This window comes from Methylothermus subterraneus, assembly GCF_054656915.1.
The window spans coordinates 108902-162944 of record NZ_BAAHXK010000006.1; the positions used below are offsets into that span (position 1 = coordinate 108902).

The window sequence follows — 54043 nt, forward strand, 5'->3', positions numbered from 1 at the left end:
TTTGGTGGTGCCTGAGGTCAACCCGGAAGATTTGGCCGCCTACGAAAACCGCAAAATCATCGCCAACCCCAATTGCTCCACGATCCAGATGGTGGTGGCGTTAAAACCCATCTACGATGCCGTCGGGATCGAGCGGATCAACGTTTGCACCTATCAATCGGTGTCTGGTTCCGGCAAGGAGGCGATCGAGGAACTGGCCATGCAGACTGCCCAGCTTCTCAACGGCAAACCCATTGCGCCCAAAGTCTACCCTAAGCAGATCGCGTTCAACGTGTTGCCCCACATCGATGTGTTTTTGGACAACGGCTACACCAAGGAGGAGATGAAAATGGTGTGGGAGACGCGCAAGATCTTGGGGGACCAAACCATTCAGGTTAATCCCACCGCGGTGCGGGTGCCGGTGTTCTACGGTCACAGCGAGGCGGTGCACCTTGAGACCCGAGAAAAGATCCGCGCGGAGGAGGCGCGCCGCCTGCTTGAGCGCGCCCCGGGCGTGGTGGTGCTCGATGAGCGCGCGCCCGGCGGTTATCCTACTCCAGTGACCGAGGCTGCGGGCCGAGACGCGGTTTACGTGGGCAGGATTCGCGAGGACCTCTCCCATCCGCGCGGCCTGAACCTGTGGATCGTGGCCGACAACGTGCGCAAAGGAGCCGCCTTAAACAGCATCCAAATCGCCGAGCTCCTGGTCAAAAAATATATTTGAACTATGCTTGTCAAGGAAGGCAAGATGAGTTCAAAGGAGACCCAAAGTGCGCAAGTTCGCGAAAACCCTGGCGGTGGTGGGCGCGATCACGCCAGCGGGCGTGAACGCCTTAGGTTTAGGCGAGATCCGATTGCACTCGGCGCTCAATCAAAGGCTTCTCGCCGAGATTCCGATTCTCGCTTCCGGCGAGGACGTCTCTCAGATTCGAGTCGGTCTAGCTTCAGCCGAGGCCTTCGCCAAAGCGGGCCTGCCCCGACCTTATTACCTTGCGGATTTGCGCTTTAAGCCGATTCGAAAAGCCGACGGTTCGTTCGTCATCCGGGTCACCTCGAACGAGGTGATGCGCGAGCCATTTTTGGACTTTCTGCTGGAAGTGGATTGGCCAGAAGGGCGGATGCTGCGCGAGTTCACCGTGTTGCTCGACCCGCCTGTCTTTCTCGCCGAAGCAGGCGAGCCTGCGCCTAAATCGGTCCGTCCTGCAGAAGCCGCCATAGGCCAGGCGGCCGAATACGGACCGGTGCGCCGCGGCGAGTCGCTGTGGGCGATCGCCGACCGCCTCAAGCCCTCTGCCATCACCACCGAGCAGATGGCCATCGCCTTGCTCCAGACCAATCCCGAAGCTTTTGCTGAGCCCAACGTCAATGCCCTAAAAGCCGGGGCGATCTTGAAAATCCCCAGCCAAGAAGCCCTGGCCGGGCTTTCCCCCGAGCAGGCCCGAAGGGAGTTTCAGCGTCAATATCAAACCTGGCTGGCAAAGCGTGCTTCTGCGCCCGAGTCGAGGGCAGAGCAAACCCCGGAGCCCCAGCTCAAGCTTGAGGCACCTAAAGAAGCGCCTAGCCAGGTGGAATCCTCGGAGGCAGCCCCGGCTTTGGAAACGCAAGCCGCCCTCGAAGCGCTAAGGCAGGAAAACGCCGACCTTAAAAGCCGGATCGAAGCTTTGGAGGCGCAAGTGGCGGCGCTCGCCGAGCTTGCTAAGGCTTCAAGTCAAGCGGAAAACTCCAGCGGCGCGGCCTCTGCGGCGCCAAGCGAGGCCGCCCCCATCCAGGCCACGCCAGAGAGCGCCGTTTCGCTGCCTCCTGAGACGCCGCTACAAACGGCACCAAGCAACACCGTGCCGCTGGCTGAGCCCAAACCGGAAGTTGCGCCCGAACCGGTCGAAAAACCGGCAGAAGAACCCTCCCCGCCCAGCGAATGGCTTAGCCCATGGTATTTAAGTCTCGGAGGAGGGAGTTTGCTGCTGCTTGGGATCGCTGGCTGGATGATCTGGCAGCGGCGCCAAGCGGCTCAAGTTCAGGCGGATAGTTTGCTCGCGGAGATGGACCAGCACGCCGGGCAGGAAAGCGAGAGTGAGGTTGCGGCCGCGTCGGCTTCGGCCGGGATGAACGGGACGGAAACGGTCGAAAGCTCTTTTTTGAGCGAGTTTACCCCCAGCGACTTCGATGTCTTAGAGGGGGAGAGCGCGGCGGTGGATCCGCTTGCGGAGGCCGACGTTTATCTAGCTTACGGCCGTTACCAGCAGGCGGAGGAATTGATCCGGCAGGCCTTGCTGCGGGAGCCTGAGCGTCCTGAGCTGCGCCTGAAGTTGCTTGAGATCTTTTACGCTAAGGAAGATGCGACTGGGTTTGCCGGCTACGCCCAAGAGCTCAAAGATCAGGGCGCCGACCAAGAACCTGATTTTTGGGAGAAAGTCGTCGATATGGGGCGGGAGCTTTGCCCGGAGTCGCCTTTGTTCAAGAGCAACGAAGCGGCCGTATCGGAAAGCGCGTGGGAGCTTAAGACAGAATCTACTTCCTTGGAAGGCGACCGCGTCCTGGAGTTTGATCTTGACGGTTTGGATCTAAAAACCTCAAAAGCGTCTTCGCAGGATAAAAAACTTGAGGAAGACGATTCGAGCACGGCTTTCTCTTTGGTTTTAGAAGATCTGACCGGCTCTCTGGTTGAGGAAGAGATCGCTTTAACCGAGGACAACTTGCCAAAACAGCCAGCGGCCAGCGAAAGCTTTGACCTGAGCGACCAGGATGAGCTGGATACTAAACTCGATCTCGCTCGGGCTTACGTGGAGATGGAAGATGTCGAGGCGGCCAAAGAGATTCTGGAAGAAGTCGTCTCTCACGGCAGCGAAAACCAAAAGCAAGAAGCCAAAATCTTATTGGATAAGTTGGGCCTGACCTCTTAGTTTCCTTTCCGCAAAGGCTTTTCCCTTGCCCCTCCTTGACGGAGGGGCTTTTTATTTTTGGCCTCCGGTTTTTTTGCAAGGCGCCGGATTGTTGGCGTCAAATTCTAAAGAATTTAGTTAAGCAATTGATATACAAAGCTTTTATTAATTGGCCCGGTTATTGCAAAAAAAAGAATTTAGGAGGTATTCGACATGGCCGCGAAAGAAGACCTGGATCTCGGAAAGGAAAAGCAATCCGCCAAGAAGTGGACCTTTATTCTCGCTGCTGCCTTGGTGCTGCTCATCGGAGCCGGGGTGGGATTGTATTTTGCCGGCATCGTGCATTTCGGCAAGCCTCAGGTAGCGAGTGAAGCGGCCGCCGTTACCCCCGTTAAAACGGCGCATTTTTATGAGTTTGATCCCTTCATCGTCAACTTTCCCCCGGGGGAGTCGGCACGCTTGCTGCAAATCGGTTTCAGCGTCTTGACTTACGCCGAAGAAACGGCGGCCGCGCTTGGCAAACACGCCCCCATGCTCCGCAATAACCTGCTATTGCTTTTCGGCCGTTACCGACCCGAGGAGCTTGCGTCCCTAGACGGCAAGGAAGCTTTGCGCCAGGCGATCGCTCAGGAAATCCAAAAAGCGCTCGAGGCGCAAGCGCAAGGCAGCCGGGTTGAAGCGGTGTTTTTCACCCAATTCGTGATGCAATAAGCCATGGCGCTCGACGATTTGCTCTCGCAAGAAGAAATCGACGCCCTGCTCCACGGCGTCGATGAGGGTAAGATCGAGACTGGCACCGATCAACCGTTCTCGGATGGGGACGTCCGGGCTTACGATTTTTCCAGCCAAGATCGCATCGTCCGGGGGCGAATGCCGACCCTGGATATGATCAACGAGCGCTTCTCGCGCTATTTTCGCATTAGCCTGTTCAATCTCCTGCGGCGCACCGCGGAAGTTTCCATCGCCGGCACCCAGGTGCTCAAGTTCTCGGAGTTCATCCATAGCCAATACGTTCCGACCAACCTCAATCTGATCCGCTTCAAGCCGCTGCGCGGCCGGGCTTTAATCGTGATGGACCCGACGCTGGTGTTTACCGCGGTGGACAACTATTTCGGGGGGAGTGGGCGGTTTTACAACAAAGTCGAAGGTCGCGAGTTTACCCCTATGGAAATGCGCGTGATCCGGATCCTGTTGGACCTGGCGTTCAAAGACTTGCGCGAGGCGTGGAGACCGGTGCTGGAGATCGAGCCGGAATACATCCATTCCGAGGTCAATCCGCAGTTTGCCAATATCGTCAGCCCCTCGGACATTGTGATCAACTCCACCGTCCACATCGAGCTGGAGGGGGGCGGCGGGGACCTGCATATCGCCTTGCCTTACGCCATGATCGAACCGATCCGCGACCTGTTAGACAGCATTCAAAGCGACCGCGGCGACGTTGATGAGCGTTGGCGCAAGGCCCTGCACTACGAAGTCATGCAGAGCCAGATCGAGGTTTACGCGCTCTTGTTGGAAAAGGAATTGACCTTGGCCCAGGTCCTCAAGCTTAAACCGGGAGACATCCTCCCCGTGGAGCTTCCCGAGCAGGTGACGCTGTACGCCGAGGAGGTCCCTTTGTTCCAAGGACGGGTCGGGATCGCCAACGGCAACTACGCGGTCAAGATCGAACAGAAAGTGGCGCGCGGGCCGGATCTAAAGCCTCCGCCGCTGCTTCTCGAACACGCGCCAAGCAAAGGAGCAGACGATGAGTGAGGAAGAAAACTTAAATTCTCAGCTGGACGAAGAAATTCCGGCCGACGATTGGGAGGCCGCTTTAGCAGAGCAGGCGGAAAAATCCGAAGAAGAGATTTCTCCGGCGACTTACGCGCGTTTCGAGCATGAGACGCCGAAATCTCCGCCGCCGGAGGACGTCAACTTAGACGTCATCCTAGACGTGCCTGTCACCTTGTCCATGGAAATCGGCCGCACCCGGATCAGCATACGCAACTTGCTCCAGCTCAACCAAGGTTCGGTGGTGGAACTGGACCGCCTCGCGGGCGAGCCGATGGACGTCATGGTCAACGGCACCCTGATCGCTCGCGGCGAGGTGGTGGTGGTCAACGACAAATTCGGCATTCGTTTGACCGACATCATCAGTCCCGCCGAGCGGGTGCGGCGGTTGCGATGAGGGGCCGGATGCTGCTCACAGCCGCCCTGCCCGCTGCCGCGCAGGCCGCCCCTGCCGGCTTGGATCCCCCCTTGGCCGGCCAGTGGTTAGGAGGTTTGGCGGTGGTGCTGGTCCTGATCGTGCTCAGCTTGTGGTTGCTACAACGCCTAAGTCGCTGGCACGCTCCCGCCGGCGGACAGCTGCGCGTGTTGGGGGGGCTTTCCTTGGGTGGCCGCGAACGGCTGCTGGTGGTCGAAGTCGGACAGACCCAGTTGGTTTTGGGGGTCGCTCCCGGGCGGGTTCAGACCTTGCACGTCTTGGAGGGGGAGGCGCGCCTGGAGCGGGCGGCGGGAAGCTTTGGCCAGCAGCTTAAACACATGCTGACGCAGCGAGGAGAAGAACGGTGAGCAGGTGGGGATATTGCCTTGGGATCGGCTTGCTGCCAGAGCTTGCCGCCGCCGCGCCGGAACTCGAGGTGGTGCGGATAGCCACCACCGGCGGCGGCCAGACCTATACCGTCAGCCTGCAGGTATTGGCCTTGATGACCGCGCTGACGGTGCTGCCGGCGCTGCTTTTATCGATGACCGCCTTTACCCGCATCTTAGTGGTCCTGGCCATCTTGCGCCAAGCTTTAGGCACCGGCCAGACGCCGAGCAATCAGATTCTGCTTGGGCTTGCTCTGCTGTTGACCGGCTTTGTCATGGCGCCGGTGTTCGATAAGGCGTACCAGGACGGGGTGGCCCCGTACCTGGAGGAAAAGATCGAAGCGGGGGAGGCGCTTAAGCGGGCGCTGGCGCCGCTGCGCCAGTTTATGTTGCGCCAGACCCGCGAGGCTGATTTGGCCCTGTTTGTGCGCCTGGCGGGGCGGGAGCAGCTCGAGTCTATGGATCAGGCGCCTCTTTCTTTGCTGGTGCCGGCTTTTATGACCTCGGAGCTAAAGACCGCGTTTCAGATCGGTTTCCTGCTATTTTTGCCGTTTCTGGTCATCGATCTGGTGGTGGCCAGCGTACTCATGGCGATGGGGATGATGATGCTCTCGCCGGTCATCGTCTCGCTGCCGTTCAAGCTGATGCTGTTTGTGCTCGTGGACGGCTGGGCGTTGGTCGTGGAGACGCTGGCGGCGAGTTTCTATACGCTCTGAAGGAGAAAAACCGTGGACGCCGATGCCGTTGTCACGCTCGCTCACGATGCCCTTTGGCTGGCCTTGAAGCTGGCCGCGCCGATCTTGCTTGCGGTGCTGGCGATCGGGTTGTTGGTCGCCGTGTTTCAAGCCGCCACCCAAATCAACGAGATGACTTTGAGCTTTGTGCCTAAGCTGGTCGGCGTGGCTTTGGTGCTGGCGGTGGCCGGGCACTGGATGCTGCGCCTGCTTACCGACTACACCCAGGCCTTGTTTGAGAACATCCCAACGTTGATCGGTTGACATGCCTTGGACCGAGGCGGAGCTTTTAGACGCAGTCGCCTATTTCTTGTGGCCCCTGGGTCGGGTGGCGGGGTTTTACTTGAGCTTTCCCTTATGGAGCAACCACGCGGTGCCGGTTCGGGTACGGGTGATTTTAACGGTGGTCACGACCGCGGCGGTGAGGCCGGCTCTCCCTCCGCTCCCGGCCGTGGAACTGCTTAGCTTGGAAGCGGGTTGGATAGTGGGGCGAGAGATCCTGATCGGGGCCGCCATCGGCCTGCTCGTGCAATTGGCCTTCGCGGCGCTGGTGTTCGCCGGGCAAACGATTGCCTATCAGATGGGGTTGGGGTTTGCCGCGCTCATCGATCCCCAGTTGGGCGTGCAGGTGCCGGTCGTGGCGCAGCTGTATCTGCTGCTTGCAAGTTTGTGGTTTCTGGGAGCGGACGGCCATTTGCTCCTCATCGAACTCCTCGCCCGGAGTTTTTCCACCCTGCCGATCACGCTTGCCGGCCTGGATCGCGGGGAAGTTTGGACCGTCGTTCGCTGGGGGGGAAGCGTGTTCGCCGGCGGGTTGCTGTTGTCTTTGCCCATCGTCGTCACCCTGCTTTTTGTCAACCTCGCCTTGGGGATCGCCACCCGGGCCGCACCCCAGCTCAATATTTTCTCCGTAGGTTTCCCGATCACTTTGGGGTTGGGACTTGGGCTGATCGGGCTGACTCTGCCCTTAGTGCTGGAGCGGTTTTTCGAGGACCTTCCGGCCACTTACGAACAGATCCGAAGCTGGCTCAAGGTGTAGACCATGGCGGAAGAGAGCGATCAGGAACGCACCGAAGAACCTACCCCAAAGCGCCTGGAGGACGCGCGCCGCCAAGGACAGATTCCCCGCTCGCGCGAGCTGAATACCTTCGTGGTGGTCACGGTCGGGTTGGCCGGCTGCGGAGCGTTGGCTCCCTCGCTGGGCGAGGGTTTGGCGCAAATCATGGCGGCCAATTTCCGTCTCCGGCGGGAGGAGGTTTTCGATTCCCAGGCGCTGCTCGAGCACAGCGCCCAGGCTTTATTCGCCAGTTTGAGCCTGTTGGCGCCGTGGCTTTTGGTGTTGCTCCTCGCCGCCTTGGCCGCGCCGCTGATGCTGGGCGGCTGGGTGTTCAGCGCAGAAAGCTTAAAGCCTACCTTCGGCAGGATCGACCCTCTGCAGGGACTGAGGCGCATGTTCGCGCTGCACAGCGCGGTGGAACTGATCAAATCGCTGCTTAAAGTCGCCTTGATTGCTCTGCTTGCCTGGAGCGTGCTCCAAGCCTCCTGGGCCGATCTGGAGAGGTTGGTGCGCGCAGACCTGAAACCGGCGCTGGCTAAAGGGGTTGCGCTGCTGTGGCAGGCGAGCTTGTGGCTTTGCGCTTCGCTCGCGGTGCTCGCCGGGATCGATGCGCCGTACCAGCTCTGGGCGCACCGGCGCAAGCTGCGGATGAGCTTGCAGGAGGTCAAAGAGGAGATGAAAGAGTCGGAAGGCCGGCCCGAAGTCAAAGCCAAGATCCGCCAACTGCAGCGCGAGCGCGCGCTGCGGCGGATGATGGAAGAAGTGCCAAAGGCCGACGTCGTGGTCACCAACCCCACCCATTTCGCCGTGGCCCTCAAATACGATCCCTCCCGCGGTGGCGCGCCTAAAGTTGTGGCCAAAGGAGTCGAGTTGATCGCGGCCCAGATCCGCAGCCGGGCGATCGCCGCCGGCGTCCCCTTGGTGGCCGCACCGCCCTTGGCGCGGGCCTTGTACTACAGCACCGAGTTGGGACAAGAGATCCCGCAGGGTTTGTATCTGGCCGTAGCTCAGGTGTTGGCTTACGTGTACCAGCTCAAAGCGGCGCCCGGCAAAAACTTACGGCCGCCGGAAAATCTGGTGGTGCCGGAAGAATACCTGCGCCGTTAAATACTTGAGGGGTAAGGCATGAACGCGACCGCAATTTTCGCCCGAATCAAGCCGCTTGGCCAGTTGGGTTTGGGAGCACCGCTGTTGGTGCTGCTGTTGCTCTCGCTCTTGGTTTTGCCGCTGCCGGCGTTTGCGCTCGATCTGTTCTTTACCTTCAACATCGCCTTTTCGCTCATCATCCTGTTGATCGTGATCTATACCGTAAGGCCGCTCGATTTTGCCGTGTTCCCGACCGTGCTGCTGGTGGCGACTTTGCTGCGGCTGAGCCTGAACGTGGCCTCGACCCGCGTGGTGCTGCTTGAGGGCCACACCAGCCCGGATGCGGCCGGCAAGGTGATCGAGGCGTTCGGCGCGTTTGTGATCGGCGGGAATTTCGCCGTGGGCCTGGTGGTGTTTCTGATCCTAGTGATCATCAACTTCGTCGTGATCACCAAAGGCGCCGGCAGGGTGTCGGAGGTGAGCGCAAGGTTCACTCTGGACGCTATGCCCGGCAAGCAGATGGCGATCGACGCCGACCTCAACGCCGGCCTGATTTCCCAGGACGAGGCCCGCGCGCGGCGCGCCGAGGTCGCAAGAGAGGCCGACTTTTACGGCGCCATGGACGGGGCGAGCAAATTCGTGCGCGGGGACGCGATCGCCGGGATCTTGATCCTATTCATCAACATCCTCGGCGGGCTTGCGGTCGGCATGGGTCAGCACGGGATGAACTTTCACGAGGCGGCCGAACGTTACGTTTTGCTCACCATCGGCGACGGGCTGGTGGCGCAAATCCCTTCGCTTCTGCTGTCGGTCGCTTCGGCCATTTTGGTGACTCAGGTGGAGGGCGCAGAAGCGGACGTGGGGCAGCAGTTTAGCGCCCAGTTTCTCGAGCATCCGCGGGCTTTGGCCGTAGCGGCTTCGGTCATCGGCTTGCTGGGGCTGATCCCAGGGATGCCGAGCATGCCGTTTCTGGCTCTGGCCGCCGTGTTGGGAGGCGGAGCTTGGCTGTTGGCGCGGCGTCGGCGCCAACCGCCTGCCGCGGAGCTTGCGCCGGAGGCGTCCAAAGCGCCTGAAGTGCGCGAGTTGAGCTGGGACGATGTGGTGCCGCTCGACCGCATCGGCCTGCAGGTCGGGTACCGTCTGATCGCGCTGGTGGACAGGCAACAGGGCGGGGAACTCATGAGCCGGATCAAAGGGGTGCGCCGAAAACTGTCGCAAGAGTTGGGTTTTCTGATCCCGCCGGTGCACATTCGCGACAACCTCGACCTGCCTCCCAACGCCTACCGCTTGCAAATTCTGGGCGCGACGGTGGGGGAAGCGACGATCTACCCGGATCGCGAGATGGCCATCAATCCCGGCCAAGTGTTCGAGGCTATTCCCGGGATCGAGGCCAAGGACCCGGCCTTCGGTCTGGATGCGGTATGGATTGAACGGGGGAGCCGGGATCAAGCTCAGGCGCTCGGGTACACCGTGGTGGATCCGGAGACGGTGATCGCCACGCACTTGAGCCAAGTCCTGCAAGACCACGCCCATCTTTTATTCGGTCATGAGGAGGCGCAGCAATGGTTGAGCAGTTTGGCCAAGGTCGCGCCTAAACTGGCCGAACTCTTGGTGCCCCAGATCATCCCGCTCACCTTATTGGTGAAGGTGCTGCAGCGCCTGCTCAAAGAAAAAATCCCGATCCGGGACATGATCACCATCGCCGAAACTTTGGCGGAGCACGGCAGCAAAAGTCAGGATCCCGACGTCCTCACCGCCGCCGTGCGCGCGGCCTTGGGTCGCGCGATCGTCGAGAAGATCAATGGCTTGGAAAGCGAGTTGCCCGTCATCACCCTGGATCCAGAGTTGGAACAGTTATTGCAAAAAGCCTTACAGAACGCCGACCAAGAAGGAATTGGCATCGAACCGGGGCTGGCGCAACGCATTCACCAGCTTTTGGAACAGCAGACCCGCAAGCTGGAAGAAAGCGGCAAGCCGGCGGTGCTGTTAGTGTCCCAGGCGTTGCGCGGATGGCTGGCGCGCTTTGTACGCCACACCATCCCGGGCCTGCACGTCTTGGCCTATAACGAAGTGCCAGAGGACCAGCAGATCAAAATCGTCGGCGTAGTGGGTCAGCGGGCTTAAATGGGGGACGACCCAGCGTCGCAGCGGAGGAAAAATCATGAAAATCAAACGCTTTCTGGCGCCGGATATTCGCCAGGCGCTGCAACAGGTAAAGGAAGTTTTAGGTGCGGATGCAGTAATCCTGTCTAACCGCAAAACCGAGCAAGGGGTGGAAATCATCGCCACCTGCGATTTCGATCTGGAAACGGTCGCCGCGGCCAAGCCAACGCCCCGAGCGCCTACTCCAGCGACCAGCTCTAAGCCTGCGCCCATGCCTAGGCCAGCGTTTTCCGCCCGCAGTTACAGCGCGGTGGCCGAGTTTACCGGAACGGCCAAGCCGGTCAAGGAGGAGCCGAAAGAGCCTAGGACGCAAGCGGCTGCTTCCCTGCGCCCGGCGCCTGAACCAAGCCAATCGGCAGAGAGCCTTGCCTTGCTGCAGCGCGAGCTGCAGGAGATGCGGCGCCTGTTGGATCGGCATTTGGCGCGCGAGAGCCAGCGCGAAGCCCCGGCCCGGCTCGATCTGCTGCGCGCTTTGAATGAGCTGGGATTTGCCCGCTCCGTGGCCCTGGAGCTGGCCAGGCAAGTCAACGCTCAGGAAGACCTCGCCGGCGCCTTGCGTCAGGTGCAAGCGGTATTAACTACCCAGGTGCGCGTGAGTGACTTGGATTTGGACCGCGGTGGAATCATCGCCCTCGTCGGTCCCACCGGCGTCGGCAAGACCACCACGATCGCCAAATTGGCCGCCCGCTTCCGCCTCGCACACGGCCCGCGCCACCTGGCTTTGCTGACCACGGACAATTACCGGATCGCTGCCTACGAACAGCTCAGCACTTACGCCCGGATTCTCGGCGTGCCGATCCGGGCGGTCGCTAATGCGGACGAACTGCGCACGGTCTTACAGGGCTTTCAGGACAAACGCCTGATTCTGATCGATACGGCCGGGATGAGCCCTAGGGATCTGCGCCTCGCGGAACACCTCGCTCTGCTGCGCGACGGTGAAGCTCCGATTCGCACCTATCTGGTGTTGTCCGCCGGCGCCCAGCTGCCGAGCTTGAACGAAGCGATCGGAGCGTTCTCCGGTTGTCGCCCCAAAGCGGCGATTTTGACCAAACTCGATGAGGCCGGAAGCCTTGGGCCGGCGCTTTCGGCGCTGATTCAGCAGAGGCTGCCGGTCGCGTGCTTTACCGACGGCCAGCAGGTGCCGGAAGACCTGCACGCGGCGCAGGCGCAAGCGCTGGTGCAGCGTTGCTTTGCAATGACTCCGCCGGCGCTTGCCGAGGAGGAGTTCGACTTTGAAGAGTGGATCGCCCATGCGCACGCTTAATCTAGATCAAGCCGCCGGCATTCGGCGCTTGCGGCAGCCCCAAGCGGTGCGGGTGTTTGCCGTGGCCAGCGGCAAGGGCGGGGTGGGAAAAACCAACATCGCCGTCAATCTGGGGGTGGCCCTGGCGCAGCAAGGGCGCGCCACGGCCCTGCTCGACGCGGATTTGGGATTGGCCAACGTCGACATTCTGTTGGGGCTGCACCCGAGGTACAACCTGTCCCACGTCATCCAAGGGACCTGCACGCTGGAGGAAATCGTGGTGGAAGGGCCAGGTGGCTTGAAAATCGTGCCGGCGGCTTCAGGAATCCAGCAGATGGCGGATTTGACCGCGGCCCAGCAGGCCGGCCTGATCCGCGCTTTCAGCGGCTTGACTCTGCCTTTGGAGGTCTTGATCGTCGATACCGCGGCCGGCATCTCCAGCACCGTGGTCAATTTTGCCCGCGCCTGTCAGGAGATCGTGGTGGTGGTGTGCGACGAACCCGCCTCTTTGGCCGACGCTTACGCCTTCATCAAGCTGCTCCACCGCGACTATAGGCTGTTCCGGTTCCAGATTCTGTGCAATCAGGTCAAGAGCCAAGCTCAAGGTCGGCAATTGTACGAGAAGCTGTGCCGGGCGACCGACCGCTACTTGGATGTGACCCTCAATTATTTTGGCTCGGTGCCGAAGGACGAGGCGGTGACCAAGGCGGTGCAGCTTCAGCAGCCGGTGGTCAGCGCCTTTCCCCAAAGCCCGGCCGCGCTGGCGTTAAAAGCATTGGCGCGCAAAGTGGAGCAGTGGCCCATTGCGGACGCCCCGTCGGGGCGGTTGGAGTTCTTCGTCGAGCGAATGATCCATTACAGCGCAGAAAGCCACCAAGTATGAAAGGGGTAGCCGCTTACGCCGCAGTCAAGGCTTTAGATTTCGATCAGGTGGTCGCCCAGTACGCGCCGCTGGTGCAGCGCATCGCCTATCATCTGAAAGGGCGGCTGCCGCCCAGCGTGCTTCTCGATGACTTGATCCAGGCGGGGATGGTCGGTCTCTTAGAGGCGGCGCGCCAGTACGATGCCAGCCAAGGGGCGGATTTCAAGACCTACGCGGGAATTAGGATCCGGGGAGCGATGCTAGACGAGGTGCGCCGTCACGATTGGACCCCGCGCTCGGTGCACCGCAAAGCGCGCGAGATTTCCGAGGCGATGTATCGCATCGAGCGCCGCACCGGCCGCGATGCGCGCGATACCGAGGTGGCGGAAGAACTGGGGATGAGCCTGGAGGAGTATCACCGCGCCTTGCAGGATACGGTCGGATGCCGCCTGCTCAGCATCGAAGAGCTTGCCGAGCAAGGCGATGGCTGGCTGGAGGAATCCGGCAAGACCTGTGAAGGCGTGGAACTGTTGGCGCAGGAGCGCTTCAAGGAAGCGCTGGCCGACGCCATCGCCAGCTTACCGGAACGCGAGCGCTTGGTGATTTCCCTCTACTACGAAGACGAGATGAACCTCAAAGAGATCGGCGAGGTGCTCGGGGTGGGGGAATCGCGCGTCTGTCAGATTCACGGTCAAGCGATGCTGCGCCTTCGGGCCAGGATGCGCGACTGGTTGGGTTGATGGGTCTATATTTAAAGCAAGCATGTGGGATACAACGGGTTGTAGGGGGTTGCCTTGGACAAGAACATGAAGATCCTGGTGGTGGACGATTTTTCCACCATGCGGCGGATTATCAAGAATCTGCTGCGCGAGTTGGGGTTTACCAACATCGCCGAGGCCGACGACGGGCAAACCGCGTTGCCCAAACTGAAATCCGGCGACTTCGATCTTTTGATCACCGACTGGAACATGCCCGGCATGACGGGCATCGATTTGCTGCGCGCCGTGCGGGCCGACGAGAAACTCGCCAAGCTGCCGGTATTGATGGTGACCGCCGAGGCGCGCCGCGATCAGATCGTTGCCGCCGCTCAGGCGGGAGTGAACGGCTACATCATCAAACCCTTCACCGCAGCGACGTTGAAGGATAAGTTGGAAAAGATCTTTGAACGTCTCCAAGCTTAAGGGAGGAAGAAGAATGGCCGAGGCGGCGGTAACCTTACAAACAACGCGTCTAGATCAGGCCCGCGCGCTTGTGGCGGCGTTGGAGCGCGGCGACGAGGCGGAAGCCGAGCAGATCCTAGATGAGCTTAAAGGAGCGCGCGAGGAACAAGTGTTTCAGGAGCTGTGCCGGCTCACGCGCCGTCTCCACGATGCCTTGAGCGCTTTTGTGGCGGACTCGAAGCTGGTCGAGCTGACCGAAAACGACATTCCCGACGCCCGCGAGCGCTTGAGGTACGTCATCGCGCTGACCGAGCAGGCGGCAAATACCACCTTGAACGCGGTGGATGCCATCCTGCCGAGGGTCACTGCGCTCAACGCCAGACTTGAGATTCTGACCGCGCAATGGGAAAGGTTTTTGCAGCGCGAGATGCCGTATCAGGAGTTCAAGGAATTGAGCCGCGCCATCAGCGCGTTTTTGGAGAACCTAAGGCAGGAGATGAGCATGCTCCAAGGGCAGCTCAACGAAGTGGTGATGGCGCAGAGCTTTCAAGACCTTAGCGGCCAGATCATCCGGCGGGTGATCGAGCTGGTGGAACAGGCCGAAGACAGCCTGATCGAACTGATTCGCCTCTCCGGCCGCAAGGCTCAGCGTTCTTCTCCTGAGCGCTCCGGCAAGGCGTCTGGCCCAGCGGTTCCGGGCTTGGATCAGGCCGCGGTGACCAGCCAGGATGAGGTAGACGATCTGCTCTCTAGCCTTGGATTTTAGGAGCGCCTTATGGCCGTCGATTTCAACGATGAGATTCTCCAGGATTTTTTGATCGAAGCCGGTGAGATCCTGGAGCAGCTGGGTGAACAGCTGTTGGCGTTGGAGCAGACGCCGCAAGACAAAGACTTACTCAACGCCATCTTTCGCGGGTTTCATACGGTCAAGGGCGGGGCCGGTTTTCTGAACATCGCCCCGATGGTGGAGCTTTGCCATCGGGCCGAAGACGTGTTCAACGTCCTACGCCAAGGGGAGCGTCAGGTCGAACCGGCGCTGATGGATACGGTGCTCAAAGCGTTGGATACGGCCAACACCATGCTCGCTAGCTTGCGCGTCGGCCAGGAAATCGAGCCTGCGCCTCCCGAATTGCTCGCCGCGCTCGGCCAATTTGCGCTGCCGGCGGAAGCGATCGCGCCGAGCCAAGAAAGCCCAAAAGCGCAGGATCAAACAGACCCCAAAACGCAGGCAGAAAGCCCCAAAGCGCAGGATCCGGTCGAGCAGGAATTTGAGGCGTTTCTGGCGCAGGCGGTTGCGGAAAAGCCAAAAACGGAAGCAGGCGACGACTTTATCACCGAAGAAGAGTTCGAGCAATTGCTGGACGCCCTCCACGGTCCGGGAAAAGCGCCTGGGAGCCAAAAAACGCCGGCGGCGGAGGAGATTACCGAAGAGGAATTCGAGGCCTTGCTCGATCAGCTCCACGGGCCGGGCAAGCATCAGGGCGTTCCGCCACAAACGCCATCGCCGCCCGAGCCGACTCTGAAACCGCCTGCCGCCTCGGCGGAGACGCGGACGCCGCCTGAAGTTGCAGCCGCGCCTAAAAAAACCGAGGCGGCCGAGTCCACCGTGCGCGTCGACACCCAGCGGCTGGATGAGATCATGAACATGGTCGGCGAGCTGGTTTTAGTGCGTAACCGCTTCAAGAGCCTAAAGGCGGCTTTAGACGACGAAGAAATGGCGAAAGCGGTGGCCAATCTGGATGTGGTCACCTCCGATTTGCAGTTGGCGGTGATGAAGACCCGCATGCAGCCGATCCGCAAGGTTTTCGGCCGGTTTCCGCGGGTGGTGCGCGATCTGGCGCGGAGTTTGGGCAAGGAAGTCCGCCTGGAGACCCGAGGCGAGGAGACCGATCTGGACAAAAATCTCGTCGAAGCCTTGGCCGATCCTTTAGTCCACCTGGTGCGCAACGCGGTGGACCACGGCATCGAGACCCCGATCGAGCGCGAGCGCGCCGGCAAACCGCGGGAAGGGGTGGTGATCCTGAGCGCGGCGCAGGAAGGGGATCGGATCGAGTTGATCGTCGAGGACGACGGCAAAGGCATGGATCCTGAGGTGTTGCGGCGCAAAGTTGTAGAAAAGGGCTTGATGGACCAAGAGAGCGCCGCCCGCCTGAGCGAGCGCGAGTGCTTGCAGCTGATCTTCCTGCCGGGCTTTTCCACCAAAAGCGAAATCTCCGACATTTCCGGGCGCGGCGTGGGCATGGATGTGGTCAAGACCCGCATCGCCCAGATGAACGGCACGGTGGAAGTGGATTCGGTCCCAGGCAAGGGAACCAAGATCACGATCAAGGTCCCGCTGACGTTGGCGATCCTGCCGACTTTGATGATTCAGCTGGAAAACCAGGCTTTTGCTTTGCCGCTGTCGAGCGTGGTCGAGATTTTGGACTTGGATCTTAGCCGCACCAACGTGGTCGACGGGCAGCCCACGGTGCTCGTGAGGGATCGGGCTTTGCCCTTGTTTTACCTGAAGGATTGGCTGATTCGGGGAGGGCGCACGGGGGACGAGCGATCCGGGCACGTGGTGGTGGTGAACGCCGGCGGACGCTATGTGGGTTTTGTCGTCGACCACCTGATCGGCCAGGAGGAGGTCGTGATCAAGGCCTTGGGGGCCAAACTCAACGGCCTAGCCGGCTTGGCCGGGGCGACCATCACCGGCGACGGCAAGATCGCCTTGATCTTGGATGTGCCGAGCCTGATGAAACGCTACGCGGCCTGATGGGGGGAGCATGCCGGTAAGAGCCTTGGTGGTGGACGATTCGGCGTTCATGCGCCAGCGCATCGCCGAGATTCTGGAAGAGGGCCGCGACATCGAGGTGGTGGACGTGGCCCGCGATGGAGCGGAAGCGGTCCGCAAGGCCGTCCTGTTGCGCCCGGAGGTCATCACCATGGACGTGGAGATGCCGGGGATGGATGGGATTCAAGCCGTGCGAGAAATCATGCGCCGGTGTCCGACCCCGATCTTGATGCTGTCGGCCCTGACCCGGGCGGGGGCGCAGGCGACTTTGGCCGCTTTGGAAGCCGGGGCGATGGATTTCATCCCCAAACGGCTGGAGGACATCGGCGGCGACCGCGAGGCGGCCAAGCGGGAGCTCAGGCGCCGCGTGCGGCTGTTGGCGGCGCAGGCGCGACGGATTTCGGCTTTGCCTAAACCGGAAAGAAACCTCAGGCAGACCGCTCCCCAGGATTTTCGAGCCCAATCCCCGCAGCTTGTGGTCATCGCCGCGTCCACCGGGGGCCCGCTGGCGCTGCAGCAAATCCTGACCCGGCTTTCGCCGGCGGTGGACTTTGCGATTTTGCTCGTCCAGCACATGCCCGGCCACTTTACGCCGAGTTTTGCCGCGCGCTTGAATCAGTTGGCAAAGATCGAGGTTCGGGAGGCGGTCGATGGCGATGTCTTGCGTCCCGGGGTGGCGTTGCTTGCGCCGGGGGGGAAACAGATGGAGGTGCGCCCGGACGGTCGGATTGCGGTCCGCGCCGCGCGCGCGGAAGAAATTTACCGGCCCAGCGCCGATGTGACTTTTGCCTCGGTGGCCGAACACGTTCGCGGTCCGGTGCTCGGGATCGTGTTGACCGGCATGGGGGCAGACGGCAAGCTCGGTGCTGAGCGCCTCAAGCGGACCGGCAACGCCAGGATCTGGGTGCAGGACGAGGCAAGTTGCGTGGTGTACGGTATGCCCAAAGCGGTCGCCGAGGCGGGATTGGCCGACCGGATCTTGCCGCTTGGCGACATTGCCGCTTGGTTGGAGGCGATCTAGTGGATCTGCTCAGCCTGCTCGGCTTCTTCCTGGGAATCATGGCAGTAGTCGGCGGCAATCTGCTGGAAGGCGGGAAGCTGGCGTTCTTGGTCAACGGCCCGGCGTTCTTGATCGTGCTCGGCGGCACCTTAGGGGCGGTGATGCTGCAGACTCCGCCGAACTTGTTTGTGAACGCCTTGAGGGACCTGCAGTGGGTGGTCAGCTTGCCGCGGATCGACCTCTCGCAAAGGATCCAAAGGATCGTGCAGTGGAGCGCTTTGGCGCGTAAGGAGGGCTTGCTGGGATTGGAAAGCGAGCTCGAGCGGGAGCCGGACGGTTTCGTGCGCAAGGGCTTGCAATTGCTGGTGGACGGCAACGAGACCGAGATCATTCGCGATTGCCTGGAGCTGGAGATGTACGCCAAAGAACAACAAGCTCTCCACGCCGCCAAAGTGTTCGAAGCCATGGGGGGATACGCCCCGACCTTGGGGATCTTAGGAGCGGTTTTGGGCTTGATCCAGGTGATGCAGAACCTGACCGACCCGGAAAAGCTCGGGCACGGGATCGCGACCGCTTTCGTCGCCACCATTTATGGGGTGGGGTTTGCCAATTTGGTGTTCTTGCCCATCGCCGGCAAGCTCAAAGCCCATATCCGTAAAATCACTTTGCTCCGCCAGGTAACGATCGAGGGCCTCGTGGCCATCGCCGAAGGGGAAAATCCGCGCAACATCGAGCTTAAACTGAACGGGTTTTTGGAATGAGCGCACGCCGCCGGCACCGACCGGAAGAAAAAGAAAACTCTGAGCGTTGGTTGGTCTCCTACGCCGACTTCATCACCTTGCTGTTTGCCTTTTTCGTGGTCATGTACGCGGTCGCCATCGTCCATCAAGGCGACCTGAAAGCGTTGTCGGCGTCTTTGGATCGGGCTTTCCAAGACCCTCCTAAAGCGTCGGAGCCGATTCAGGTCGGTGATCCGCCGCGCAGTTTCGCGCCGTCCATTCTAGAAACGGCGCAAGAAGCAGAAAAATTGAAGGAGGCGGGCGAGCGCTTTACGGAGGTTTTGGCGCCTTACATCGACCAGGAATTGGTGGCGGTGGAGCGCAACGAGTTCTGGATCGCGGTGGAAATGAAAAGCGGCATTTTGTTTGCCAGCGGCAGCGCCGAGCTTTCGCCCGAGGCCGATCCCGTCTTGGCCAAATTAGCGCAGATCGTGCGCGAGTTACCCGACAATCCCGTCTACGTGGAGGGGCACACCGACAACGTCCCGATCGAGACGCAAGCCTTTCCCTCCAATTGGGAGTTGTCGGCAGCGCGCGCCGCCAGCGTGGTGCGGCGGCTGGTTCAGTTTGGGGTCGATCCTGCGCGGATGGCGGCGGTAGGGTTTGGCGAGCACCATCCGGCCGCCGACAATTCGACCGAAGTCGGGCGCTATCGCAACCGGCGGGTGGTGCTGGTGCTCCTGGCCAAGAACGCGTCCCGTTATCGCTTCGAGCGGCAATGACTATGCGGGTGTGGGCGGTTTGCAATCAGAAAGGCGGGGTGGGCAAGACCACCACCGTGGCCAATTTGGGTGGGCTTCTGGCCGAGCAGGGGCAACGCACCTTGCTTGTGGACTTGGATCCCCACGGTTCGTTGACGGCGTATTTTGGTTTTTCCCCAGACGTTATCGAAGGAGGGGGCTATGAGCTGTTTCGCGCCCACATCCTGCACCGTCCGGCCGACCCGATGTCGTATCTTAAGCCAACGCCGATCGAAGGGCTTACGCTGTTGCCGGCCAGCATCGCGCTGGCGACCGTGGAGCGGCAGGCGGGGGCGCGGGAGGGTTTGGGTTTGGTGCTCGCCAAAGCCTTACGCCGGTTGGCAGCGCAGTATCAATACGTATTGATCGATAGCCCGCCCAGTCTAGGCGTGCTGATGGTCAATGCGCTCGCGGCGTGCGATTATTTAATCATCCCCGTGGTGGCCGATTTTTTGTCGCTGCACGGGCTGGAGCGGATGTTGCACACTTTGGAGATGATCGCCCGCGCCCGCAAACAATCCTTGCCTTACCTTATCGTCCCGACCTTGTACGACCGCAGGCCGCGCATCTCCTCGGTCAGTTTAGGGATGCTCAAGGAACGATACGGCCATAAGGTGTGGTCGGGTGTGATTCCTTTAGATACTAAGCTGCGCGAAGCCAGCCAGGCCCATCTGCCGGTTTGCCGATATTGGCCAAGCTGCCGGGCGGCGCGGGCGTACGCGGAGTTGCTTGAAGAACTCTTGACGGACGGCCTTGCTCAACAAAAGGCCCTTAAAGCGGTTCCGGCATGAATGAGGAAGATCCTTTAGCCGATTATCTGAAGTGCTTGCTGCGCGACCAACCAAGCCCGAGCGCCGCGCCCGTACCCGAGAAGGAACCGGACTGGACCGAGCGCGAGTTTGAGGTGCAGCCGTTTTTTCTAGGGAAACTGCGCCTTGCCGCGCCGGGATCGCAGCTTCTGGGGACATTCGCCTTAGAGGACGAAATCGTCTCCAAGCCCGGGCAACCTAGCTGGGCTTTAGGTCGGATAAAGGTTGCAGGTGGCGAATTTTGGGCGGCGACTCCGGCGCGGCTGGTCCTCCCAGATTCAGGCCTTGGCCCGTATCGTTGGGCGTTGTTGCCGCGCCGCAGCGAGCTCGCCCTGCTTTGCCACGGGGTGGAAGCGCGCGCTTGCTGGCAGCCGCAGCAAGTGCGTTGGCGCACCGAGCGGCTAAGCCGTCCTTGGCTGCTTGGCATGTGCCTAGAACCGCCTTGCCCTTTAATCGATTTGGAGCGCCTAGTCGAGGAACTTCAACGTTGAACCAAGCGGAGGAATGGGCGATGCAAACGGCAGAAAAACTCCACCACGAACCTCTCCAATGGGTAACTTTTAGGCTCGGCAACGAAACCTACGGCATCAACGTGATGCAAGTACAGGAAGTGTTGCGGGTAAGCGAGATTGCGCCGGTTCCGGGGGCGCCCGACTACGTGCTCGGGATCATCAACCTGCGCGGCAACGTGGTGACCGTGGTGGACACCCGCCGCCGCTTCGGTCTGCCCCCCAAAGAACCCGATAGCGCATCCCGCATCGTGATCGTCGAGGCGGCGGGGCAAGTGATCGGGATTCTCGTAGACAGCGTAGCCGAGGTGGTGGAACTTCGCTCGGCAGAGATCGAGGCCGCTCCCAACGCCGGCACCGAAGACCGCGCCCGCTATATCCAGGGCGTTACCAGCCGCGACGGTAAGCTGCTGATCCTCGTGGATCTGAACAAATTCTTAAGCGACGAGGAGATCGCCGAGATGGAAAACTATTGAGCGCTTAGATGTTTCCGGTTAAACCGCTCGACAAGACCTCGCCGATCCAGCCCGTCGATCCTCGCCGGCCGGTTGACCATCTTGCCGAGCGCAAGTCTTCACCAAGATCAAAATCTCGGCCGGAACCGCAGGAGCCAGATCGCGACGACGGCCAACCACCCCACCTCGACGAGTTCGCCTAATGATCGGTATGATCGGTTATTTGGATCTGGCCTGGATCGGTTTGGCTTTGAGCCTTGGGATCATGGCCGGTCTGTGGCTCTGGCTGTGGCGTAGGCTTAAGCGCCTGGAACGCGAGTCCCAGGAGTACCGCCAGGCCCTGGAGCGCTTGACCAAGGATTTTGCCGAATTCGGCGCCCTGTCGGCCCAGGCCGAGGCGCAGCTGGGCGAGCTTGCGGGCCGGATCGAAGAGCTTGGGGCCTGGCTCAAGGAACGCATGGAGCAGACAAGCTGCGAGGAGCCGGCTTACCAATCCGCAGTCGAACGCATTCGCCAGGGGGCAGAGGTGGAGGAATTGGTGGAAAACTTAGGCTTGAGCCACGAGGAGGCGACTCTCTTGATGCGCCTGCACGGCTCAGGTTCCGGCCGAAGGCTTTATTGGGAGTCGTGATTTAGGCCTTTGCCGCTTAGCCAGTAGGCAAAGGCGATCACCTCCGCCACCGCCACGTAAAGCTCGCGCGGGATTTCCTCGCCTAAGGGAATCTGTACCAGCAGCTTGGCCAATTGCGGATCGCGGTGTAGAGGAACGGCGTGCTCTTGCGCTTTGGCCACGATCCGCTCGGCCAGCTCTCCCTGACCTTTGGCCACCACCTGCGGTGCGGCGGTGCCGTCGTAGTGCAGAGCCACGGCAAGGTCTACGGCTTTGGTGCTCATGCTGTTTCATCCAGCAACGGGCCGGCGATCGGCAAAGGAGGGGTAGGGCGCAGATCCTGGCCGGTCGCAACGGCGGCTTGGAGTTCTCCCGCGCTGAGGCCGGCGGCGTGAAAGCGCTCGGCCAAAGCGCCTAGATGGCGTTCGAGCAAGCGCACGGTGGCCTCCGTCTCGCCCCGAAAGTAAGCGCTGATTTTCTCCCCCTGGAGCACCAGCTTGGCGCGGATGCGACCGAGTTCGGGCGGTTCTATCTCCAGCTCCGCTGTCCAAGGCAAAGGCGCGCGCTCTTTGCTTTGAGTCGGAGGCTCGCCGGCGATGGTCAGGCGCAAGGAGGCCAGGCGCTTGCCCTCGCGAAACGGGATTTCCAGATGCCAGGTGAGCACGGGGGTGTCCGGTTTGGGCAAGGAGGCGAGTTGGTTGAGCACGATGCGCGCAAGGCCGGCCGAGCTCGTGTGACGCAATTCGTCTAGCGAATCGTCTTGAGGTCTGGGCGATTCGGTTGCAGGTTCTAGGGTATCGCTTGCGGGCGCTGTCGGGGAAGGGCCGATCGCAGGCGTCTGCGGTGGAGTAGACGGGAGGTTTGGGGCGGTTGCGACACCCGAGTGCATTTCGCCGCGCAGATCGTTTGGCTGCACTGCGGCGGCAAGGGGCTGCCCTGGGTTGGAAGAGGGGTTGGGGGGAGCGGTGGTAAGCGCGCGCAGGCGGGCTTTCAAATCCGGATAGGGTATCGGCGTCGAGGAGGCGGTTAGAGCCTCGTGGAACAAACCGCTCAGCCGTACCGCCAAAGCGAGTTGATCCGGTTGCGCAAGAGCGGTGCGCTCAGGTAAAGAGTGCAAAAGCGCTTCGATCTGGGTGCGTAAGGACGGAGCAAGGTTTTGTTGGGCGAGCGCTTTGAGGCTGGACAGCGCCTCCGCCAACGGCAGCTGGCGGGGCAGCGCGTGGCGCAGGGTGGAGGCTAAAATCGCTGCCGGGGACGAGTCGGCGAGGACTTTCAGCTCCACTTTGGGTTGGGTTTGAACGACCTCGAGCTGCAGGTGGGTCCCCGCACGGATATTGAGTTCGGTCTCGGCCGTCAGCCGGTGCCCGCCGATTTCCAGGAGCAGCCGCCCCGGGGAAGCTTGCCCGAGCACCTTGGCGATTACTTGCGCGCCGGGGCGAAATAAGGCAGATTCCTGCCTGGCGCCCGAAGCGATTGAGATCGGCTGGGTCGGGATGAGGGCCAAACGCACTTCCATGGGTTAAGCCAAAAGCAAGTTTTGGATCTGCCAGATTTCTTCTTTCGCCGTTTCCAGGACGTTGCGGCTGGTTTCCGCATCCAGCCGCCCGGCTAAGAGCTTGCGGTAGGCCGGGATGGTAGCGATGCGCGGATACTGATGAATCGCGGGGGTGCCGACGAAGCTGTGCAGCTGGGACACCACCACCACGTCGACGTAGTCGGCTTGAGCTCCTGGATCGCGAAACCAATCCTCGGCTTCTTGGGCCACCGCCTGGAAATCCTCGGGGAAATGCCAAGCGCGCAGGATCGCCGCACCCACGGGGCCGCGCAGTTTGGCGATCGCTTGGGTCAAGTCCTCAGCTTGGGCTATAAGTTCTGGGTGGCGGTCGGCAAAGGTGAGCACCGGCACCGCGCCGATGTCGTGGACCAGGCCCGCGAGCATCGCCCGGTCCGGGTCGAAGCCCGGCGTTTTGTGCGCCAGCACGGCGCAGATTGCGGCCACGTAGCTGCTGTGCTGCCACAGTTCCTGCATGCGCTTTTGGATCGTGCGGCTTCGGGCGTTGAACACCGCTTTTAAGGCGAAGCTGGTGATCAGGTGCTGGGCCGCTTTTAACCCTAGGCGGGTGAGGGCCTCGGGGCAGCTTTCGATCCGCCGCCGACCGCGATATAAGGGGCTGTTGGCGATCTGGATCAGGCGCGCGGTGATGACCGGATCCATCTGCACCACCCGGGCGATTTTGAGGTTGTTGGCTTTGGGATCGTTGATCGCCCGGCGGATCTTGAGCGAGATGTCCGGAATGGTAGGCAGCATTAGTTTGTTTTCGGCAAGCGCTTGCGTGCAGTGCTTTAGCAGTCGGTTCTCGCAAGGCGCTACCCGCGGGCCGGTCGAGGGCGCCATACTTGCGTTGGGTTTTTTAGGCTTTGGTTTAAATCTAGCCTAAAAAGCGCGCCGCGGAATTTTCAACGGCGCGGCCTAAGGTGAGGAAACAGCAGAACATCGCGGATCGAAGGCGAGTCGGTCAAGAGCATGACCAGGCGATCGATGCCGATCCCTTCGCCGGCGGTGGGGGGCATGCCGTGCTCCAAGGCGATGATGTAGTCCTCGTCGAAGTGCATCGCTTCTTCGTCTCCTAAAGCGCGCGCCTCGAGCTGAGCGCGGAAGCGCTCGGCCTGTTCCTCCGGATCGTTGAGCTCGGTAAAGCCGTTGGCGATTTCGCGCCCGGCGATGAACAGCTCGAAGCGGTCGGTAACCTCGGGGTTGTGGTCGCTGCGGCGCGCCAGCGGCGACACCTCCACCGGATAATGGGTGATGAACGTGGGGTCAAGGAGCTTAGGTTCCACCGTTTTTTCGAAGATCTCGGTTTGGATCTTGCCTAAGCCAAAGCTCGGCAGGATGGGGATGTCCAGCTTGGCGGCCAGTTGTCTGGCGGATTCGAGATTGTCCACATTTTCCGAGGCCAGGCCCGGGTTAAAGCGGATCAAAGATTCAAGCAGGGTGAAACGCTTAAAAGGCTTGCCGAAATCGATTTCCCGCCCTTGGTAGGTGACCGTGGTCGCGCCTAGAACTTTCTGCGTTACTTCGCGCAGCATCTCCTCGGTCAGGTTCATCAGGTCGTGGTATTCGGCATAGGCCTGGTAGAACTCCAGCATGGTAAATTCCGGATTGTGCTGGGTGGACAGACCCTCGTTGCGGAAGTTGCGGTTGATCTCGAACACTCTCTCGAAACCGCCCACGACCAGGCGTTTTAGGTACAGCTCCGGGGCGATGCGCAAAAACAGCTGCATGTCCAAGGCGTTGTGGTAGGTGACGAAAGGCCGCGCCGCCGCCCCGCCCGGGATGACCTGCATCATCGGCGTCTCGACCTCGAGGAAATCGCGCTCGATCAAGAACTGGCGAATTTCCTGGACGATTTTGGCGCGGATGCGGAAGGTGCGGCGCGTGACCTCGTTCATGATCAGGTCGAGATAGCGCTGGCGGTAGCGCGTCTCCTGATCGGTGAGGCCGTGGTACTTTTCCGGCAAGGGGCGCAGCGCTTTGGCGAGCAGGCGCACTTCGTCCACCTTGAGCGAAAGCTCCCCCGTCTTGGTCTTAAACAGCACCCCTTCGGCGCCCAAAATATCGCCGAGATCGAAGTGCTTGAAGTGCTCGTACAGCCCGTCCGGCAAGCCGTCGCGGGTCAGATAAAGCTGGATGCGGCCGGAGTAATCCTGCAGGTGGCAGAAGCTCGCTTTGCCCATGATCCTACGCGTCATCATGCGCCCGGCGACGCGTACCCGGATCGGCTGGCGATCAAAAAACTCTGGAGGCTCTTTGCCGTAGCGGGCGTGGAGCTCGGCGGCGACGCACGAGCGCCTGAAGTCGGTGGGGTAGGCGTTGGCGGTCTCGCGCAGCGCGGCGAGTTTGGCGCGGCGTTGGGCGATAAGATCCTGGCTTAACTCGTGGTTCACGGTCGCTTCCAATCGGATTATAACCCTTGCTTGAGGCTGGCTTCGATGAACGGATCGAGGTTGCCGTCTAGGACCGCCTGGGTGTTGGCGATTTCCACCCCGGTGCGCAGGTCCTTGATCCGCGACTGATCGAGTACGTAAGAGCGGATCTGATTGCCCCAAGCGATGTCGGCTTTGGATTCTTCCAGTTGCTGTTGCTGGGCGCGCTTTTCCTGCAGCTTGAGCTCGTAGAGTTTGGCTTTGAGCTGCTGCATGGCGGTGGCGCGGTTTTTGTGCTGCGAGCGGTCGTTCTGGCACTGGACCACGATGCCGGTCGGTAGGTGCGTGATCCGCACCGCCGATTCGGTACGGTTGACGTGCTGACCGCCCGCCCCCGAAGCCCGGTAGACGTCGATGCGAAGATCGGCCGGATTGATTTCGATTTCTATCTCGTCGTCGATTTGCGGCGAGACGAACACCGCAGCGAAAGAAGTGTGGCGGCGGTTGCCGGAATCGAACGGGGATTTGCGTACCAGCCGATGGACGCCGGTTTCGGTCCGCAGCCAGCCGTAAGCGTAAGGGCCGTCCACTTTGAGGGTAGCGCTTTTGATGCCGGCGACCTCGCCCGGCGACAGTTCGATGATTTCGGTTTTGAACCCCTTGCGCTCGGCCCACCGCAGGTACATGCGCAGCAGCATCTCCGCCCAATCTTGGGCCTCGGTCCCGCCCGAACCGGCCTGGATGTCGAGGAACGCATTGTTCTTGTCCATCGGGTTGGAGAACATGCGCTGAAACTCCAGGTCGAACACCGTTTTTTCGTAGTTTTCCAGATCGGCGGCGATGCTGGCAACCGCCTCCTCATCGCCCTCTTCCAGGGCAAGTTCCAGAAGCTCGGCCGCGTCTTCAAGCCCGCGCATGAGGTGGTCTAAAGTGTAGACAATCTCCTCCAGCTGGACCCGCTCTTTACCCAGCGCTTGGGCCCGTTCCGGGTCGTTCCAGACCTTAGGGTCTTCCAGCTCTTTGAGCAGCTCTTCCAGCCTTTCCCGCTTGCGGTCGTAGTCAAAGATACCCCCGAAGGTTGAGGGCGCGCTCTTTGAGAGCGTCGATTTTACGAGTCATGGCGTTGATTTCTAAGGCTTCCATAGGGCACATCGGCAATTTAAAAAATTTATTTTACCAAGTTTATTGACCGTCGGGGTGGGCTTAAAGTTTGCCTAAAATGGCCTGCAGCCGCTTGGCGTCGACTGCGGCGCTTGCGCTCTCGTCGGTATTGTCGAAGAATACCCAAAGCTTTTTCCCCCGGGCGCGCTGGGCGGCCAGCCAACCGGCCCAAGCGGCCAAGAGTGGGTCGCTGTAGCTGCCGCGGTAGCGTTGGGTGTGGCCGTGCAAACGCAGGTAAACGAAATCGGCGGTAACGGCTTTGGGGGAGGTCAGGCCGGCGAGGTCAAACACGCAGAAGGCCGCATTGGCGCGGCTTAAAAGTTCGTACACGGGCGGGCAGTGCCAACTGCCATCGCGAAACTCGAAGGCGAAGGCGTACGAAGCGCTGGGGAGTTCTTGGAGGAAGGCCGCAAGCCGCGGCAGATCGGCAGGAAAGCGCGGTGGCAGCTGAAACAACACGGGCCCGAGTTTTTCCCCAAAAAGCTCGATGCGGCGGAAAAAGGTCGTCAAAAGCTCCGCGCAATCGGCGAGCCGGTGGTAATGGGTGATCGCTCGCCACGCTTTGACCGCAAAACGAAATTCCGGCGGGGTTTGCTCCGCCCAGCGGCGGACGGCTACCTCTTTGGGCAGGTGGTAAAAGCTGGCGTTGAGCTCGACGGCGTTAAAGTGCTGGGCGTAGAATCCAAGCCATTGGGCCGGTTTAAGCTCGGCGGGATAAAACACCCCGCGCCAGGCGGCGTAGCTCCAGCCGGAGGTGCCGATGCAAATCACGCCTCGCGGTCGTCGCCGACCTGGATCAGGCCGTGTTCCACCCGCACCGGGAACACGCGCAGGTCTTCGTAGGCGGGCGGGCAGAGCGCCTGCCCGGTTTTAAGGCAAAACCGGGCGCCGTGACGCGGGCAGACGATGACCTCGCCTTCCAGCTCGCCGCTGGCGAGCTCCGCGCCGTCGTGCGTGCACCTATCCTCGATGGCGTAGAATGCGCCGCCTAAGTTGAACACGGCCACCGCCGTCCCGTTTACATCGACCACCACGTGCTCGCCAGGCTTCAGTTCGTCGGCCTTGCAGACGTCGATCCAGGAAGTCGCCATGGGTTTACTCCGTGCTCACCGGTTCCTGCCTGCCTTGGATCGCGGCCTCCAAGGCGTGCCAGGGGAGGGTGGCGCATTTGATCCGCGAGGGGTATTGACGCACCCCCGCGAGCACCGCCAGTTTGCCCAACGCCGCAAGCGATTCGCCGTGGCCGGTGACGATTTCGTGAAACGCCGTAAATAATTTCTCTGCTTCGGCCAAGGTCTTGCCTTTGACGAGTTCGGTCATGAGCGAAGCCGAGGCGGTGGAGATGGCGCAGCCTTGGCCTTGAAAGCCGATGTCGGCGATGCGGTCGCCGTCGAATTTAAGATACAAGGTGATGCGGTCGCCGCACAAAGGGTTGGACCCCTCGATTTTCCGGTCGGCGTCTTCAATGGCGCGGAAGTTGCGCGGATTGCGGTTGTGGTCGAACACGACCTCCTGATACAGTTCTCTCAAGTTTTCCAACATCAGCCAAACACCTGGATGATCTCTTTGAGCGCCGCGAACAAACGGTCGATTTCTTCGTAAGTGTTGTAAAACGCCAGCGAGGCCCGCGTGGTGGCCGGCACCTTAAAGAAGTCCATCACCGGCATGGCGCAGTGATGGCCGGCACGCACCGCGATGCCGTAATGATCCAAAAACGTTCCGAGGTCGTGGGGGTGAATGCCCTCGATCACGAAGGAGAGGATCGCGCCTTTGCGGGCGGCGGTGCCGATCAGTTTTAGCCCCGGGATCTTGAGCGCTTCACGGGTGGCGTACTGCAAAAGTTCGTGCTCGTAGGCGAAGATGGCCTCCAGCCCGAGGCGTTCTACGTAGTCTATCGCCGCTCCCAGACCCACCGCCTCGGCGATGGCGGGGGTGCCGGCCTCGAACTTGTAGGGCAGGGCGTTGAATTCGGTCGCCGCGAAGGTCACTTTGCGGATCATCTCCCCACCCCCTTGCCAAGGCGGCATGGCTTCCAGAAGCTCGCGTTTGCCATACAGCACCCCGATGCCGGTAGGGCCATAGAGCTTGTGGCCGGAGAAGGCGTAAAAATCGCAGTCCAAATCCTGGACGTCCACCTTTAGGTGGGGCACCGCTTGGGCGCCGTCCACGAGCACCGGGACGCCGTAGCGATGGGCTAAGGCGACGATCTCTCGGACCGGGTTGAGCGTGCCTAGGGCGTTGGACATGTGGGCGACCGCCACCAGCTTGGTGCGCGGACCCAAGCTACGCTCGAACTCTTCCAGGAGCAGTTCGCCGCGCTCGTTGATCGGCGCGACCTTGAGCCTGGCGCCTTTTTCCTGGCATACCAGCTGCCATGGGACGATGTTGGAGTGGTGTTCCATAGCGGTGATCAAGATTTCATCGCCGGCTTGCAGGCGCGGGCGCGCGTAGGCTTGGGCGACGAGGTTGATGGCCTCGGTGGTGCCGCGCACGAACACGATCTCCTCGCGCGCCCGGGCGTTGAGAAAGCGTTTGACCTTGTCGCGCGCGGCCTCGAAGCGGGCGGTGGCGCGCTCGCTCAAGGTGTGGACGCCGCGGTGAACGTTGGCGTAATCGCGCGCGTAAAATTCCGCCAGGGTCTCGATCACCGGGCGCGGTTTTTGGGCGCTGGCGGCGTTGTCCAGATAGACCAGCGGCGCTCCGCGCACGCTTTGCTGCAGGGCCGGAAAATCGCTGCGGATCGCTTCGACGGAAAAGGTTTTAGAATTTAAGGCCGTCTGTGTCATGGCGAGGAGTCCAGGTTGAGCAGCGCAAAGCGCCCGTTGAGCTCCTGGTGCAGGAAGGCGCGCAAGGGGGCTAGAGGCGCCGCCTCGATCGCCGCGTTGACAAAGCCGTAGATCAACAACTCGCGCGCCGCTTCCAGGGCAATACCCCGGGTTTGCAGGTAGAACAAAGCGTCTTCGTCCAACTGGCCGACGCTGACGCCGTGGCTGCATTGCACGTCGTCGGCGTAGATTTCCAGTTGAGGCTTGCTGTCCACCTCCGCCGTTTCCGAGAGCAGCAGGTTTTTGTTCTCCATCGCCGCGTCGGTTTTTTGCGCTCCTTTTTGCACTACGATCCGACCCTGGAACACGCTGCGCCCGAAGTCTTCGGCCAGAGCTTTATAAACTTCCCTAGAGGTCGTATTGGGGGCGGCGTGGACGATCCGGGTGTGGCTGTCTAGGTGGCGGCGGCCGTTCGCCCAGTGCAGGCCATGCAAAGTGCAGCGGCTGTTTTCGTCGAGGCGCACGTGGATTTCGCTGCGCGCCAGGAGTCCGCCTAGGGCGAACTGCGTTTGCTGGAAATCCGAATTCGGCCCCTGGTGCACGTACAGCCCGCCGAAATGGAAGGCGGTATCGGCCTCCTGTTGAATCTTGCAGTGCTCAAGCCGGCTGTTTGGACCAAGCAACGCTTCGCCCACGTGGGCCAAAAGCCCCCCTGCGGTTCCGACGTAGGTTTCGATCACGGTCGCTGCCGCCCCTTCCTCCAAGACGATCAAGTGGCGGCTCAGGCTGGCCGCTTCTTGGGTTTGCACGTGCAGGATCTGAATCGGTTGCGCAAGGCGCACCCCGGCGCTTAGGTGGATCAGCGCGCCGTCCTGAAATAGGGCGGTGTTGAAGTCGATCAAGCCGTGGCTCTGCTCCACCGCGCGGCCAAAGCCTTTAGCGATCGGTTCAGGGCGTTGGATCAAAGCCGTTTTAAGATCGGCGACGAGCGTTTCACCGGTCTTGGGCAGCTTGGCAAACTCCGGCGCGAACTGCCCGTCGATCAGCACCAGATGCCAGCAGTCGGGCAGGAGCTTGGCGCGGATCCAGCCGGCCTCGACCTGGCCTTGGGCGGTTGCCAGGGCAAAACGTTTGCGCTCGATCGGGGTCACGTTAGTGTACTTCCATTCCTCCTCGCGCGGGGACGGAAAGCCCGAACGCAGAAACTGCGCCAGCGCCTGCCGACGAAAAGCCGCCAGCCAAAATGGGCTTTGGCGAGCTAAGCGTTCGGCGGCGTTTTGATAGTGCTCGGCCGGGAGGTTCATGCGACCGCCTCAATGGGTTCGATCCAGCTATAGCCTTTGCTTTCCAGTTCCTTGGCCAGTTCCGCCCCGCCCGACTTGACGATGCGCCCGCCGGCCAGGACGTGGACCTTGTCTGGAGTCACGTAGTCGAGCAGGCGCTGGTAGTGAGTGATCAGCAAAAAGCCGCGCTGGGGCGATTTTAACGCCGCTATGCCTTGGGCGACGATTTTGAGCGCGTCGATGTCGAGACCCGAGTCGATCTCGTCGAGGATGCACAAAGTCGGCTCGAGCACCAGCATTTGCAAAATCTCGTTGCGCTTTTTCTCGCCGCCGGAGAAGCCTTCGTTGAGGGCCCGGTACAAGAATTGTTCGTCTAGACCGACGAGTTTGATCTTTTCTTTCACCCGCGCGATGAAATCCATGGCGTCCACTTCCGGCTCGCCCCGGTGTTTTAAAATGGCGTTCAAGGCCGCTTTGAGGAAATAGATGTTGCTGACTCCAGGGATTTCGACCGGATACTGAAAGCCCAAAAATATCCCCGCGCAGGCGCGCTCTTCCGGGGGCATCGCCAACAGCTCCTGGCCCAGGTACCAGACTCGACCCTCCGTGACTTCGTAACCTTCGCGTCCGGCCAGGACCCCGGCCAAGGTGCTCTTACCCGAGCCGTTGGGACCCATGATGGCGTGAATCTGGCCAAAATCCAAGCTCAGATCGATGCCTTTGAGGATCGGCTTGCCTTCTACGGCCACGTGGAGGTTTTCGATTTTGAGTAAGGTTTCGGTCATGACGGTTGATCTATCCTCAAGTCTTTGCAGATTTTTCGTGCTAGAAGATCTTTGATTTCGTTGTGTCTGGGAACAGCAGCCAGATCGCCTGTCGCTGGATTGCGCCAAATGGAGTGTCGCGATCCTTCGCGCGCCAGTTCGCAGCCTTGGCGCAGCAAATGTCGGATCAATGCCTGGCGTTTCATACCGCCAGAGGAACTTCTTCATAATTCCCTTCGACCTGTCTTCTGGCTTCTTCCCGGCGGATCTCCAGAATGTCGCGGACGGCTTCCTGCAGGCTGGCGAGGAGTTCTTCCTTCGTCCTTTCCTGGGCGTTGGCGCCAGGGACTTCCTCCACCCAGCCAATCCACCAATCCCCTTCCTTCTTGATGATAGCGGTGAACTGGTTCATCCCACACTGCCCTCCAGGCTGACGCCGAGCAGATTTTGCGCCTCCACCGCAAACTCCATCGGCAGCTCCTTGAAGACTTCCTTGCAGAAGCCGTTGACGATCATCGACACCGCGTTCTCGGCGGAGAGGCCGCGCTGGCGGCAGTAGAACAGCTGCTCTTCGCTGATCTTGGAGGTGGTGGCCTCGTGTTCGACGATCGCCGAGGGCTGCTTGACCTCGATGTAGGGGAAGGTGTGGGCGCCGCACTGGTCGCCGATCAGGAGCGAGTCGCACTGGGTGTAGTTGCGCGCTCCTTTGGCGCTCTTTAGCACCTTGACCAGGCCGCGGTAGCTGTTTTGCGCTCTGCCGGCGGAGATGCCTTTGGAGATGATCGTGCTTTTGGTGTTTTTGCCGATGTGGATCATCTTGGTGCCGGTATCGGCCTGTTGAAAATGGTTGGTGACCGCCACCGAGTAGAACTCGCCCACCGATTCGTCGCCGCGCAGGATGCAGCTTGGGTACTTCCAGGTGATGGCCGATCCCGTCTCGACTTGAGTCCAGGAGATCTTGGCCCGCGCGCCCCGGCACTCGCCGCGCTTGGTGACGAAGTTGTAAATCCCGCCGCGGCCTTCGGCGTCGCCCGGATACCAGTTCTGCACGGTGGAGTACTTGATGTGCGCATCGGCCAAGGCGATGAGCTCCACCACCGCGGCGTGCAGCTGGTGCTCAGAGCGCTTGGGGGCGGTGCAGTTGTGGACGGCGAAGCCTTTGACCAGATAGGAATGGGGTTCGCTGCGAGTCTCCAGGTTGTACACCGGTCCTTCGTAGGGTTGGCGCCGGATTTTGCGGATGGGAACCAGGAAATAACCGTCCCGGCGAATGACGCGCTGGCTGTGGGTGTTCTTTGCGTAGAACAAGGTATAGTGGCTCTGGTGGCGGATTGGTCGCCCGTCCTTCAGGGTTTCTTGATAGGCGTTGCGGATGTTGAGGTAAGCGAAGATACCCTGGCGGCCGAGCATTTCTTGCAGCTGGAATGCCAAGGCGCGGGACACGGTCGTGGCGCGCACGAGATTGCCGTCTTGGCCGACGCGATAGTAGGTATCCAGAACGAGTTTCTGCCGCTGAGGCGGCAGATCCATAATGGTTTTGCTAAAGCGTTTCCCGGGGGAATAGCGCCCGCCGTGTTCCAAACATTGGGACCAAAGGGCGTCGTCGTAGACCACCACGTAAGCCCCATTGCGCTTGCGATCATAGGTGACCGAGGCGTTCTTTCCCGTCAGTCGTTGGATGAGTGCCTGGATCTCCGCGATCAGTTCGGTTTCGTGGAGCCCCAGGCTGAATTCCACCGCCTTGCCGCCATTAAGATGGGTCACGCAGCCTTCCGCGACATAGAAACCGAGCAGCCGTAGAAAATCGTCGCTCAGGGCCGGTTCGTCCCGGCAGACCTGATTGATAGGGAAGACCAACAGATCGCCTTCTTGGAGTTCTCCGGCGGGTATATAGGTCGGTTCGGTTCGGGCCAGCTTGTTCGGGTCGATGTCCGGCCAGCGCCCATCCTTGCGCGGGCTGCTGCCAACCGTTTCTCGGCGGATCGCGAGAACAGGATGTTCTGGGGTGAGCTGGAAGCGGTTGCCGGTGCTGCGCGGGGTGATATCCACCAGTTCGCCCTGGTATTCACGGCGCATCAGTTTGGCGACCTGGGTTTCTTCGCCTTTTTCATTGAGCAGATGATCTCCCAGGGCAACTTCGCGTACGTTACGCATCTCGTCACCGCAGCTAATTTCCTCCCAAGGAGGCAGGCAGCCCTCCAAATAGGACACGTACGCCCCTTCCTCGGCGATGATGAGGGTGCGCTCGAACTGGCCGGTGCCGGCGGCGTTGATGCGGAAATAGGTGGAAAGCTCGAGCGGGCAGCGCACCCCTTTGGGCACGTAGACGAAAGAGCCGTCGGAGAACACCGCCGAGTTCAAGGCGGCAAAGAAATTGTCCCCGGGCGGCACCACCGAGCCTAGATACCGGCGCACCAGGTCCGGGTAGTCGCGGATCGCCTCGGAGATGGGGCAGAAGATGACCCCGGCTTGGGCCAGCGTCTCCTTGAAGGTGGTGGCGACCGAGACGCTGTCGAACACCGCATCCACCGCCACCCCCGCCAAGCGGGCGCGCTCGTGCAAGGGAATGCCCAGCTTCTCAAACGTTTCGAGCAGCTTGGGGTCAAGCTCTTCCAGGCTCTTTGGGCCATTCGGTTTCGATTTGGGCGCAGCGTAATAGCTCAAGGCTTGGTAATCGATGGGCGGATAAACGACGTGCGCCCAATGGGGTTCTTCTAGCTTCAGCCACTGGCGAAAAGCATTAAGGCGCCATTGCGTCATCCATTCCGGCTCGCCTTTCTTGGCCGACAGGGCGTAGATGATGTCTTCGTTAAGACCCGGCGGCAGGCGATCTTCCTCGACCTCGGTGACAAAGCCGGGCCGGTAGTCGCGGGTTAAGAGACGTTCTAAATCCGATTTGCTGACTGCCATAAAACTCTCCGCTTACCAATTCAACGGGCCGAAGGGCGCAGGGAATCTAAGGAAATGGGGATTTCCTGCGGCATCGGATGCACCATGTCGGCTAAAGTGACGGTTTCCAGCGCCGCCTGGATCGCGCGGTTGATCAGATTCCAGTTGCCGCGGACGGTGCAGCCCTGGGCTTTCAGGCAAAGGTTCTCTGCCAGGCTGCACTCGGTCAGCCCGATGGGGCCTTCCACCGCGGCGATGAGGTCGGCGATGCTGATCTGTTCCGGCCGCCGCGCCAACTTGTAACCGCCGTGAGGACCGCGTTCGGACTGGAAGAGGCCGGCGCGGTTCAAGCGTTTGAGGATCTTCTGCACGGTCGGCAAAGCAAGGTTCACGGTGAGGGCGATTTCCGCCGCCGTGTGAGTTCGCTTCGGATCCCGGGCGCTGTGGCTGGCGATGACGATCGCGTAGTCGGCCAACTTGCTCAGGCGCAACATGGCTGCAAATTCGTTAAATTTACTTTTAGGACTATTCTAGTCCTGAATAATTCCCAAGTAAAGGACTTGGTTTAAGCTTAAAAGTAAAGAGGCCAGTTTAGAGGAGGTGGCTTGTGTTAGGGCGCGTGCTGAGTTCTTTGTTGCTTTTGGTAGCCAGCTGGATTTTGATCGTCCTCACCGACCAGACCCCAGGCTATGTAGGCTGGCAGGAAGCGCTGATCACGCCGGTAGTGATCTACGCCGGCTGGCAGGCGATGAGAGAGCTCATCGCCTGGTATCGCGGAGAGGAATAGCGGCGTCCTTGCCGCCCCGGTCAGGCATAGCGGCGCCGCAGGGTGCGGGCGGCTTCCACCAGGTGGCTCAGGGCCGCGTCCACCTCCGGCCACTGGCGGGTTTTGAGGCCGCAGTCGGGGTTGACCCACAGGCGCTCGATAGGGATCTTGGCCGCCGCTTGTTCGATTAAGGCCACGATCTCCGCCACGTTGGGGACGTTGGGGGAGTGGATGTCGTAGACCCCAGGGCCGATCTCGTTGGGGTAGTTGAAGTCGGCAAAGGCTTCCAGCAGTTCCATCTTCGAGCGCGCCGCCTCGATCGTGATGACGTCGGCGTCGAGGGCGACGATCGCCGGGAGGATGTCGTTGAATTCCGAGTAGCACATGTGGGTGTGGATCTGGGTGGCATCGCCCACCCCGCTCGAGGCGATGCGGAACGCTTTAACCGCCCAGTTTAAATACTCCGCCCAGGCGCTTTGCCGAAGCGGCAGCCCCTCACGCAGGGCCGGTTCGTCGATCTGGATCACGCCGATTCCGGCCTGCTCAAGGTCTTTGACCTCATCGCGAAGGCTCAAGGCGATCTGCAGGCAGGTGTCGGCAAGGGGCTGGTCGTCGCGCGCGAACGACCATTTGAGTAGGGTCACCGGCCCGGTCAGCATGCCCTTCATGGGCTTTTCGGTGAGCGACTGGGCGTATTGAATCCAGCCGACCGTCATCGGCTTGGGACGCCATACGTCGCCGTAGATGATCGGCGGGCGGACGCAGCGCGAGCCGTAGGATTGCACCCAGCCGTTTTGGGTCACGGCAAAGCCGCAAAGCTGCTCGGCGAAGTACTCGACCATGTCGCTGCGTTCGGCCTCCCCGTGCACCAAAACGTCCAGGCCGTAAGCTTCCTGCTTGGCCACGACCTCGGCGATCTGCGCTTTAATAAAAGCCTCGTACTCGGCCGCGCTGATCTGGCCGTTGCGGAAAGCGTAGCGCTGACTGCGGATCTCGGCAGTCTGCGGAAAAGAGCCGATGGTGGTGGTAGGCAACAACGGCAGCTTGAGTTTTTTCCGCTGCGCTTGGGCGCGGACCGGATAAGGGTTGGCGCGCTGTTCCATGGCGGGGGTGAGGGCGTTGAGCCGCTGGCGCACGTTGGGGTTGGCGATGCGCGAGGAAGCCTTGCGGCTTGCGATGGCCGCCTGGTTTTCCTCCCAGCCAGCCACGCTTTCCGGGCGCCCTTCCAGGGCGTGCTTGAGCAAGATGAGTTCGTCCAGCTTTTGCACCGCAAACGCCAGCCAGCTTTTGAGTTCGGCATCCAGCGCGGTTTCAGCGCGAAGGTCCACAGGAACGTGGAGCAGCGGGCAGGAAGGGGCCAGCCACAGGTTCGGCCGGGCTTGAAGCGGCTTAAGGATTTGCCTGGCCCGTTCCAGATCGGTGCGCCAGACGTTGCGTCCATCGACGATCCCGACCGAGAGGACTTTGTGCGTAGGGAGCCAGTCGTGGACTTGCGACAGCTCCTCCACCCCCCGCACCGCGTCTACGTGCAGCCCGGCCACCGGAAGCGTGCACGCGAGCTTTAAGTTATCCTGCAGCGGGCCGAAGTAAACGCAAAGCAGTAAATTTAAGCCTGGAACCTGCAGCTGGTGATAGCTTCGCTCGAAGGCCGCGCGCCAGTTGGAATCGAGGTCCAAAGCCAGAATCGGCTCGTCGATCTGCACCCAACTGGCGCCTTGGGTCTTAAGGCGGGTTAAGACCTCGCTGTAGACGGCGAGCACGCGCGGCAACAGCGCGAGCTTGTCCAACCTTTCGCCCTGGCATTTGCCCAGATACAACCAGGTCAAAGGACCAAGCAGCACCGGCTTGGCTTTGGCGCCCAGGGCGGCCTTGGCTTCTTCGAATTCGGCAAAGAGTTTGTCCGAGGCGAGGGAAAATTCCATCTCCGGCGTCAACTCCGGGACCAGATAGTGATAGTTGGTGTCGAACCACTTGGTCAGCTCGCACGCAGGTTGCGGCTTACCGCTCGGGGCGCGGCCGCGCGCCATGCGGAAATAAGTATCCAAATCCACCGGCCCGCCAGGATGGTCGAAGCGTTCGGGGACCGCGCCTAACAGGCAGGTGGTGTCCAAGACGTGGTCGTACCAAGAAAAATCGCCCACCGGGATCCAATCCAGCCCGGCCTTGGCCTGGATTTCCCAGTGCCTGTGGCGCAGCGCCCGGCCGGTTTGTATAAGTTGCTCCCGGTCGATGGCGCCTTGCCAGTAGCTTTCCAGCGCTTTTTTCAGCTCTCGGTTTAGACCGATGCGCGGGAAACCTAAGTTGTGCGCTTGGATCATCGTTGCCCCTCCTTTCGTTGCCGTTGAGGCAGAAAGTATGGACGGCTATATTAATGAATTCAATTGATGATTTTTCAAATTAAATTGAAAAAAATTCATGCATTTAGAACTCAAACACCTGCGCGCCCTGAGTTTGCTCCATCAGACCGGAAGCTTGGCCGCCGCCGCGGCCAGACTGCATCTTACCCAATCGGCCTTGTCGCACCAACTCAAGGCCTTGGAAGAGGCCCTAGGGGTCGCCTTGGTGCGGCGCGGCGCCCGGCCGTTGCGCTTTACTCCCGCGGGCCAGCGGCTGCTCGCCTTGGCCGAGCAGGTGCTGCCGCAAGTGTTGGCGGCCGAACGCGATCTCCTCCGCCTCAGGCAGGGGCAGGCGGGGAGGCTGTACATCGTGGTCGAGTGCCACAGCTGTTTCGAGTGGCTGCTGCCGACCCTGGATGCTTACCGCGAAGCCTGGCCGGAGGTGGAGCTGGATTTGGTGTTAGGCTACAGCTTTGAGCCTTTGCCGGCCTTGCTGCGCGGAGACGTGGACCTGGTCATCACCTCCGATCCCCAAGCGCTGGCCGGGGTGGCGTACGAGCCTTTGTTCGCCTTTGAGGTGCTCTTGGCGATGGCCAAAGACCACCCCCTGGCCGCCAAGCGCTGGATCGCTCCCGAGGACCTGCGCGATCAGGTGCTCATCACCTATCCGGTGGAACGCGAGCGGCTGGATGTGTTTTGCAAGTTTCTAGACCCGGCCGGGGTCCAGCCGGCCGGCCACAGGACCTGCGCCTTGACGGCGGTGATGCTGCAGCTGGTGGCTAGCCGCCGCGGGGTGTGCGCGCTGCCCGATTGGGCCCTGGCCGAGTATCTGGCGCGCGCGTATGTGGCCGCCAGGCCCTTGGGGCCGGAGCCGGTCAAAGGAACCTTGTACGCCGCTTTGCGCCAGGCCGAGAGCGATCTGGCCTACTGCCGGCAATTTCTCGAAATGGCCAGGGAGAGATCGCCTGCCCAGCCCGAAAAATTTTGAACTATGCTTGCCCATAGGACTTAAGTAGAGGAGGGTAGAATGAACCGGCATTCGGTCGGCATGCGTTTGGTGGTGGTCGTAGCTTCGCTGCTGGCGGTGGGGGCCGCGGCCTTGCTTTGGCTGTACGCGCGCCAGCAGCGGCAGACGGTGATCGAGGCCGAGGCGTACCGGGCCAAGAACGTGCTCATGGTCGCCGAGGCGGTGCGCGAACAGACCGCAAGGCAATGGGAGCTGGGGATTTTCTCGCCGGATAAGCTTCGCGCTCTGGCCCAGCTTCCCGAGCCGCAAGCGCGGGAGAGAATCCTGGCCGCGGTGCCGGTGGCGGTATCTTGGGATCTCATTCGGATCAAGGCCCGCGAAAACGGCTACGAGCTCAAGACCCCGCGCCAGAACCCGCGCAATCCGGCCAACGCTCCCGACGCCATCGAAGCCGAGGCGCTTGCCTATTTCGCCCGCCACCCGGAGGCTAAGGAGTACCTTCGCGTCGACGAGGCGCAAAACGCCTTGAGGTATTTTCGCCCGGTGCGGTTGGGCGAGCAGTGCCTGCTCTGCCACGGCGACCCCAGGACCTCGGAAAGCCTGTGGGGGCGGGCCGACGGCAAGGACGTTTTGGGCTATCCGATGGAGGGCAAAAAGGTCGGCGACCTGCACGGGGCGTTTGAAATCATCGCGCCTTTGACGAGCGCCGACGCGGTGATCGCGGCCAACGTGAGCAAAGGCGCCGGGCTGATCGCGCTGATCACCCTGGGAGTGGCCGCGGGGCTGTTTTTTGCCACCAAGCGCTTGGTCGTCGAGCCCTTGACCGACCTGGGGCTGCGCCTTCAGGACATCGCCCAGGGCGAGGGGGATCTCACCGCGCGCCTGGAGGCCCGCGGCAAGACCGAGTTCGCCTGGGTGGCGCACAGCTTCAACCAAGTCATGAAGAAGCTGCGCCAGCTGGTGTTGACGGTCAAGGACAGCGGCCAAGAGCTCTTCCGCGAGGTTGCCCAGTTGGATCGCCTGGCGGGGGCCACCGAGGCGGGCGCGGCGGATCAGCGCGGTGAGTTGGCGCAGGTTGCGGCCACCATGCAGCAGATGACCGCGGCGGTGCAGGAGATCGCCCACAGCACCACCAAGGCGGCGGACGCTTCCCAGGCCACGGACGCCGAGGTCAAGGCGGGCCAAGCCGTGGTCCGCGAGGCGATCGCCAAGATCGACCGCCTCGCCTCGGAGGTGGACCAAGCCGCGCAGGTCTTAAAGGAGCTCGAAAGCGACAGCGACAGCATCGGCGAGGTGCTCAAGATCATCGGCGACATCGCCGATCAGACCAACCTGCTCGCTCTCAACGCGGCGATCGAAGCCGCCCGCGCCGGCGAGCAGGGGCGCGGGTTCGCGGTGGTGGCAGAAGAAGTCAGAACGCTGGCCTCGCGCACCCAGGAATCGACCGCGGAGATCCAGCAAACCATCGAGCGCCTGCGCAACCGGGCGCGGCAAGCGGTGGAGGTGATCGCCAAGAGCAAGGAACAGGCCCAGGCGAGCATGGACGAGGCGCGGACGGTGGATACCGTGCTCGCCAACATCACCCGCATGATCGACGAGGTCAGGGAGATGAACGCCCAGATCGCCAGCGCGGTGGAAGAGCAGAGCGTGGTGAGCGAGGGGATCAACCAAAACCTGGCCAAGGTCCACGCCGGGGTGGATGCCGCCCTGGCCAAGCTGGAAGAGACGCGTCAGGCCGTCGCCCACTTGCGCGAGCAGGCGGGCAAGCTCGCCGAGATCGTCGGCCAGTTTAGGATTTGATTGTGCTACAATCGCCTGCCGGATAAGCTTGACGTGCGAGAGAAGCCGTGCGCGGCCTGGTGTGGGGTGGGCTGCTGGTTGCCGGCCTGGCCTCGGCCCAAGAAGAATACGCCTTGTTGTTTGAGCCACCGCCGGCGGCCACCGCCCTGCGTTACCTGAAGCCGGCCGCGCAAGCCCCCGCCAGCGTCGACGTCATCACCGCCGAAGACATCGCGCGCTACGGCTACCGCAGCGTCGCCGAGGCGATCTCCAGCCTGCCGGGGTTCCAGGCGACCTACGACCGCGCCTACGCCCACCTTCAGGTGCGCGGCTTTAGCGTCCCCGGCGACTACAACGGCCGCATCTTAGTCCTGATCGACGGCCATCGCCTGAATGAAAGCCTGCAGGACTACGCCGGTCTGGACAGCGATTTTCCCCTCGCGATGGCCGACATCGAGCGCATCGAGGTGGTGCGGGGGCCGGCCTCGAGCCTGTACGGCAGCAACGCGGTGTTGGCGGTCGTGCAGGTCTTCAGCAAACGCCCCAAAGCCACGCAGCTGGAGTTAGAACACCGCGCCGCAAGCTTTGGCAACTACCAAGGGCGCTTCGGTTTGGCGGCGGTCGCCGGCGAGGGCAGCGCCTATCTCTCCGGCGCGCTCTGGCGCGCCGACGGCCGACGGGTGCTGCGCTTTTCGGAGCTTGGGCGGGCGCGCGAGCTCGACAGCCAAGACGGCCGCCGCCTCTTTGGCGCGCTGGAGTTTGGCAACCTGCGGTTTAGCGGCGCGTTTATGGAGCGCGCCAAAGAGTTGCCCAACGCGACCGCGCGCTTTGGCGATCCGGGGACCTTGTTTCACGACCGGCGCGCCTACGCCGACCTGTCCGGCCGCCGCGCTTTGGGCGACTGGCAGGGCAATGTTCGCCTCTTTTGGGATCGCTACGAGTTTAGCGACCGCTTGCCGCAAACCGAGACCGTCAACCGCGATCTCTGGCACGCCGAACAGGCCGGGCTGGAGCTTTGGGGCGAGCGCTTTCTGGGCGCCCACCGCGTTCTAATTGGCGGCGAATACCGCGCCAGCTACCTAGAGCGCATGGACAACTTCGACCGCCCCGGCGAGACAGCGCATGCGCGCAACCGCAGCCGGAACCACGTCGCGTCGGCGTTTGTCCAGGACGAGTGGCGACTTCTCCCGCCGCTTGCGCTGGTGGCCGGCTTGCGCTTTGACTACTACGCGCGCATCCGCGACCCGACCTTCAACCCGCGCGCCGCGCTGATTTGGTCGCCGCGCCCGGACACGACGGTGAAGATTCTTTACGGCCGCGCTTTCCGCGCTCCTAACGCCTTCGAAAGCGACTACGCCTGCTGCCAGGGGACCTGGCAGGCCAACGCCAAGCTGCGCCCTGAGCACGTTCATACCTTCGAAGCGGTGCTGGAGCGGCAATGGGCGCGCTTTGCTCTGCGCCTGGCGGGCTTTCACTACCGCTTGGAGGACCTGATCGAACTCCGGCAGGCCGGGGGCATCAGCCGCTTTGTCAATTCCGGCAGCATGCGCTCCTCGGGGTTTGAGGCGGTGGGCAAGGCGTATTGGGGCCTGCTGTCGGGCCAGCTCTCTTACAGCCTGGCGAACGCAGAGGATGCCAAGGGGCGGCGCTGGCCCGACAGTCCCCGGCATTTGATCAAGAGTCGCCTCGCGCTGCCGCTGTGGGGCGAGCGCTTGGTTTTTGCCACCGAGGCCAACTATGTGGGTCGCCGCCCTACCGGTTTGGGCGGGCAGAGCGGCGATCACTTGCAGCTCAATTTCACCCTGACCTTCAAGCCTGTCGCCGGCCTGACCGTGGGCTTTTCGCTTTACAACGCGCTCGATCGTCCCTACCGCGACCCGCCGTTTGCGCCGATCCTGCCGGTCGAGATCCCGCAAGACGGCCGCACTTTTCAGGCGCGTTTGGAGTACCGCTGGCCATGAGGCGGCTGCTATGCTTGGCGATCCTCTGGTTTGGAGCGGCGTGGGCTTGTCCCGAAGACGCGGTCGATTTGGAGCTTTCCTACCCGGTGCCGCCTTACACCGAGGTGGCGGAATTCTTGCGCGCCAAGCTGCGCGCCCGGGGCATTCCGCTGGCCGAGCCGCCTTCGCCGTGCCCGCGGTTTTTCATCGCCCTGGGGCAAAAGGCAGGCGAGGCGATCCGGCGCCGCGACCCGAACACGCCGATCGTCGCCGCGCTGGTTCTGGACGAGGCCGCCATCCAAAAGCTGGCCCCGGCCACCGGCGTGTGGCTCATGCATCCTTTGGAAGTGCAGTGGCAAGCCTTGCGCGCCTGGCTGCCGCAGCTAACGCAGCTGACGGTGCTGTACGATCCGCGGTTTGCGGCCCAGCTCGACTCCTTGGAACGCTTGGCGCGCCGCGATCGGATCCGCCTGCACGCCGTCGCCGTCGACAGTCCCAAGCAGCTTGCCACAGTTGCCGAGCGGTTGCCGAGCGTGGGGGCGGTGTTCATCCTGGGCGACGGGCGGGTGTTCAACCTGACGGCGGCCCAAGCTCTGCTGCTGTTTGCCCGCGCGCGGCGTGGCTGTGGTCGGGCTGTCGGCGCAGTGGGTGGAGGCGGGGGCCACGTACGCCCTAGACTGGGAGTTTGAAGATTTGGCCGAGCAGGTCGCGGAGATCGCGGCGGCGCTTTGGGCGGGCGTCCCGCTCGCTGAGCTGCCGCCCGTTCCGCCACGGCGGTTCAGGCCGGTGAGCAATGCCTGGTTCATGAGTCAAAGGAGGCCGCCGTGACCCATTTGAACGCCTGGCTCTACCGAGTGCTCTTGATCAGCTTATTGGCGGGCGGCTTGAGCGGCTTGAGTTTGTTTTTCAACATCGAGATTGACCATCGCCTTAAGGAAGCCGACCAGCAGGCGCGCGCCCTGGCCGAACTGCTCGCCGACGCCAGCGCGCCTTTGGTCTATCTGCAAAACCAAAGCGGCCTTTTGAGCTTGCTGAAGGCGACCGCGCATTGGGAAGACCCGCTGACCGTGAGCATTTACGATTCCTCCTGTCGCCTCCAGTTCAACTGGCCGCCAAACGGCTCCGCGGTGGCTTGCCGATCCGGATCCTCGCTTGCCTGGCGCGACTTTTGGACGCTGTCGCCCCCAACCGTCGTGCACGCGGTGCCCATTGCGGCTCCGGTCGCCCCGGCGGAAGTCGGCCTGCTGGGTACGGCCAAGGAAACCATCGGCTATCTTGTGCTGCGCCGGCAGCTTGTCGGCTTGCGCCGCGAGGTTTGGGCCTTGTTTTCGGCCAGCCTGATTCCGCTTTTGGCTGTGAGCCTGTTGATCTGGCTGCTCGCCGCCCGCCTTTTGGATCGTCTTATCGTCCGGCCGCTCCTGGAGCTGGAAAAAAGCCTGGAAGCCGTTACCCAAGGGCAAGACGCGGAGATTTCCGAGTTTTCTCCGATTGCCGAGATCGCCTTCGCGCAACGCGGTTTTAACGAGCTTAGCCGCTGGCTCAAGGCGTACCGCGAGCGCATCGAAAAGCTGGCTTTCTACGACGGTCTGACCGGGCTTGGCAATCGCACGCTGCTTCGCGAGCAGATTCAAAAGCACATGAGCTTAAGCCGGCGGCAAGGGTTTAGCCTGGCGCTGATTTTGTTGGACTTGGATCACTTCAAGCGGGTCAACGACACCCTAGGTCACAGAAGCGGCGACCTCTTGCTGGCCGAGATCGCCCAGCGTCTTAAGCGGTGCACGCGCGCCGAGGATTTGGTGGTGCGCTTAGGGGGCGACGAGTTCGTGATCGTGTTGCTCGCCTTAAGCCAAAACCTCGCCCAGGCGCACACTCAAGCGCTGGCGGTGGTAGAAAAACTGAGCGCCGTCCTCAACCAGCCCATCCGCCTTGGGGAGTACGATCTGACCACCACCGGCAGCCTCGGGGTCGCCTTGTTTCCGCACGACGCCGAAGACTTTGAGACCCTGTTCCAATGCGCCGATACCGCGATGTATCAGGCCAAGGAACGCGGCCGCAACGCTTTTTGCTTCTTCCATCAGAGCACCTCTTTGCCGAGCCGAGAGCGCCTGTCGCTCGAGGCGGCCTTGCGCCGCGCCGTCGAGCGGGGGGAGCTGGAATTCGTCCTGCAGCCGCAAGTCTGCTATCCCCAAGGCTGCCCGGTCGGGGCGGAGGCGCTGCTGCGCTTTCGCTTCCATGGCGAACCGGTGCCGCCGAGCGAGTTCATCCCCATGCTCGAGGAGTCGGGCCTGATTTATCCCGCGACCGAGTGGTTGGTGCAAACTTTGCTTACCTATAAACAGCGCTGGCAAGCCCAGGGGCTGTGCGGGCAGCTTAAGCGCCTTGCGGTCAACCTCTCGCCGGTCCAGCTCTGGCGGCCGGACTTGGCGGACCGCCTGCTTAAGGCTATAGAAGGCATGGAGGACGTCGTGTTGGAATTCGAGCTGACCGAAAGCGCGCTGCTGCAGCCGACTCCGCAGATCCTCGAGACGCTCGAGGCGCTGCGGCGAAAGAACGTGCGCTTGGCGATCGACGACTTTGGCACCGGCTACTCCAACCTCGCCCACCTGCGCCATCTCCCCGTCGATGTCCTGAAGATCGACCAGGCGTTTGTGCGCGATCTCGCCAATCCCAGAACGCGTGCCCTGGTTGAAGCCATCGTGGCTTTGGGACGTGCGCTGGCGCTCGAGGTCGTGGCCGAAGGAATCGAGACGGCGGCGCAAGCGGAGTGCCTTGGGCGTTTGGGGTGTCCGGTGATGCAAGGGTTTTACTTTGCTCCTCCCATGACGCCCGAGGCTTTTGCCGGCTATCTGCGGCAAAGAGTGGCCGCTTGCGGGTAAACGCTACCGGCGCAGGCGGTTCACTTCCTCCAACAGATCGAGGATCAAGGCCGTCCCTTCGCGGTTGACCCCAAGGTCCCGCTCCAGCCGCAGGGCGATCTTGAGGCGCTCGAACGCGGAGGCGGTAAAGCGCCAGTTCGAGGGCGCCTCGCCCTCCACCTCGATCACCCCTTCGTCGACCAGCGCGGCGACCTGCTCGGCGCTCACCTCGCAGATCTGGCACACTTCCCAGAGCGTCAGGCGGAAGCGCTCGTCCAGCACCGTGCCGAATAAGATCTCGTTGTCGGCCATGGCCTATCCTCCTATCTCTCGGCGGGGATTGAACGGCATGAGCTTGGCCATCTCCGCGTAAAAGCGCTTTTTTGCCTCGGTGTCGGCCGGCGGGGTGTGGATTTTCAGGATCAAGTATTGATCCCCCGGCGGATGGCCTAGCCCCTTGCCTTTCAGACGCAGCTTTTGGTCGGTCTGCGACCCCGGCGGGAGTTTAAGCGCCACCTTGCCTTCTAGGGTCGGGACCTCGATTTTGGCGCCTAAGGCGGCCTCCCAAGGCGTGATCGGCAAATCGAGATACAAATCCTTGCCTTCGACCTTGAAAAATCGATGGGGTTTGAATTGGACCTCCAGATACAAATCGCCGGCCGGTCCCCCGCCCATCCCCGGCGCCCCTTGGCCAGCTAAGCGGATCTTCTGCCCGGCCAAGATTCCCGGCGGGATCTTGACTTGCAGCTGTTTGCTGCGGTCCACGAGGCGGCCGCTGGCCGGATCGGCTTCCGGGATGCGCACGCTGATGGTTTGGGTAGTGCCGCGGTGGGCCTCTTCGAGGTCGATATAGACTTTGGCGTGCAAGTCCTCCCCTCGCGTCCTCATGCTTCGGGGGCGAAAGCCGCCGAACAGGGTCTCGAAGAATTCGCTAAAATCCCCCAACCCGGTTTCGGCAAACCCGCGACCAAAGCCAAAACGTTCCTCCCAATCCGGCGGCGGCCTGAATCTTTGGCCCGCCTGAAAGCTTCCCAGTTGATCGTACGCCTTGCGCTTCTCAGGATCTTTGAGGACCTCGTAGGCTTCGGCGACTTCCTTGAACTTTTCCTCGGCGTTGGGCTCTTTGCTCACGTCGGGATGGTATTTGCGCGCCAGCTTGCGGTAGGCGCGTTTGATCTCCTCGGGGCTGGCGTCGCGGGGAACGCCCAGGATTTGGTAATAATCTTTAAATTCCATCGAGTTTTAAGGCAGTGAAAAAGCCTTATCTTACGGGATGGCTGGGGTTTTTCGCGCGCTGTTTCCCAAAAATAGCCATAGAGACTATATTTAACGCTGTAGGTCCTTGTTTGGCAATCGCGCGATGCACCCTCTTCCATCCTGGCTCGTTTATTTGGCCGAGGCCGGGCGGCTTGCCCCCTCGGCCGACAATTCCCAGCCTTGGCGCTTTCGTTTTGACGGCGAACGCTTCGCGGTCGAATTCGAGCCAAGCCGCGGCAGTTTGGGGCATACCCATCCGGCGGTGCACTTGGCGTTTGGGGCGCTGTTGGAAAACCTCACCCAAGCCGCGCGCGCTGCAGAGATCGATCGAAGTACTTGGGAGTATCCCGATTTTGCCGCCACCGGTTGTCTGGTGCAGATTCCTGCGCCCGACCGGGCGCCGGCTCAAGACCGTCTGCCGCAAGCCATTCTCGCCCGCCACACGAATCGCTTTCCGTTTGCGCGAACGCCCTTGCCCGAAGACGCCGTTTTAGCCCTCACCGACTATCGCGAAGGCGGCGCTTCAGCTTGGGTATTCTGCGACCGTAAGGCGATCGCCCGGCTGGCGCGGCAGGTGCGTTTGGCTTCGCAGCTGCGCTTTCAAACCGAGGCGATCCACCGCTGGCTGGCAGGCTCTTTGCGCTTTACCGAGGAAGAAGTCGCGCGCGGGGAGGGTCTGGACGTCGAGACCTTGGCCTTGCCGCCGGGCGGCAAGCTGCTAAGCCGGTTTCTGAGCCGCTGGGAGAGGCTGGCTTGGCTCAACCGCTTTGGCGCTTACAAGCTGCTGGCGCGCATCGAAGCGGCTCAGTTCACCCAAACCGGGGCGGCCGTCGCCATCGTGGGCGAGGATCCTAAGGCGTGGCTTGCCGCCGGCAGGCTTATGGAGCGGGTGTGGCTGGAGCTTACCGAACGGGGCTTGGCGGTGCAGCCTTACTTCGTGCTACCCGACCAACTTTGGCGCTGGCGCGCTGGCGAGATTCCCGCGCACTTGCAAACGCCGGCCCAACGCCTAATCCAAGAAGCCGAAGCGTTTTTCGGCGAGCAAACTTTGTTCATGCTCTTGCGCGTGGGGTTCCCCACCCGGGCTGCCAAACGCTCTAAGCGGCTGCCGCTTGCGGCTTTGGTGGTTGCTTAAAGCGGGGAATCGGGACGAAAAACCGGCAGCGCCTCGTCGGGTAAGTCTTTGAGGAAAGAGCCGTTTTGGTCCTTGACCGACAAAATAGGCGCAGCGACCGGCCAGGCGATGCGAAGCTCTGGGTCGTCCCAACGCAGGCTGTGTTCGGCTTCGGGGTGATAGAAGTCGGTGCACTTGTAAGCAAACAACGCTTCCGGGCTCAAGACGCAAAAACCGTGGGCGAAGCCTTCAGGGATGTAGAGCTGGCGGTGATTGGCTTCGGACAATTCGTACCCCACCCAGCGGCCAAAGGTCGGCGAGCCTTTGCGGATATCCACCGCGACATCGAATACCGCCCCGCGCAGCACCTGCACCAGCTTGCCTTGGGGGTGCGGCCATTGGTAATGCAGGCCGCGCAGGATGCCTTGTCGGGACAAAGACAGGTTGTCCTGGACGAAATGCGCCCGGATGCCCGCCTCGCGGTAGCGTTTTAGGTTCCAGGTCTCCATGAAGAAACCGCGGGCGTCGCCGTAAACGTCCGGCTCGATCAGGAGCACGCCTTCAAGGGGCGTTTTTAAGACCTTCATCGGACCGCCCCTTGCTCCAAGACGCGCCTTAAATAAGCGCCGTAGCCGTTGTTCTTGAATCGCTCCGCTTGGCGTTCGAGCTGCTCGGCGGTGATCCAGCCCTGCGCGTAGGCGATTTCTTCAGGACAACAGATTTTCAGCCCCTGGCGTTCCTCGATGGTCTGGATAAAGTGCGAAGCCTGCATTAAGGATTCGTGCGTGCCGGTGTCGAGCCAAGCGATTCCCCGCCCGAGTTTCACCAAGTGGAGCTGGCCTTGGGCCAGATACTTGGCGTTGAGGTCGGTGATCTCGAGCTCGCCGCGGGCCGAGGGGCGCAAGGATTTGGCCAGTTCACACACCTGGCCGTCGTAAAAATAGATTCCGGTCACCGCCCAGTGGGATTTGGGTTGTTTGGGTTTTTCCTCCAGGCCTACTACCTTGCCTTGGACGTCGAACTCGGCTACCCCGTAACGCTGCGGGTCTTTGACCCAATAGCCGAACACCGTAGCCCCTGCGCTCCGGGCGTTGGCTTGTTGGAGCAGGCCGGTGAGGCCGTGACCGTAGAAGATGTTGTCCCCCAGGATCAGGCAGCTTAAGTGCCCTTGGATGAAATCCTCGCCGATGAGAAACGCCTGAGCGAGGCCGCCGGGATGGGGTTGGATGGCGTAATGCAGCGCGATGCCCCATTGGCTGCCGTCGCCCAAAAGGCGCTTGAACAAAGGCGCATCGTGGGGGGTGGTGATCACGAGGATCTCGCGCATTCCCGCCAGCATTAAAGTGGCCAAAGGATAGTAAATCATCGGCTTGTCGTACACCGGCAGAAGCTGCTTGCTCACCGCCAAGGTCAAGGGATGCAGGCGGGTGCCGGCGCCGCCGGCGAGGAGGATGCCTTTTCTCATGCCAGTACCCCTAAGCGTTCGCGCCGGTAGCTGCCGTCGGTGACCCGCCGGCACCAGTCTTGGTTCTCCAAATACCAGCGCACGGTTTTTCTGATCCCGGTCTCGAAGGTTTCTGCCGGCGACCACTGAAGTTCGCGGTGAATCTTGGAGGCGTCGATGGCATAACGCAGATCGTGGCCGGGACGGTCGGCGACGAAGGCGATGAGCTGCGCGTGAGGGCGGTAGGGAGAATGGGGCAGGAGTTCGTCGAGGAGGCGGCAGAGGGTCTGGACCACCTCAAGGTTGGTCTTTTCGCTGCCGCCGCCGATGTTGTAGACCTCGCCTGGCCGACCGGCCTCGAGCACGCGCTCGATCGCCCGGCAGTGGTCTTCGACGTAGAGCCAGTCGCGCACGTTCTGACCGGTGCCGTAGACCGGCAAAGGCTTGCCTTCGATCGCGTTGAGGATCATAAGGGGAATGAGCTTCTCCGGGAACTGGTAGGGGCCGTAGTTGTTGGAGCAGTTGGTGGTCAAGGTCGGAAGGCCATAGGTGTGATGGTAGGCGCGCACCAAATGATCGGAGGCGGCTTTGGAGGCCGAGTAAGGGGAGTTGGGACGGTACGGGGATTCCTCGGTGAACTTGCCGGTGGGCCCAAGCGAGCCGTAGACTTCGTCGGTCGAGACGTGCAGAAAGCGGAAGCGCTGCCGCTCGGTCTCAGGCAGATCGCGGAAGTAACGGCGGGCGGCCTCTAAGAGTTCGAAGGTTCCGACCACGTTGGTCTGGATGAACGGCGCCGGGGAGTCGATGGAGCGGTCGACGTGGCTTTCGGCGGCGAAGTTGATGATCGCCGTAGGGCGGTAGGCGCGCAGCAGACTCAAAACTTTGTCCCGGTCGCCGATGGAGCCTTGGACGAAGACGTGATCGGGATGATCGAGCACCGCCGCCAAGGTATCCAGGTTGCCGGCGTAGGTGAGCGCGTCCAGGTTGACAATTCGCGCTCTGCCGCGGGCGATCTGGCGCAGGACGAAGTTGCCGCCGATGAAACCGGCGCCGCCGGTTACCAACCAGGTGGGTTTAGTCATGTGGCTCTCCGCGTCATCATGCCTTTGGACGGATGGTAGCCCCATACCGCCAAGATCAAAAACAGCGTCATGGTCGCTAAAGTATAGAGGAAAGCGTACCGCTCAAACTGGCCGTAGAGGGCAAAGCGGATCAGCTCCACCGCCTGCGAGAAAGGGTTGTAGTGAGCTAAGGCGGCTAACCAAGGACTGGCTTCCTGCAGTCGCCACAAGGGATACAGGGCAGTAGAGAGGAAAAACATGGGGAAGATGACGAAGTTCATCACCCCGGCGAAATTCTCAAGCTGCTTGATGAACGAGGACAGCAGCATCCCCAAAGCCCCGAGCATCAGGCCGCTCAAAACCAGCGCCGGAAACACCTCGAGGTACCCTAAGGGCGGGGCTTGGATTTGATAAGCCCAAGCGATCGCCAGGAAGACGTAAGCTTGGAGCACCGAGACCAAAGTGCTGGCGAGCAGCTTGCTAAAGAGCAGATACCAGCGCGGCAGGGGCGCGGTGAGCAAAACGCGCATGCTGCCCATCTCCCGATCGTAGACCATAGACAGCGAGCTTTGCATGCCGTTGAACAGCAGGATCATCCCCGTCAGCCCAGGGGTAATGTATTCCTCGTAGAGGATGTAGGTCGAGTAAGGCGGAATGACCGCCAGCCCCAAAGTGGCGCGAAAGCCGGCGGCGAAGATGAACAGCCACACCAGAGGCCGCACCAGAGCGGCGATGAAGCGGCCGCGCTGGTGGATGAAGCGCAACAGCTCGCGGCCGACGATCGCGTTCAAGGCGCGTAGATAATGCATCAAGCGCATGCCGAACGCTCCGCGGTCAGCGTCTGAAAGGCTTCGGTCAAGGTCTCGGCCTGCGCTTCCCGGACGACCTCGGCGACCGCGCCGGCGGCGCAGACTTTCCCTCGATGCAGCACGATCAGTTGGTCGGAAGGCCAGACCTCGTCCAAAAGATGGGTGGCCCAGAGAATCCCGATGCCTTGTTCTTGACTCAGGCGGTGAAGATATTCCACTAAGGCCCGGCGGCTTTGGATATCCAGCCCCACGGTCGGCTCGTCCAAAAGCAGCAGGCGGGGGCGGTGGAGCAAGGCGCGGGCGATTTCCACCCGCCTGCGCCAGCCGCCGCTCAAGGCGCGGACCTTGGCGCTGCGGTAGGCGGTCAGATCCAGGCGAGCCAGTTCTTCGGCGATCCTGCGCTCGGCCTCTCGGGAGCTCAAGCCGTGGAGAGCGGCGGCGTAGCGCAGGTTCTGCTGCACGCTCAGATCCAAATCCAGCGTGGGCTGTTGAAATACCACCCCTAGCTGGGCCAAGGCCTGGCAGGAGTGGCGGCGGTTGTCTAAACCGGCGATGCGGATGGAACCCGTGGGGCTGTCGAACAGGCGGGTGATCAGATTGAACAAGGTGGTCTTGCCGGCGCCGTTGGGCCCCAAGAGGATGGCGCACTGGCCGGGGAGAACACGGAAGCTGACGTCGTCCAAGGCCGGTTTGTGGCCGTAGGCGAAGTGGACGTGTTCGACGGCGAGCGCCTCCTTCATGGCCTGACCGCCACCCCCCAAGGGTAGTGGCCGACGGCGATGGATTTTATAGGCTTTAACTTTTCCGTATCGATCACGGTGATGTCGTGGCTGGCGCCGTTGGTGGTAAACAGCCGCTTTTGGTCGCTGGAGAAGGCCAGTTGCCAGACGCGCTTGCCGGTTAGCAGGTAAGCGACCACTTCAAGCGCTTGCGCGTCCACCACCGCCACCCGATTGGCCGGTCCCAAGGCCACGTAGCCGTAGCGGCGCGCCGGGTCGATCACGACCCCCACCGGCTGCACCAAGGCCTGGGGAACGCCGGGAATGCTGAACTTGAGCTTTTTCACCACCTGTTTGCTGGCCACGTCGAAGACGGTGAGCGTGCTGCCGATCTCCGAAGTCACCCAAAGCTGCTGGCTATCTGGGGTGAAAGCCGCGGCTCTCGGTCTTGGGTCGACCAGGGTGTTGGCGACGATCTTTAAGGTCTTGGGGTCGATCCAGTGGACCATGTTGGTGGTTTCTGAGGTGCTTACCACCCACTGGCCGTCGGGGCTGACGGCGATGCCTTCGGGTTCTACCCCGACGGGGATGGTTTGGATCGCTTGCCCGGTCTTGAGGTCGATCACCGTGACTTGGTTGTCGTCCTCGTTGGAGACGTAGAGGCGTTCGCCTTTGGGGTCGAGGGCGAAGGTCTCCGGGTCTTTGCCCGAGGGCAAGGCGCCAAGGCGCTGGTAGGTTTGCGCATCCAGCACCAAGATCGCGTCGTCGTCGCTGGCCGCCACGTAGATCTTGCGGTAATCCGGGCTGAGTTTGATGTCCCTTGGCCGGCGGCCGATTTTTAGCGTTTGGGTCAGGGTAAGATCGGCGCCATCGACGACGGCCAAAGCGTTGTCCTTTTCCAAGGTGACCAAGACCGTATCGGCCAGAACCGGCAGAGCAAGGCAAAGCAAAATCGTAAGCCCCAAAAGACGCATAATTTCTCCTTCAACGCTTAAGGCGGCATTTGGTCTCGCGCCTATCATACCCTAAGGTGTCCAATTCGTTCACCGGGTGCAAAAAGCCTTCCAGCGGTGCGACGGCGACCACGTCGTAGGCGTCGGCCAGCAGGATGGGCTGGCGCAGTTGCCCGTCCCAGGGTCGAAACGACAGCGGCACGCCTTTAAACCCAGGAAGCGCCAGCTGCTCGCTGAGCAAATAATCGCGGATCTGGGCAAAATCGACGCTCTGGGTGCGGGTAGCGGCCTCGCCGATGGCGCGCACCGCCAGCCAGGCGGCGTAATCTTCCGGCTGCATCCAGCGCCCGGCGAGCTTGTAAAAACGGTTTTGCAACTGCACCGCCCCCCACTGTTCGTGCGCCGGGTGCCAGGCGGTGGCGATGAGCCCGTGCGTGCCGGCGACCGGTCTAGGCAGCCAGGTGCGGTAAGGAAAGTAAGCGCCAAACAGGTCGGCCTCGTCGGCCACCAGCAAAACGTCGTAATCGGCGCCTTGGGTGAACACGGAAACTTCCGATTCTGCGGTACGCCGGGCGTCGTAGGTATGGGTCCAGGGCTTTTCGGCGACGATTTTGATCCCAAAGCGGGAAGCGGCGCGCTTTAGAGCCGCGGCGAACAGCCGGTCCTGCGGCATGGGTCCGGGCACCAGAAACCACTTTTCCCAACGCTTTTTTTTCAGATATTGGCCCAGGGCGTCGGCGCGCATGGCGTGGCTAGGCAGAGTGTGGAGCACGTTGGCGCGGCAGTCTTTGCCTCTTAGGCGGTCGTCGTAGGCGCCGACGTTGTACAATAGAACGTCTTCCGCGCCGGGAGAGTCGGCCAGGCTAAGGAGCGCATCCGCCGGCAGGTCGACCACGATATGGCGGAAACCGGCCTGGCGCAGGAAATAGAACGCGCGCTTTGGGTCTTCGCCCTGCGCCAGCACCGCTCCCACAAGGCGGAAAGCCTGATGGGTGAATTGGCCGGTGGTGTTGTCGTCCTCGATCCCTAACTCCGCCCCGCGGATCCCAAGGTCTGGGTACAAGGGCTTGAGATGGATGGTCGCCGGCCTAAGATCCTCCCGCGCTTGACCCAAATAGGCGATAAATACGGTTTCCGCACGGCCCTTAGGCAGCCAGAAAGCCAGGACCAGCGCGATGAGCCAAGCGATGCGATGGCGAGCTAGAGTACCCATGCAAGGGAAAAATTATAACCGATCCGGTGAGGTACCGCGGGTTTGGCTGCTGTGCGGCCAAAAGCCTGGGGACAACCAGCAACTTATCGCTCTGGCCGAGGCGCTGGGGTGGCCGTATGCGCGCAAGCGGCTAAATTATCGGCCGTATGAATTGCTGGTAGGGCGTTTTGGCGCAAGCTTGCTGGGGATAGACCAAGGCGCAAGCGATCCTCTTACTCCCCCCTGGCCGGATTTGCTCCTGACCGCCGGTCGCCGCAACGAGCCGGTGGCGCTGTGGATCCGCAAGCAAGCGGCTAAAGTCGGCCATCGGGTGCGTATCGTGCATCTGGGACGGCCGTGGGCCAGGCTTTCCCACTTCGATTTGATCGTGACCACGCCGCAGTACTTTCTGCCGCCGTTGCCGAACGTGCTCTGCAACGTTTTTCCGCTGCACGCTCTGACCGCGGAGAAATTGGCGCAGGCGGCGGAATTTTGGCGTCCGCGGCTAAAGGTGCCTGGGCCTTATCTTGCGCTTTTGGTCGGCGGCTCCAGCGGCCCGTATATCTTCGACGCCAAGGCGGCTTCCCGGCTGGCGCACGGGGTAAACGAACTGGCTCGTCGCAAGGGCGCGTCGGTCTTGGTGACGACCAGCGCCA

General features: G+C 61.6%; 58 protein-coding genes and 1 pseudogene (2 of these 59 cut by a window edge). 33 read left to right on the top strand and 26 right to left on the bottom strand.

The features are described from left to right. The 25 genes from ACYQ3M_RS07135 to ACYQ3M_RS07255 all read left to right on the top strand — a co-directional run. On the top strand, nucleotides 1-703 hold the 3' portion of the coding sequence (locus tag ACYQ3M_RS07135; protein WP_460035373.1) for an aspartate-semialdehyde dehydrogenase. The gene continues 320 nt to the left of window position 1, outside the view; only the last 703 of its 1023 coding nucleotides appear in the window; its start codon lies beyond the left edge, outside the window; the stop codon is at nucleotides 701-703. 46 nt (nucleotides 704-749) lie between these two features. After that, nucleotides 750-2879, top strand: a complete 2130-nt coding sequence (locus ACYQ3M_RS07140; protein ID WP_460035374.1) for a motility hub landmark protein FimV — start codon at nucleotides 750-752, stop codon at nucleotides 2877-2879. Between the two features lie 192 nt (nucleotides 2880-3071). After that, nucleotides 3072-3569 carry a flagellar basal body-associated FliL family protein gene (locus ACYQ3M_RS07145; RefSeq protein ID WP_460035375.1) on the top strand — a complete coding sequence of 166 codons (498 nt, stop codon included), beginning with the start codon at nucleotides 3072-3074 and terminating at the stop codon, nucleotides 3567-3569. Nucleotides 3570-3572: 3 nt separating this feature from the next. Beyond that, on the top strand, nucleotides 3573-4610 hold the full coding sequence (gene fliM, locus ACYQ3M_RS07150; protein WP_460035376.1) for a flagellar motor switch protein FliM: 1038 nt from the start codon (nucleotides 3573-3575) through the stop codon (nucleotides 4608-4610). After that, nucleotides 4603-5025 (top strand): flagellar motor switch protein FliN, encoded by a 423-nt coding sequence (gene fliN / locus ACYQ3M_RS07155; protein ID WP_460035377.1) that lies wholly within the window; start codon nucleotides 4603-4605, stop codon nucleotides 5023-5025. The genes fliM and fliN overlap by 8 nt, the downstream gene beginning before the upstream one ends. 8 nt (nucleotides 5026-5033) lie before the next feature. Continuing rightward, nucleotides 5034-5411 (top strand): flagellar biosynthetic protein FliO, encoded by a 378-nt coding sequence (gene fliO, locus ACYQ3M_RS07160; protein WP_460035378.1) that lies wholly within the window; start codon nucleotides 5034-5036, stop codon nucleotides 5409-5411. Next, on the top strand, nucleotides 5408-6145 hold the full coding sequence (gene fliP, locus ACYQ3M_RS07165; protein WP_460035379.1) for a flagellar type III secretion system pore protein FliP: 738 nt from the start codon (nucleotides 5408-5410) through the stop codon (nucleotides 6143-6145). The genes fliO and fliP overlap by 4 nt, the downstream gene beginning before the upstream one ends. A gap of 12 nt (nucleotides 6146-6157) precedes the next feature. After that, a complete protein-coding gene (gene fliQ / locus ACYQ3M_RS07170) occupies nucleotides 6158-6427 on the top strand; it encodes a flagellar biosynthesis protein FliQ (protein WP_460035380.1) in 270 nt (89 codons plus the stop codon). A 1-nt stretch (nucleotide 6428) separates the two neighbouring features. Continuing rightward, on the top strand, nucleotides 6429-7202 hold the full coding sequence (gene fliR, locus ACYQ3M_RS07175; protein WP_460035381.1) for a flagellar biosynthetic protein FliR: 774 nt from the start codon (nucleotides 6429-6431) through the stop codon (nucleotides 7200-7202). A 3-nt stretch (nucleotides 7203-7205) separates the two neighbouring features. Beyond that, nucleotides 7206-8327 (top strand): flagellar biosynthesis protein FlhB, encoded by a 1122-nt coding sequence (gene flhB / locus ACYQ3M_RS07180; protein ID WP_460035382.1) that lies wholly within the window; start codon nucleotides 7206-7208, stop codon nucleotides 8325-8327. A gap of 18 nt (nucleotides 8328-8345) precedes the next feature. Next, entirely contained in the window at nucleotides 8346-10430 is a 2085-nt protein-coding gene (gene flhA / locus ACYQ3M_RS07185) for a flagellar biosynthesis protein FlhA (RefSeq protein ID WP_460035383.1), read from the top strand. A 37-nt stretch (nucleotides 10431-10467) separates the two neighbouring features. Continuing rightward, complete coding sequence (gene flhF / locus ACYQ3M_RS07190; RefSeq protein ID WP_460035384.1) at nucleotides 10468-11733, top strand: flagellar biosynthesis GTPase FlhF; 1266 nt, start codon at nucleotides 10468-10470, stop codon at nucleotides 11731-11733. Next, nucleotides 11720-12595, top strand: coding sequence for a MinD/ParA family protein (locus ACYQ3M_RS07195; protein WP_460035385.1), 876 nt, complete (start codon nucleotides 11720-11722; stop codon nucleotides 12593-12595). Before flhF ends, ACYQ3M_RS07195 begins: the two co-directional genes overlap by 14 nt. After that, a complete protein-coding gene (locus tag ACYQ3M_RS07200) occupies nucleotides 12592-13314 on the top strand; it encodes an RNA polymerase sigma factor FliA (RefSeq protein ID WP_460035386.1) in 723 nt (240 codons plus the stop codon). Before ACYQ3M_RS07195 ends, ACYQ3M_RS07200 begins: the two co-directional genes overlap by 4 nt. A 66-nt stretch (nucleotides 13315-13380) precedes the next feature. Continuing rightward, a complete protein-coding gene (gene cheY, locus ACYQ3M_RS07205; protein ID WP_460035387.1) occupies nucleotides 13381-13755 on the top strand; it encodes a chemotaxis response regulator CheY in 375 nt (124 codons plus the stop codon). A gap of 13 nt (nucleotides 13756-13768) precedes the next feature. Then, nucleotides 13769-14500: a protein phosphatase CheZ gene (locus ACYQ3M_RS07210; protein WP_460035388.1), complete on the top strand. Its 732-nt coding sequence runs from the start codon at nucleotides 13769-13771 to the stop codon at nucleotides 14498-14500. A gap of 9 nt (nucleotides 14501-14509) precedes the next feature. Further along, nucleotides 14510-16489: a chemotaxis protein CheA gene (locus tag ACYQ3M_RS07215; RefSeq protein ID WP_460035389.1), complete on the top strand. Its 1980-nt coding sequence runs from the start codon at nucleotides 14510-14512 to the stop codon at nucleotides 16487-16489. Nucleotides 16490-16499: 10 nt separating this feature from the next. Beyond that, nucleotides 16500-17528, top strand: coding sequence for a protein-glutamate methylesterase/protein-glutamine glutaminase (locus tag ACYQ3M_RS07220; RefSeq protein WP_460035390.1), 1029 nt, complete (start codon nucleotides 16500-16502; stop codon nucleotides 17526-17528). Beyond that, the gene (locus ACYQ3M_RS07225) at nucleotides 17528-18268 is read left to right on the top strand and encodes a flagellar motor protein (RefSeq protein WP_460035391.1); all 741 of its coding nucleotides are present in this window, start codon (nucleotides 17528-17530) and stop codon (nucleotides 18266-18268) included. Before ACYQ3M_RS07220 ends, ACYQ3M_RS07225 begins: the two co-directional genes overlap by 1 nt. Next, a complete protein-coding gene (gene motD / locus ACYQ3M_RS07230; RefSeq protein WP_460035392.1) occupies nucleotides 18265-19008 on the top strand; it encodes a flagellar motor protein MotD in 744 nt (247 codons plus the stop codon). Before ACYQ3M_RS07225 ends, motD begins: the two co-directional genes overlap by 4 nt. After that, on the top strand, nucleotides 19005-19817 hold the full coding sequence (locus tag ACYQ3M_RS07235) for a ParA family protein (protein ID WP_460035393.1): 813 nt from the start codon (nucleotides 19005-19007) through the stop codon (nucleotides 19815-19817). The genes motD and ACYQ3M_RS07235 overlap by 4 nt, the downstream gene beginning before the upstream one ends. Further along, nucleotides 19814-20326, top strand: a complete 513-nt coding sequence (locus tag ACYQ3M_RS07240; protein WP_460035394.1) for a hypothetical protein — start codon at nucleotides 19814-19816, stop codon at nucleotides 20324-20326. The genes ACYQ3M_RS07235 and ACYQ3M_RS07240 overlap by 4 nt, the downstream gene beginning before the upstream one ends. Before the next feature lie 20 nt (nucleotides 20327-20346). Beyond that, a complete protein-coding gene (locus ACYQ3M_RS07245; RefSeq protein ID WP_460035395.1) occupies nucleotides 20347-20820 on the top strand; it encodes a chemotaxis protein CheW in 474 nt (157 codons plus the stop codon). A gap of 8 nt (nucleotides 20821-20828) precedes the next feature. Continuing rightward, nucleotides 20829-21002, top strand: a complete 174-nt coding sequence (locus tag ACYQ3M_RS07250) for a hypothetical protein (RefSeq protein WP_460035396.1) — start codon at nucleotides 20829-20831, stop codon at nucleotides 21000-21002. Next, a complete protein-coding gene (locus ACYQ3M_RS07255) occupies nucleotides 21002-21430 on the top strand; it encodes a DUF2802 domain-containing protein (RefSeq protein ID WP_460035397.1) in 429 nt (142 codons plus the stop codon). The genes ACYQ3M_RS07250 and ACYQ3M_RS07255 overlap by 1 nt, the downstream gene beginning before the upstream one ends. Here ACYQ3M_RS07255 and ACYQ3M_RS07260 read toward each other — a convergent pair. From ACYQ3M_RS07260 to ACYQ3M_RS07335, 16 genes and pseudogenes are all read right to left on the bottom strand, one after another. After that, nucleotides 21415-21693, bottom strand: a complete 279-nt coding sequence (locus ACYQ3M_RS07260; RefSeq protein WP_460035398.1) for an EscU/YscU/HrcU family type III secretion system export apparatus switch protein — start codon at nucleotides 21691-21693, stop codon at nucleotides 21415-21417. The genes ACYQ3M_RS07255 and ACYQ3M_RS07260 overlap by 16 nt on opposite strands. Next, entirely contained in the window at nucleotides 21690-22925 is a 1236-nt protein-coding gene (fliK, locus tag ACYQ3M_RS07265; RefSeq protein ID WP_460035399.1) for a flagellar hook-length control protein FliK, read from the bottom strand. The genes ACYQ3M_RS07260 and fliK overlap by 4 nt, the downstream gene beginning before the upstream one ends. Before the next feature lie 3 nt (nucleotides 22926-22928). After that, nucleotides 22929-23804 carry an HDOD domain-containing protein gene (locus tag ACYQ3M_RS07270; RefSeq protein WP_460035400.1) on the bottom strand — a complete coding sequence of 292 codons (876 nt, stop codon included), beginning with the start codon at nucleotides 23802-23804 and terminating at the stop codon, nucleotides 22929-22931. 62 nt (nucleotides 23805-23866) lie between these two features. Continuing rightward, the gene (lysS, locus tag ACYQ3M_RS07275; RefSeq protein WP_460035401.1) at nucleotides 23867-25354 is read right to left on the bottom strand and encodes a lysine--tRNA ligase; all 1488 of its coding nucleotides are present in this window, start codon (nucleotides 25352-25354) and stop codon (nucleotides 23867-23869) included. Between the two features lie 17 nt (nucleotides 25355-25371). Beyond that, nucleotides 25372-26476, bottom strand: a protein-coding gene (gene prfB, locus ACYQ3M_RS07280) for a peptide chain release factor 2 (RefSeq protein ID WP_460035402.1) whose coding sequence is annotated in 2 segments (ribosomal slippage) — nucleotides 25372-26394 and nucleotides 26396-26476 — 1104 coding nt in all. Because the reading frame shifts where the segments join, the coding sequence is not laid out codon by codon here. 60 nt (nucleotides 26477-26536) lie between these two features. After that, the gene (locus ACYQ3M_RS07285) at nucleotides 26537-27265 is read right to left on the bottom strand and encodes a DUF72 domain-containing protein (protein ID WP_460035403.1); all 729 of its coding nucleotides are present in this window, start codon (nucleotides 27263-27265) and stop codon (nucleotides 26537-26539) included. Beyond that, the gene (locus ACYQ3M_RS07290; protein WP_460035404.1) at nucleotides 27262-27585 is read right to left on the bottom strand and encodes a non-heme iron oxygenase ferredoxin subunit; all 324 of its coding nucleotides are present in this window, start codon (nucleotides 27583-27585) and stop codon (nucleotides 27262-27264) included. Before ACYQ3M_RS07290 ends, ACYQ3M_RS07285 begins: the two co-directional genes overlap by 4 nt. 4 nt (nucleotides 27586-27589) lie before the next feature. Further along, entirely contained in the window at nucleotides 27590-28036 is a 447-nt protein-coding gene (sufU, locus tag ACYQ3M_RS07295; protein ID WP_460035405.1) for a Fe-S cluster assembly sulfur transfer protein SufU, read from the bottom strand. Continuing rightward, nucleotides 28036-29280, bottom strand: a complete 1245-nt coding sequence (locus ACYQ3M_RS07300; protein WP_460035406.1) for a SufS family cysteine desulfurase — start codon at nucleotides 29278-29280, stop codon at nucleotides 28036-28038. Before ACYQ3M_RS07300 ends, sufU begins: the two co-directional genes overlap by 1 nt. After that, the gene (sufD, locus tag ACYQ3M_RS07305) at nucleotides 29277-30563 is read right to left on the bottom strand and encodes a Fe-S cluster assembly protein SufD (protein ID WP_460035407.1); all 1287 of its coding nucleotides are present in this window, start codon (nucleotides 30561-30563) and stop codon (nucleotides 29277-29279) included. Before sufD ends, ACYQ3M_RS07300 begins: the two co-directional genes overlap by 4 nt. Further along, nucleotides 30560-31327 (bottom strand): Fe-S cluster assembly ATPase SufC, encoded by a 768-nt coding sequence (sufC, locus tag ACYQ3M_RS07310; protein WP_460035408.1) that lies wholly within the window; start codon nucleotides 31325-31327, stop codon nucleotides 30560-30562. Before sufC ends, sufD begins: the two co-directional genes overlap by 4 nt. Next, nucleotides 31324-31512, bottom strand: a complete 189-nt coding sequence (locus tag ACYQ3M_RS07315) for a type II toxin-antitoxin system HicA family toxin (RefSeq protein WP_460035409.1) — start codon at nucleotides 31510-31512, stop codon at nucleotides 31324-31326. Before ACYQ3M_RS07315 ends, sufC begins: the two co-directional genes overlap by 4 nt. Then, nucleotides 31509-31718 carry a type II toxin-antitoxin system HicB family antitoxin gene (locus tag ACYQ3M_RS07320; protein ID WP_460035410.1) on the bottom strand — a complete coding sequence of 70 codons (210 nt, stop codon included), beginning with the start codon at nucleotides 31716-31718 and terminating at the stop codon, nucleotides 31509-31511. Before ACYQ3M_RS07320 ends, ACYQ3M_RS07315 begins: the two co-directional genes overlap by 4 nt. Further along, nucleotides 31715-33460, bottom strand: a complete 1746-nt coding sequence (locus ACYQ3M_RS07325) for a SufD family Fe-S cluster assembly protein (RefSeq protein ID WP_460035455.1) — start codon at nucleotides 33458-33460, stop codon at nucleotides 31715-31717. The genes ACYQ3M_RS07320 and ACYQ3M_RS07325 overlap by 4 nt, the downstream gene beginning before the upstream one ends. 162 nt (nucleotides 33461-33622) lie before the next feature. Beyond that, nucleotides 33623-34216 (bottom strand): annotated as a pseudogene (locus ACYQ3M_RS07330) (SufB/SufD family protein); the annotation flags it as partial. 20 nt (nucleotides 34217-34236) lie between these two features. Continuing rightward, a complete protein-coding gene (locus ACYQ3M_RS07335) occupies nucleotides 34237-34689 on the bottom strand; it encodes an SUF system Fe-S cluster assembly regulator (RefSeq protein ID WP_460035411.1) in 453 nt (150 codons plus the stop codon). 113 nt (nucleotides 34690-34802) lie between these two features. Between ACYQ3M_RS07335 and ACYQ3M_RS07340 the strand changes: the two genes are divergently transcribed. Next, nucleotides 34803-34982: a hypothetical protein gene (locus ACYQ3M_RS07340; RefSeq protein WP_460035412.1), complete on the top strand. Its 180-nt coding sequence runs from the start codon at nucleotides 34803-34805 to the stop codon at nucleotides 34980-34982. Between the two features lie 20 nt (nucleotides 34983-35002). Here ACYQ3M_RS07340 and metE read toward each other — a convergent pair whose 3' ends face one another. Then, nucleotides 35003-37279, bottom strand: a complete 2277-nt coding sequence (gene metE / locus ACYQ3M_RS07345; RefSeq protein WP_460035413.1) for a 5-methyltetrahydropteroyltriglutamate--homocysteine S-methyltransferase — start codon at nucleotides 37277-37279, stop codon at nucleotides 35003-35005. A 97-nt stretch (nucleotides 37280-37376) separates the two neighbouring features. On the opposite strand from metE, the gene ACYQ3M_RS07350 reads away from it, so the two are divergent. The 5 genes from ACYQ3M_RS07350 to ACYQ3M_RS07370 all read left to right on the top strand — a co-directional run bounded on the left by ACYQ3M_RS07350 (nucleotide 37377) and on the right by ACYQ3M_RS07370 (nucleotide 44859). Beyond that, nucleotides 37377-38285, top strand: a complete 909-nt coding sequence (locus ACYQ3M_RS07350; protein WP_460035414.1) for a LysR family transcriptional regulator — start codon at nucleotides 37377-37379, stop codon at nucleotides 38283-38285. Nucleotides 38286-38324: 39 nt separating this feature from the next. After that, nucleotides 38325-40064, top strand: a complete 1740-nt coding sequence (locus ACYQ3M_RS07355) for a methyl-accepting chemotaxis protein (protein ID WP_460035415.1) — start codon at nucleotides 38325-38327, stop codon at nucleotides 40062-40064. Nucleotides 40065-40111: 47 nt separating this feature from the next. Next, the gene (locus tag ACYQ3M_RS07360) at nucleotides 40112-42004 is read left to right on the top strand and encodes a TonB-dependent receptor plug domain-containing protein (RefSeq protein WP_460035416.1); all 1893 of its coding nucleotides are present in this window, start codon (nucleotides 40112-40114) and stop codon (nucleotides 42002-42004) included. Continuing rightward, the gene (locus ACYQ3M_RS07365) at nucleotides 42001-42672 is read left to right on the top strand and encodes a hypothetical protein (protein ID WP_460035417.1); all 672 of its coding nucleotides are present in this window, start codon (nucleotides 42001-42003) and stop codon (nucleotides 42670-42672) included. Before ACYQ3M_RS07360 ends, ACYQ3M_RS07365 begins: the two co-directional genes overlap by 4 nt. A 135-nt stretch (nucleotides 42673-42807) precedes the next feature. After that, entirely contained in the window at nucleotides 42808-44859 is a 2052-nt protein-coding gene (locus ACYQ3M_RS07370) for a putative bifunctional diguanylate cyclase/phosphodiesterase (protein ID WP_460035418.1), read from the top strand. 3 nt (nucleotides 44860-44862) lie between these two features. Here the strand turns inward: ACYQ3M_RS07370 and ACYQ3M_RS07375 are convergent, their stop codons facing one another. Both ACYQ3M_RS07375 and ACYQ3M_RS07380 read right to left on the bottom strand, forming a co-directional pair. Beyond that, nucleotides 44863-45150 (bottom strand): chaperone modulator CbpM, encoded by a 288-nt coding sequence (locus ACYQ3M_RS07375; protein ID WP_460035419.1) that lies wholly within the window; start codon nucleotides 45148-45150, stop codon nucleotides 44863-44865. Nucleotides 45151-45153: 3 nt separating this feature from the next. Further along, nucleotides 45154-46074, bottom strand: a complete 921-nt coding sequence (locus ACYQ3M_RS07380) for a DnaJ C-terminal domain-containing protein (protein WP_460035420.1) — start codon at nucleotides 46072-46074, stop codon at nucleotides 45154-45156. 124 nt (nucleotides 46075-46198) lie between these two features. On the opposite strand from ACYQ3M_RS07380, the gene ACYQ3M_RS07385 reads away from it, so the two are divergent. After that, on the top strand, nucleotides 46199-47230 hold the full coding sequence (locus ACYQ3M_RS07385; protein WP_460035421.1) for a nitroreductase family protein: 1032 nt from the start codon (nucleotides 46199-46201) through the stop codon (nucleotides 47228-47230). Here the strand turns inward: ACYQ3M_RS07385 and rfbC are convergent. From rfbC to ACYQ3M_RS07420, 7 genes are read right to left on the bottom strand one after another with little or no spacing between them, the layout of a single operon-like run. After that, nucleotides 47227-47796 (bottom strand): dTDP-4-dehydrorhamnose 3,5-epimerase, encoded by a 570-nt coding sequence (gene rfbC, locus ACYQ3M_RS07390; RefSeq protein WP_460035422.1) that lies wholly within the window; start codon nucleotides 47794-47796, stop codon nucleotides 47227-47229. The genes ACYQ3M_RS07385 and rfbC overlap by 4 nt on opposite strands. Beyond that, nucleotides 47793-48674 (bottom strand): glucose-1-phosphate thymidylyltransferase RfbA, encoded by an 882-nt coding sequence (rfbA, locus tag ACYQ3M_RS07395; RefSeq protein WP_460035423.1) that lies wholly within the window; start codon nucleotides 48672-48674, stop codon nucleotides 47793-47795. Before rfbA ends, rfbC begins: the two co-directional genes overlap by 4 nt. Next, nucleotides 48671-49735, bottom strand: a complete 1065-nt coding sequence (gene rfbB / locus ACYQ3M_RS07400; RefSeq protein ID WP_460035424.1) for a dTDP-glucose 4,6-dehydratase — start codon at nucleotides 49733-49735, stop codon at nucleotides 48671-48673. Before rfbB ends, rfbA begins: the two co-directional genes overlap by 4 nt. Next, nucleotides 49732-50532, bottom strand: a complete 801-nt coding sequence (locus tag ACYQ3M_RS07405) for an ABC transporter permease (RefSeq protein ID WP_460035425.1) — start codon at nucleotides 50530-50532, stop codon at nucleotides 49732-49734. Before ACYQ3M_RS07405 ends, rfbB begins: the two co-directional genes overlap by 4 nt. Next, complete coding sequence (locus tag ACYQ3M_RS07410; RefSeq protein ID WP_460035426.1) at nucleotides 50523-51263, bottom strand: ABC transporter ATP-binding protein; 741 nt, start codon at nucleotides 51261-51263, stop codon at nucleotides 50523-50525. The genes ACYQ3M_RS07405 and ACYQ3M_RS07410 overlap by 10 nt, the downstream gene beginning before the upstream one ends. Further along, a complete protein-coding gene (locus ACYQ3M_RS07415; RefSeq protein ID WP_460035427.1) occupies nucleotides 51260-52216 on the bottom strand; it encodes a PQQ-dependent catabolism-associated beta-propeller protein in 957 nt (318 codons plus the stop codon). Before ACYQ3M_RS07415 ends, ACYQ3M_RS07410 begins: the two co-directional genes overlap by 4 nt. A 10-nt stretch (nucleotides 52217-52226) precedes the next feature. Beyond that, on the bottom strand, nucleotides 52227-53408 hold the full coding sequence (locus ACYQ3M_RS07420; protein WP_460035428.1) for an ABC transporter substrate-binding protein: 1182 nt from the start codon (nucleotides 53406-53408) through the stop codon (nucleotides 52227-52229). Between ACYQ3M_RS07420 and ACYQ3M_RS07425 the strand changes: the two genes are divergently transcribed. Next, on the top strand, nucleotides 53407-54043 hold the 5' portion of the coding sequence (locus ACYQ3M_RS07425; RefSeq protein WP_460035429.1) for a mitochondrial fission ELM1 family protein. The gene runs 467 nt beyond the window's last position; 637 of the gene's 1104 nt are visible here — the first part of the coding sequence; its start codon is at nucleotides 53407-53409; the stop codon falls past the right edge of the window. The two genes, ACYQ3M_RS07420 and ACYQ3M_RS07425, sit on opposite strands and share 2 nt — an antisense overlap.

What these genes read in the sequence shown, in the direction of transcription:
- ACYQ3M_RS07145 (WP_460035375.1), top strand. Translation starts at nt 3,072, where the DNA reads ATGGCCGCGAAAGAAGACCTGGATCTCGGAAAGGAAAAGCAATCCGCC.
- fliM (WP_460035376.1), top strand. Translation starts at nt 3,573, where the DNA reads ATGGCGCTCGACGATTTGCTCTCGCAAGAAGAAATCGACGCCCTGCTC.
- fliN (WP_460035377.1), top strand. Translation starts at nt 4,603, where the DNA reads ATGAGTGAGGAAGAAAACTTAAATTCTCAGCTGGACGAAGAAATTCCG.
- fliO (WP_460035378.1), top strand. Translation starts at nt 5,034, where the DNA reads ATGCTGCTCACAGCCGCCCTGCCCGCTGCCGCGCAGGCCGCCCCTGCC.
- fliR (WP_460035381.1), top strand. Translation starts at nt 6,429, where the DNA reads ATGCCTTGGACCGAGGCGGAGCTTTTAGACGCAGTCGCCTATTTCTTG.
- flhB (WP_460035382.1), top strand. Translation starts at nt 7,206, where the DNA reads ATGGCGGAAGAGAGCGATCAGGAACGCACCGAAGAACCTACCCCAAAG.
- flhA (WP_460035383.1), top strand. Translation starts at nt 8,346, where the DNA reads ATGAACGCGACCGCAATTTTCGCCCGAATCAAGCCGCTTGGCCAGTTG.
- flhF (WP_460035384.1), top strand. Translation starts at nt 10,468, where the DNA reads ATGAAAATCAAACGCTTTCTGGCGCCGGATATTCGCCAGGCGCTGCAA.
- ACYQ3M_RS07195 (WP_460035385.1), top strand. Translation starts at nt 11,720, where the DNA reads ATGCGCACGCTTAATCTAGATCAAGCCGCCGGCATTCGGCGCTTGCGG.
- ACYQ3M_RS07200 (WP_460035386.1), top strand. Translation starts at nt 12,592, where the DNA reads ATGAAAGGGGTAGCCGCTTACGCCGCAGTCAAGGCTTTAGATTTCGAT.
- cheY (WP_460035387.1), top strand. Translation starts at nt 13,381, where the DNA reads ATGAAGATCCTGGTGGTGGACGATTTTTCCACCATGCGGCGGATTATC.
- ACYQ3M_RS07210 (WP_460035388.1), top strand. Translation starts at nt 13,769, where the DNA reads ATGGCCGAGGCGGCGGTAACCTTACAAACAACGCGTCTAGATCAGGCC.
- ACYQ3M_RS07215 (WP_460035389.1), top strand. Translation starts at nt 14,510, where the DNA reads ATGGCCGTCGATTTCAACGATGAGATTCTCCAGGATTTTTTGATCGAA.
- ACYQ3M_RS07220 (WP_460035390.1), top strand. Translation starts at nt 16,500, where the DNA reads ATGCCGGTAAGAGCCTTGGTGGTGGACGATTCGGCGTTCATGCGCCAG.
- motD (WP_460035392.1), top strand. Translation starts at nt 18,265, where the DNA reads ATGAGCGCACGCCGCCGGCACCGACCGGAAGAAAAAGAAAACTCTGAG.
- ACYQ3M_RS07235 (WP_460035393.1), top strand. Translation starts at nt 19,005, where the DNA reads ATGACTATGCGGGTGTGGGCGGTTTGCAATCAGAAAGGCGGGGTGGGC.
- ACYQ3M_RS07240 (WP_460035394.1), top strand. Translation starts at nt 19,814, where the DNA reads ATGAATGAGGAAGATCCTTTAGCCGATTATCTGAAGTGCTTGCTGCGC.
- ACYQ3M_RS07245 (WP_460035395.1), top strand. Translation starts at nt 20,347, where the DNA reads ATGCAAACGGCAGAAAAACTCCACCACGAACCTCTCCAATGGGTAACT.
- ACYQ3M_RS07250 (WP_460035396.1), top strand. Translation starts at nt 20,829, where the DNA reads ATGTTTCCGGTTAAACCGCTCGACAAGACCTCGCCGATCCAGCCCGTC.
- ACYQ3M_RS07255 (WP_460035397.1), top strand. Translation starts at nt 21,002, where the DNA reads ATGATCGGTATGATCGGTTATTTGGATCTGGCCTGGATCGGTTTGGCT.
- ACYQ3M_RS07260 (WP_460035398.1), bottom strand. Translation starts at nt 21,693, where the DNA reads ATGAGCACCAAAGCCGTAGACCTTGCCGTGGCTCTGCACTACGACGGC.
- fliK (WP_460035399.1), bottom strand. Translation starts at nt 22,925, where the DNA reads ATGGAAGTGCGTTTGGCCCTCATCCCGACCCAGCCGATCTCAATCGCT.
- ACYQ3M_RS07270 (WP_460035400.1), bottom strand. Translation starts at nt 23,804, where the DNA reads ATGGCGCCCTCGACCGGCCCGCGGGTAGCGCCTTGCGAGAACCGACTG.
- ACYQ3M_RS07290 (WP_460035404.1), bottom strand. Translation starts at nt 27,585, where the DNA reads ATGGCGACTTCCTGGATCGACGTCTGCAAGGCCGACGAACTGAAGCCT.
- sufU (WP_460035405.1), bottom strand. Translation starts at nt 28,036, where the DNA reads ATGTTGGAAAACTTGAGAGAACTGTATCAGGAGGTCGTGTTCGACCAC.
- ACYQ3M_RS07300 (WP_460035406.1), bottom strand. Translation starts at nt 29,280, where the DNA reads ATGACACAGACGGCCTTAAATTCTAAAACCTTTTCCGTCGAAGCGATC.
- sufD (WP_460035407.1), bottom strand. Translation starts at nt 30,563, where the DNA reads ATGAACCTCCCGGCCGAGCACTATCAAAACGCCGCCGAACGCTTAGCT.
- sufC (WP_460035408.1), bottom strand. Translation starts at nt 31,327, where the DNA reads ATGACCGAAACCTTACTCAAAATCGAAAACCTCCACGTGGCCGTAGAA.
- ACYQ3M_RS07315 (WP_460035409.1), bottom strand. Translation starts at nt 31,512, where the DNA reads ATGAAACGCCAGGCATTGATCCGACATTTGCTGCGCCAAGGCTGCGAA.
- ACYQ3M_RS07320 (WP_460035410.1), bottom strand. Translation starts at nt 31,718, where the DNA reads ATGAACCAGTTCACCGCTATCATCAAGAAGGAAGGGGATTGGTGGATT.
- ACYQ3M_RS07325 (WP_460035455.1), bottom strand. Translation starts at nt 33,460, where the DNA reads ATGCGTAACGTACGCGAAGTTGCCCTGGGAGATCATCTGCTCAATGAA.
- ACYQ3M_RS07335 (WP_460035411.1), bottom strand. Translation starts at nt 34,689, where the DNA reads ATGTTGCGCCTGAGCAAGTTGGCCGACTACGCGATCGTCATCGCCAGC.
- metE (WP_460035413.1), bottom strand. Translation starts at nt 37,279, where the DNA reads ATGATCCAAGCGCACAACTTAGGTTTCCCGCGCATCGGTCTAAACCGA.
- ACYQ3M_RS07350 (WP_460035414.1), top strand. Translation starts at nt 37,377, where the DNA reads ATGCATTTAGAACTCAAACACCTGCGCGCCCTGAGTTTGCTCCATCAG.
- ACYQ3M_RS07355 (WP_460035415.1), top strand. Translation starts at nt 38,325, where the DNA reads ATGAACCGGCATTCGGTCGGCATGCGTTTGGTGGTGGTCGTAGCTTCG.
- ACYQ3M_RS07365 (WP_460035417.1), top strand. Translation starts at nt 42,001, where the DNA reads ATGAGGCGGCTGCTATGCTTGGCGATCCTCTGGTTTGGAGCGGCGTGG.
- ACYQ3M_RS07375 (WP_460035419.1), bottom strand. Translation starts at nt 45,150, where the DNA reads ATGGCCGACAACGAGATCTTATTCGGCACGGTGCTGGACGAGCGCTTC.
- ACYQ3M_RS07380 (WP_460035420.1), bottom strand. Translation starts at nt 46,074, where the DNA reads ATGGAATTTAAAGATTATTACCAAATCCTGGGCGTTCCCCGCGACGCC.
- ACYQ3M_RS07385 (WP_460035421.1), top strand. Translation starts at nt 46,199, where the DNA reads ATGCACCCTCTTCCATCCTGGCTCGTTTATTTGGCCGAGGCCGGGCGG.
- rfbC (WP_460035422.1), bottom strand. Translation starts at nt 47,796, where the DNA reads ATGAAGGTCTTAAAAACGCCCCTTGAAGGCGTGCTCCTGATCGAGCCG.
- rfbA (WP_460035423.1), bottom strand. Translation starts at nt 48,674, where the DNA reads ATGAGAAAAGGCATCCTCCTCGCCGGCGGCGCCGGCACCCGCCTGCAT.
- rfbB (WP_460035424.1), bottom strand. Translation starts at nt 49,735, where the DNA reads ATGACTAAACCCACCTGGTTGGTAACCGGCGGCGCCGGTTTCATCGGC.
- ACYQ3M_RS07405 (WP_460035425.1), bottom strand. Translation starts at nt 50,532, where the DNA reads ATGCGCTTGATGCATTATCTACGCGCCTTGAACGCGATCGTCGGCCGC.
- ACYQ3M_RS07410 (WP_460035426.1), bottom strand. Translation starts at nt 51,263, where the DNA reads ATGAAGGAGGCGCTCGCCGTCGAACACGTCCACTTCGCCTACGGCCAC.
- ACYQ3M_RS07415 (WP_460035427.1), bottom strand. Translation starts at nt 52,216, where the DNA reads ATGCGTCTTTTGGGGCTTACGATTTTGCTTTGCCTTGCTCTGCCGGTT.
- ACYQ3M_RS07420 (WP_460035428.1), bottom strand. Translation starts at nt 53,408, where the DNA reads ATGGGTACTCTAGCTCGCCATCGCATCGCTTGGCTCATCGCGCTGGTC.